Consider the following 57,671-nt stretch of genomic DNA (forward strand, 5'->3'; position numbering starts at 1 on the left):
TACCCGTGGCTCACAGGTGCCGACGCGCTGGATCGATCAGGGCGCGGTGGAGGCGGTGCCGATGCTCGAAGTCGCGACGCGCCGGCTGGCCGGTCTTGTTGAAGTGGTCTGTAAAGCTCATGTGGCTGACCGCACCAACTGGCGCACCATGCTCAAAGGCGATGTGCCGCCGGTGGATCTCTACGAAGAGCGTCGCCAGTTGCTGGCGGCCGTTCGTGACGAACTGGAGCAGCTGCGGGGCGAGCACGGGCACGATGCGATCCGCGAGGCGCACGACGGCAGCACCGCGCTGGCGTATCCCGTGTCCAGCTGGCCGGAGACCGTACGTCCGCTGAACCTGGACAGGACGCCGTCCGTTCGGGGGCGCCTGGACGGCATCAAGGGGCAGTACATGATACTGGACTCCGGTGTGTTGAATATACGCAAATTTACGGCCTATCAGGTCCGGGTACGGGTGTATGATGAACCTGCCCTTACGGCGGACCTGTTTGATTGAATGGGCCGGTTCGATTGAATTGGAAGGGGGTCTGGCCACCGGACCCTGACAGACGGTCTGGAGACATCCCATGCGCACGAGCCAACCGCAAACCATCTATCTCAAGGACTACGAGGTTCCACCGTTCCTCGTGGATCACACCGACCTGCGTTTCGAGCTCTTTGAAGACGGCGCGCGGGTGCACAGTACATTGTCGATGCGCCGCAATCCGGAATCGGCCGCGGGCCAGCCACTGGAGCTGGATGGCGACAGCCTGGAGCTGGAATCGGTCGCCCTGGACGGTCAGGCTTTGTCCGACAGGGACTACGAGGCGACCCCCGCCAGTCTGCGGATCGACTCAGTGCCCGACCAGTTCTCGCTGTCGGTCGTGACCTGGATTCGCCCGCAGGACAACACGCGCCTGGAGGGGCTCTACAAATCCTCCGGCATGTTCTGCACCCAGTGCGAGGCCGAGGGCTTTCGCTGCATCACCTATTACCCGGACCGCCCGGACGTGATGGCGCGTTTCCGCACACGCATCGAGGCCGACCAGTCCCGCTACCCTGTGTTGCTGTCCAACGGCAACGATGTCGAGCGGGGGGAGCTGGACGATGGCCGGCATTACGCGGTCTGGGAAGACCCGTTCCCCAAGCCGAGCTATCTGTTTGCGCTGGTGGCGGGGGACCTGGTCGAGAAGAGGGACCAGTTCACGACCGTTTCCGGTCGTGAGATTGACCTGCGGATGTACGTCGAGCCGCGTAACGCGGAAAAGTGCGACCACGCGCTGGTGTCATTGAAGAAGGCAATGCGCTGGGACGAGGAGGTCTACGGGCGCGAATACGACCTGGACATCTTCATGATCGTCGCGGTGGATGACTTCAATATGGGCGCCATGGAGAACAAGGGGCTGAACATCTTCAACTCCTCCTGCGTTCTGGCGAGCCCCGATACCGCGACCGACATGGCATTCCAGCGGATCGAATCCATCGTCGCCCACGAGTATTTCCACAACTGGTCCGGCAACCGCGTGACCTGTCGTGACTGGTTTCAGCTGAGCCTGAAAGAGGGCTTTACCGTCTTCCGCGACACCCAGTTTTCCTCGGACATGGGGTCACCAACGGTCAAGCGCATCGAGGATGCCTCGCTTTTGCGCACGGCCCAGTTCGCCGAGGATGGCGGCCCCATGGCGCACCCGGTCCGTCCGGACTCCTACATGGAGATCTCCAACTTCTACACCCTGACCGTGTATGAAAAAGGCTGCGAAGTGGTGCGGATGATCCACACTCTGCTGGGGCCGGAGCAGTTCCGGGCAGGGAGCGATCTGTACTTCGAGCGGCATGATGGCCAGGCGGTCACGACCGACGACTTTGTGCGGGCCATGGAAGACGCCAGCGGCCGTGACCTGAGCCAGTTCCGGCTCTGGTATGAGCAGGCCGGCACGCCGCGCCTGACGGTCGAGGATGAGTACGACGATGCACAGGGCACCTACCGACTGACCATTCATCAGTCCGTGCCCGCGACGCCGGGTCAGCCGGAGAAGCAGCCCCAGCACATTCCGTTCGCCGTTGGCCTGATCGGGGAGCAGGGTAAGGCGTTGCCACTGCGGCTGTCGGCCGACGAGGATGAGAATGACGCGCCCACGCAGCGGGTGCTGGAGCTGACCGGCGACTCCCACACGTTCACGTTTCATGGCCTTCAGGCCCGGCCGGTGCCGTCCCTGCTGCAGGGTTTCTCCGCGCCTGTGCGGGTGGACTACCCGTGGACGCGGGATCAGCTGATGTTCCTGATGAGTCATGACCCGGATGGCTTTAATCGCTGGGATGCGTCCCAACGCCTGGCCTCGGACGTTATTGAGTCGCTGATGCACCAGCCAAAGGATGTGCGCACGGATCGTCGCTTACTTACGGCCTATCGCCACCTGCTGGCAGACCGGAGCCTGGATCAGGCGCTGGTGGCCCGCATGCTGCAACTGCCCACGGTGGCCGCGCTGATCGAGCAGTCGGAGACGGCCGATGTTCAGGCGATTCATGAGGCGCGTCGCCGGGTTCTCACCGAACTGGCCGTGGAGCTTCGCGACGATCTGGTGGCCTGCTACCGGCGCAATCAGGAATCCGGCGAGTACCGCCTTGAGCCTGAGGACATTGCGCGCCGGGCTCTGAAGAACACCGCGCTGGCGTGGCTGCTGCACGTCAACGATGAGGAAGGCCGCATGCTGGCGGTCAAGCAGTTCGAGGGCGCCACCAATATGACCGACCGTGCCTCTGCGCTGCGGGCGCTGGTCAATTCTGATTTTGAAGGTGACCGACAGCAGGCGCTGGACCGCTTCTATGGTCAGTTCAAGGAGGATCCGCAGGTGGTGGAGCAGTGGTTCGCCATCCAGGCATCCAGTCCGAATGCCGGGTCGCTGGCTCACGTCGAGGCACTGCTCGAACACGAGGCGTTCGACTGGAAGAACCCCAACAAGATCCGGTCCGTGGTGGGTGCCTTTGCGGGCCAGAATCTGTCCCATTTCCACGCGAAGGATGGGTCCGGGTACCGCTTTCTGGCGAAGCATATTCTGGCGCTGGATGAAACCAACCCGCAAATTGCCGCGCGACTGGTGTCACCTCTCACGCGCTGGCGTAAATTCAAAAACGTCTATAGTGAGGGTATGAAGTCGGCGCTGGAAACGCTGAGGGATAAGCCGGATCTGTCCAAAGACGTATACGAGGTAGTCCACAAGTCCCTGAAAGACTGACCGCATGGCCAGGGCGGTGGGGCGTATTGCTGCGCCGCTCTGGTTCACTGGGAAGGGGGTTTCACTTTGCAACAAAATAGTCCTTTTGGATGATGCGAAAGCCGTGTATAAACGGCAACCTGCATCGATGTGACAAAAAAGAAGCCGCAACGGCTCAACAATAGACGCACAGGGTCCAACAATGATCAGAACACGACAGTGGCTGTTAAGCAGCGCCATCGCGCTCTCATTCCTGTCCGGCCCCGCAACGGCGGCCGTTTCCCAATCCCAGGCCAACCAGCTCGGTAATAGTCTGACGCCATTCGGATCTCCGACAGCCGGTAATGACAGCGGCACGATTCCGCAGTGGACTGGCGGACTGACGCCCTCCGACGCGCCGTCTTCTTATGAGGGTACGGGCGATCATCACCCCAATCCGTTTCCGGATGATGAGCGGCTGTTCACTATTAATGCGGATAACGCGGAGCAGTACCGTGAGCATCTCACTCCGGGGTTGATGGCATTGTTGGAGACCTATCCAACCTCATTCGAAATCCCGGTCTACCGCTCGCGGCGGACACACGCCGTACCCGACTGGGTGGCAGCGAACATCAAGGACAACGCCACCAGCGCGACGATTGTGGGTGAGGGCGCGGGTATCGACGGAGCCTACGGTGGGTATCCGTTCCCGATTCTTTCCGGCAACAGTGAGCAGAAGGCCTGGCAAGTGATGTGGAACCACCTGACGCGGTGGCGGGGCATCTACGTCCAGTGGCGGGTTAACGAGTCACCGGTTCAGCAGAACGGGAGCTACTCGCTGGTGAGGTCAAAACGCGAGGCGTATTTTAATTACTATGACCCGAGTGGCGGTGAGTCGACGCTTGATAACCTGATCTTTTACTACCTCTCTTTTACGGAGTCGCCGCCCCGACTGGCCGGCGGCGCCATCCTCGTGCACGAGACCCTGAACCAGATCAAACAACCGCGCTATGGCTGGGGCTATAACGCCGGCCAGCGTCGTGTCCGGCGTGCGCCCAACCTGGCCTACGATTCGCCGATTGCGGCGTCCGACAACCTGCGAACGGCGGACGATACCGACATCTTCAACGGCGCTCTCGATAAGTACGACTGGGAGTATATCGAGCGCAAAGAGGTCTATATTCCCTATAACAACTACAAGCTGGGGAGCCCGGAATACAGCTACGACGAGGTGCTGGGAGTCTCCCACATCAACCCGGACCTGACCCGCTGGGAGCTCCACCGGGTCCACGTTGTGGAAGCGACGTTGAAAGACGACGAGCGTCACATCTACGAGAAGCGCCGCTTCTACGTGGATGCAGACAGCTGGAACGCTGTTCTGGTGGACCAGTATGACGGTCGTGGCGAGCTCTGGCGGGTGACCACTGCCATGACGAAGAATTTTTACGAGCTGCCGGGTGTCTGGAACCAGCTGGAGGTCAACCACGACCTTCAGGCGCGTCGCTATTACGTGCTGGGACTGGACAACGAAGAGCAGCGGACGCGGACGTTCTCGGACGATCCGCCCAGCGAGCGGTACTTTTCGCCGTCATCACTCCGTCGTCGGAGTGTTCGGTAAGCGCAGCGTCGGGTCAGGTTCCGTCTGACCCGGTGGGGCGCTTACAAGCGCGCGACCGGCCCGTTGTCACCTTTCCGGGCATGACAGGCAGTCATGGGAAGGCGTGGATGGGCCGGTTGGCATCGGAGACACGAATCGCACAAGAAAGGCAGAAGTAATGGCTACACCACCATGGATTCGCAGGACGGCTGGCGTTCTGCTCGGGACGGCGCTGACTGTCGGGAGCCCCGTCACCCTGGCGGAGATCGGCGATGTGCTGGAAACGCCCGCCCGGGAGACGAAACTTGCCGATGAGAACCTTCTGACCGACCTGGAGCGCGCCGGAGATCGGCTCGTCGCGGTCGGAGAGCGGGGCCATATCATCTATTCGGACGACCAGGGGGAAACCTGGCGTCAGGCGGAGGTGCCGGTTCAGGTCACCCTGACCGGAGTGGACTTTCCAAACGCCACCAAAGGCTGGGCGGTTGGCCACGGTGGGGTGATTCTGCATTCCCCGGACGGCGGTGAATCCTGGGAGAAGCAGCTCGATGGCTGGGAGGCGGTCGAAAAGCTGGCGGCCTCCCTTGAAGAGAAGATCGCCCGTATGAAGGAGCAGATTGAAGAGGCTCCGGAGGAAGAAAAGGCCGATCTGGAGTGGGACATGGAGGGGGTGCAGATCACCCTGGAAAACCTCAAAGCGGATCAGGCACTGGGACCCTGGAAACCATTTCTGGATGTGGCATTCCAGAATGCCACGACCGGGTTTGCCATTGGCGCCTACGGATTTGTTTTCCGCACGACCGACGGTGGGGAAACCTGGCAGGACTGGTCCTCCAACGTGCCGAACCCGGACGGATTTCACCTGAACGGCCTGGCGGAACTGACCGGAGGCGCTCTGCTCATGGTCGGTGAGGCCGGTACGATGTATCGCTCGACGGACGAGGGCGAAAGCTGGGAGTCGGTTCAGAGCCCCTACACCGGTTCCTGGTTCCATGTGATTGCGACCGGCAACGTCAATGAGGCGATTGCATTCGGGTTGCGGGGCAACACCTTCCGGACAACGGACATGGGTCGTTCCTGGACGGCCGTGACCGATACAAGTGACAGCACCCTCAATAACGGCGTTGTGAACGGCGATGGCCGCATTACGCTGGTTGGCAATGGCGGGGCCGTGCTGGTCAGCACCAATGACGGCGAGAGTTTCCGTCCGATCTTCCGGGATGACCGGGAAGGCGTCCTGGACGCCGAGCCCATCTCGGACACCGAAATGCTGCTGATCGGCGAAGGTGGTGTGAAACGCACCGACCTGAAAGGCCGGAATCTTTGAATCGCGCCCCCGCCGGGCGGAACGGGAATTCAGAAGAGGGTCATTGAATGTCCAACCCCAAGCACGACAAGGGCGAGCACTACCTGACATCGCCGAAAGCCGAGCCGTTCCTGGAGCGGCTGATTTTCAATAACCGGGCCGTGATCCTGGTCGCTTTTTTCATCCTGACACTGTTTCTGGGGTATAACGCGGTCAAGATCCAGCCGGACGCCAGCTTTGAGCGGATGATTCCGCTGGAGCACCCCTACATCGTCAACATGCTCGATCACCGGGAGGACATTGAGAATCTCGGTAACTTCGTGCGGATTGCGGTGGAAGCCAAAGAAGGCGACATCTTCTCGAAGGAATACATGGCCACCCTTGAGAAGATCACCGATGAGGTGTTCTATCTCGATGGTGTTGACCGCAGTGGCCTGAAATCGCTGTGGACTCCGAATGTGCGCTGGGTAGAGGTGACCGAACGGGGGTTTCAGGGCGGTACCGTCATCCCTGATGGCTATGACGGATCGCGCGACAGCCTGGAGCAGCTGCGCCAGAATATCCTGCGTTCCAGTGAAGTCGGGCGACTGGTAGCCGACAACTTCGAGTCCACCATCATCTACGCGCCGCTTTATGAAAAGAACCCGGAAACCGGGGAGCCGCTGGATTACTCGAATCTGTCCCAGGCGCTGGAAACGAAGATCCGCCAGAAGTTTGAAGATCAGAACCCGAACATCGACATCCACATCGTCGGTTTCGCGAAGAAAGTTGGCGACCTGATCGAGGGCATCGCCTCGATTGCCTGGTTTGCCGGCATTACGATCGTTCTGACCACCATTCTGCTGTTCTGGTACTCGCGGTGTATCGCCGGGACTCTGGTGCCGGTTCTCTCTTCCATCATCGCCGTCTTCTGGCAGCTGGGTATTCTGCGTCTGCTCGGCTATGGGATGGATCCGTACTCGGTTCTGGTGCCGTTCCTGGTGTTTGCGATCGGGATCAGTCACGGGGTCCAGGTGGTCAACGCCATGGCCATTGAGGCTGCGAAAGGCTTTGATCCGCTGACCGCGGCTCGTCTGGCGTTCCGGGCGCTTTATATCCCGGGCATTCTGGCGTTGATTTCCGATGCATTTGGCTTCCTGACCCTGCTGTTCATCGAGATCGACGTCATCCGCGATCTGGCGGTCGCCGCCGGTATCGGTGTGGCAGTCATTATCGTGACCAACCTGGTTCTGCATCCGCTGATCATGTCCTACATCGGCATTACCAAAGGCGGCGTCAAGCATGTGCAGAACCACGGCGAGAAGCAGGACCGGAAGTGGCGTGTCATGTCCTACTTCTCCCACCCGGGGGTCGCACCGGTCTCGCTTCTGATCGCCCTGATGGGCCTGGGTCTGGGTATCTATTACAAACAGGACCTGAAAGTCGGTGACCTGGATCAGGGGGCGCCGGAACTCCGCGCGGACTCGCGCTACAACCTCGACAACAAGTTCATCATCGATAACTACTCCACCAGTGCCGACATTCTGGTGGTGATGGTGGCGACGCCCGAAGAGGAATGCACCCGTTATCCGGTGTTGCGTGCGATGGACACCCTCCAGTGGGAGCTTGCGAATACGCCGGGCGTGCAGTCCACGGCATCGCTGGCCGATGTGTCCAAAACGGTTGCCAAGGCACTGAGCGAGGGCAACTGGAAGTGGTACGAGCTGCCACGTAACCAGACCATCATCAATGCCACCATCCGTGAGGCACCGCCCGGATTGATCAACACGGACTGTAGCCTGACGCCCTTGCTGGTGTTCCTGGAGGATCACAAGGCTGAGACGCTGCGGACGGTGACGGATCGTGTCGAGACGTTCATTGCCGAGAACAGCAACGATCAGCACACGTTCAAGCTGGCAGCGGGTAACGCCGGTGTGGAGGCGGCCACCAACGAGGTCATCTCCAAGGCGAAGAACATGATGCTCGTGTTCGTCTATGCCGTGGTGAGTGTGCTGTGCTTCCTGACATTCCGGTCGATCCGGGCCGTGGCCTGTGTCGTGATTCCGCTGGTGCTGACCTCCATTCTCGCCGAGGCGATCATGGCGGTGATGGGGATCGGGATCAAAGTCGCGACACTGCCGGTGATTGCTCTGGGCGTGGGTATCGGTGTTGACTACGGCATCTATATCTACAGCAAGCTGGAGCGCTACCTGCTGGAAGGCAAGCCGTTGCAGGAAGCCTACTTCGAGACGCTGCGCTCAACCGGTAAAGCCGTGATGTTCACGGGTGTCACCCTGGGCATCGGCGTTGTGACCTGGATCTTCTCGCCGATCAAGTTCCAGGCTGACATGGGCCTGCTGCTGTTCTTCATGTTCCTCTGGAACATGGTCGGGTCGATCTGGCTGCTGCCGGCTCTGGCGCGCTTCCTGCTGCGCCCGGACCGGATGGTGGCCAAGGCCCGCGAAGCGGAGTCGAAGAGATAGATTCGACAAAAGTCTGAGACTGAAAAAGCCCGCAATGCGGGCTTTTTCTATTATAGTCAGCGTGTTACCGGGGGCGGTTCCGCTTTATTTCCAAGGGCCTTTGGTCTATGTTGAACGTTGTAGGTCAGTGGGCCCGGGGCTCTTTAAATTGACCGGAAAGCGTGCCACGCCGGTCAGGGACGGGCGCCGGCCCTTCATCGACAGAAAAAGGATTCGAAAAATGACAATTCGACAGAAACTCTCGACGGCAGCACTTGCCACGGCAGTTGGCCTGGGACTGGGCGCCGGGCAGGTATCGGCTCAGGAGCAGCAGTTCGTAACCATCGGTACGGGCGGCGTGACGGGTGTCTATTACCCGGCCGGCGGCGCGATCTGCCGTCTGGTGAACAAGGACCGGGAAGAGCACGGTATCCGTTGTTCCGTGGAAAGCACAGGCGGCTCGGTCTACAACCTCAACGCCATCAGCCAGGGTGAGCTGGACCTCGCCGTGGCGCAGTCCGACTGGCAGTACCATGCCTACAATGGCTCCAGTGAGTTTGATGGCAACGCCAACAAGAAGCTGCGCGCCGTCTTCTCGCTGCATCCGGAACCGTTTACCGTTGTCGCCCGCAAAGGTGCCGGCATCCGAGACTTTAAGGACCTTGAAGGCAAGCGGGTCAGCGTGGGCAACCCGGGCTCGGGTCAGCGCGCCACGGCCGAGGTGCTGATGGAGGAAATGGGCTGGACCATGGATAAGTTCGGTCTGGCGGCGGAGCTGAAAGCGTCCGAACAGTCACAGGCGCTGTGTGACAACAATATCGACGCGTTCTTCTACACCGTCGGCCATCCTTCCGGCTCCATCAAGGAAGCGACCACGTCCTGTGACAGTGTGCTGGTGAACGTCGATAACGAGGCGACCCAGTCGCTCGTGGACGAGAATCCGTACTACCGCGTGGCAACCATTCCGGGCGGCATGTACCGCGGCAACGACCAGGACACCACGACCTTCGGTGTGGCCGCGACGTTCGTCACTTCTTCCGATGTCAGTGAGAAGGTGGTTTACGAGGTAGTTCAGGCGGTCTTCGAGAATTTCGAGACATTCAAGCGCCTCCACCCGGCCTTCGAGAACCTGAAGAAGGAAGACATGGCGTCTGATGCCCTGAGTGCGCCACTGCATGAAGGGGCGAAGACGTACTATCAGGAAGCCGGGCTCATTGAGTAACCGGTTGTGTGGCGGGGCAGGGCCTCGCCACACCGGTATTCATTCCCGACCACGGCGCCGGCCCCTGCGGGCCGGCGCTCTTCCCTGAAAGGTTTTCATTGATGGCCAACCAACACACCCCGTCTTCTGACGATCCGGGGCGTCCGGACGTTGACTCGGTTCTTCAGACTGAAACCGGCGGTCGCGCAGCCACGGGCCCAGCTGCGGTTATTCTGTTCATCGTGCCGGTGGTCTGGTCCCTGTTCCAGATCTGGATCGCTTCGCCGCTGCCGTTCATGCTGGAGTTCGGCATTTTCAACTCCACGGAAACGCGTTCCATTCACCTGGCGTTTGCGATCTTTCTCGCCTATGCCAGTTTCCCGATGATCAAGGGACGGACGACCACCCACGTTCCGGTGTATGACTGGATTCTGGCGTTGTTGGCCGCGTTCGCCGCGTCCTACATCTACGTTTTCTATCAGGAACTGGCGCAGCGCCCGGGCGCGCCGATCCTGCAGGATATGATCGTGGCGCTCGGTGGCCTGGTGCTGCTCCTTGAGGCGACACGCCGCGCGTTGGGGCTGCCTCTGACGATTGTTGCCGCGGTTTTTATCGTCTATTCCGTTGCCGGCCCGTACATGCCGGCCGTCATCGCTCATAAAGGCGCCAGCCTGGAAAAGCTGGCGGCCCATCAATGGCTGGGGACCGAAGGGGTCTTCGGCGTTGCGCTCGGTGTCTCTACCAGCTTTGTCTTCCTGTTTGTGCTCTTCGGCGCGTTACTTGAGAGGGCGGGCGCTGGCAATTATTTCATCAAGGTGTCATACGCCCTTCTGGGCCACATGCGCGGTGGGCCGGCCAAGGCGGCCGTGGTATCCAGTGGCCTCAGTGGCGTTATTTCCGGCTCCTCCATCGCCAATGTGGTGACGACCGGGACCTTTACGATCCCCCTGATGAAGCGGGTCGGGTTTCCGGCGACCAAGTCCGGTGCGGTTGAAGTGGCCGCGTCCACCAATGGTCAGCTGACGCCGCCCATCATGGGCGCGGCGGCGTTCCTGATGGTTGAATACGTGGGCATTTCCTATCTGGAAGTGGTCAAGCACGCCATCCTGCCTGCGCTGATTTCCTACGTGGCGCTGATCTATATCGTCCATCTCGAAGCCTGCAAGCTGCGGATGAAGGGCATCGAAAGGCTGGATCGTCCCACCGTCTCGCAACGGTTGCTCAACTGGGTCGTGATGCTGATCGGGCTGTGCGTGCTCACCTTCGCGGTCTACTACGGGGTTGGATGGACCAAGGGTCTAATGGGCCCGGCGGCGCCCTGGGTGCTGGCGGTGATGCTGGCCATCATCTACGTCGCGTTGATTGCCTACTCGGCCCGTTTTCCGGAGCTGGATCAGGAACATGGCGATATCAGTGAGTTGCCCCCGGTGGGTCCGACCGTCAAAACCGGCCTGTACTTCCTGTTGCCCGTTGTGGTGCTGGTGTGGTGTCTGACGGTCGAGCGGCTGTCTCCCCAGCTGTCGGCGTTCTGGGCGACGATCTTCATGATCGGGATCGTCGTGACCCAGCGCCCGCTCCAGAACTTCTTCCGCAATCGCGGCCATCTGTTCGGGGCGCTCAAAGGTGGGGCGTCCGACCTCATCCATGCGTTCGCGACTGGCGGGCGGAACATGGTCGGTATCGGTGTGGCAACCGCCACGGCCGGGGTCGTTGTCGGTACGGTCACGCTGACCGGCATTGGTCTGGTGATGACCGAGTTTGTTGAGTTCATCTCCGGCGGCAACCTGCTGTTGATGCTCATCTTCACGGCGATTATCAGCCTGATTCTGGGGATGGGGCTGCCCACCACGGCCAACTACATTGTGGTCTCGACGCTGATGGCACCGGTGATCGTGACCCTGGGGGCTGAGAACGGCCTGATCGTGCCGCTGATCGCTGTCCACCTGTTCGTGTTCTATTTCGGCATACTGGCGGACGACACGCCGCCCGTGGGCCTGGCCGCCTACGCGGCGGCGGCGATATCCGGGGCCGATCCCATCCGCACGGGTGTACAGGGCTTCACCTACGACATCCGGACAGCGATCCTGCCGTTCATGTTTATCTTCAACACCCAGCTGCTGTTGATCGGGCTGACCGGATGGTTTGATCTGCTGGTAACCATCGCCAGTGCGGTGACCGCCATGCTGGTGTTCTCGGCCGCTACGCAGGGCTATTGGTTCACGAAGAGCCACAAGTGGGAAAGTGTCGTGCTGCTGTTGCTGGCGTTTACGTTCTTCCGGCCGGGCTTCTGGTGGGACATGATCTACCCGCCCACGGAGATGCGTCCGGGGGCGACCCTCATGGAACAGGTCGAGAAAACGCCGGCGGACAGCAAGCTGATCGTTAAGGCGTCCGGGACGACCATCGAGGGTGCCGAGAAATCCACCTACATTGCGTTTGAGCTGCCTGCCGGAGAGACGCCCGAGAAGCGCCTAACGGCGACCGGCATGGAACTGAGCCCGGATGGCGACAGGATGGCGGTGGACTACGTGGAGTACGGCAGCCCGGCACAGAACGAGGGGCTGGCCTACGGCTGGACGATTGACGCCGTGCAGGCTGAGCTGGAGAGGCCTCCAAAGGAACTGATGTTCATTCCGGCGCTGCTGATACTGGGCCTGATCGCGTGGGGGCAACTGCGCCGGCGACCGCCTGAGGATGCCATTGCGACAGTGTGAAGCGTCTCATGACAGGTTGGGTGGCCGCTGGTAGAATGCGGCTCGCGCCCGCGACTCGTAACGCGGTCACCCGACACCATGTGGTCTTTCGTACGGATCACCGCTGACAGGAGACAGTTGCATGCCCGTTATTACCCTGCCGGATGGCAGTCACCGCCGTTTTTCCCAACCCGTCACTGTTCATGATGTGGCCGCCGATATCGGCGCCGGCCTGGCGAAGGCCGCGATTGCCGGTCGTGTCGATGGCACGCTGGTCGATACCAGCTATGAGATTGCCGACGATGCCGAACTGGCCATTGTGACCGAGCGGGATGAGGACGGTCTGGAGATCATCCGGCACTCCACCGCGCACCTGCTGGCCATGGCCGTCAAGGACCTTTTCCCGACCGCTCAGGTGACGATCGGACCGGTGGTGGACGAAGGGTTCTATTACGACTTCAAGTACGACCGGGCCTTTACCACGGAAGACCTGGAGCGTATCGAGCAGCGCATGACGGAGCTGGCGAAGGAAGACTATACGGTCACGCGCTCTGAGCTGTCCCGCGAAGAAGCGGTGCGCCTGTTCGATGAGATGGGCGAGGAGTACAAGGTCCGCATCATTGAGGACATCCCGGGCGATGAAAAGCTGTCGTTCTACCGTCAGGGCGACTTCATCGACCTGTGCCGGGGACCGCACGTGCCGAACACCGGCAAGCTCAAGGCCTTCAAGCTGACCAAGGTGGCTGGTGCCTACTGGCGGGGCGACACGGACAACGAACAGCTCCAGCGCGTCTACGGTACCGCCTGGGCCAACAAGAAGGACCTGAAGGCGTACCTGCGTCGGCTGGAGGAAGCTGAGAAGCGGGACCACCGCAAGATTGGCAAGAAGATGAACCTGTTTCACATGCAGGAAGAAGCCCCGGGCATGGTGTTCTGGCACCCCAACGGCTGGAGCCTGTATCAGGAAGTGGAGCAGTACATGCGCGCGATGCAGCGCAAGCACGGTTATCAGGAGATCCGCACGCCGCAGGTGGTGTCCCGCACGCTGTGGGAGCGCTCTGGCCACTGGGACAAGTTCGGCGATGACATGTTCACCACGGAGTCGGAAAAGCACGACTTCGCTATCAAGCCGATGAACTGCCCGTGCCACATCCAGGTGTTCAATCAGGGGCTGACCAGCTACAAGGATCTGCCGCTGCGGCTGGCCGAATTCGGCTCCTGCCATCGCAACGAGGCCTCCGGTGCGCTTCATGGGCTGATGCGGGTGCGCGGGTTTACGCAGGACGATGCCCACATCTTCTGCGAAGAGTCGAGCATTCAGTCCGAGGTGTCTGCCTTCATCGACATGCTGCACGAGGTCTATGCGGATTTCGGCTTCAACCGGATTCAGTACAAGCTCTCGACGCGACCGGAGAAGCGGGTCGGTTCCGATGAGATCTGGGACAAGGCCGAAGCGGCGCTGGAGGAAGCGCTGAACCGTCAGGGTGTGGAGTGGGACCTGCTGCCGGGCGAGGGGGCGTTCTACGGGCCGAAGGTCGAGTTCTCCCTGCAGGACTGCATTGGCCGGGTCTGGCAGTGCGGCACGATCCAGGTGGATTTCTCCATGCCGGGACGGCTGGGCGCCCAGTATGTGGCGGACGATTCGGAGCGTCGCACGCCCGTGATGCTGCATCGGGCGGTGCTGGGATCGTTCGAGCGGTTTATCGGCATCCTGATCGAGGAATACGAAGGGATCTTCCCAACCTGGCTGGCGCCGACGCAGGTGGCTGTGATGAGCATCACGGACAACCAGCGTGACTATTGTGCGGACGTGGCCAAATCCCTTGAAAAATCCGGTTTCCGGGTCAATGCAGACTTGAGAAACGAGAAGATCGGCTTTAAAATTCGCGAGCACACGATTGACAGGGTTCCGTACCTCCTTGTCGTGGGTGATAAGGAAGTGGAAAACGGGACCGTCGCGGTCCGGACCCGCAAAGGCGAGGATCTGGGCACGCTGTCTCTGGACGATTTCCGGCGTATGTTGTCGGAAGACGTCGCACGTAAAGGTCGAACCGAAACGGAGAACTGATTATCAAACAGCGAGCGAATCGGGGTGGGCGAGCGCCCAAAGCGCCCATCAATCGCAATATCCAGGCGACCGAAGTTCGTCTGATCGCCGAGGACGGTGAACAGGTCGGCATCGTGCCGATCGAAGAAGCCCTGGAAAAGGCGACAGAGGCCGAGCTGGATCTGGTCCAGGTGTCCAACTCCGATCCGATCGTCTGTAAGATCATGGACTACGGCAAGAAGGTCTTCGAAGAGAAGAAGGCCAAGGCCGCTGCGAAGAAAAAGCAGAAGCAGGTCCAGGTCAAGGAAGTGAAATTCCGGCCAGGCACGGAAGAAGGGGATTATCAGGTCAAACTACGCAACCTGGTACGTTTCCTTGAAAACGGGGACCGGGGCAAGGTCACGATTCGTTTCCGCGGCCGTGAGATGGCACACCAGGAAATCGGTATGCAGCTCATGAACCGCATCGAAGGCGACATCGAGGAACTGGCCCAGGTCGAGCAACGGCCAAAAATGGAAGGCCGGCAGATGACCATGGTCGTTGCCCCCCGAAAGAAGAAGTAACGCCTGCGATACCGATCTCGGGAGCCCGTGCCGTTCCCGTAGCCCCGCCCCGGTGGCGGGGCGTCGTCGTTTCAGGGGTTGCCACGATTCCATAAAATGCGGAGTTTTAGAAATGCCTAAGATGAAAACCAAGAGCGGGGCCGCCAAGCGGTTCAAGAAGACCGGTAACGGCTTCAAGCACAAGCACGCCTTCACCAGTCACATCCTGACGAAGAAGAGCCCCAAGCGTAAGCGCAACCTCCGTGGCACCTCCCAGGTGGACCAGCGGGACGTTCGTGCTGTTAAGCGCATGATTGCCAAGTAACCGTCAGGATCAGGAGAAGGATTGAACCATGCCTCGCGTTAAACGTGGTGTCGTTGCACACCGTCGTCACAAGAAGATCATGGACCAGGCAAAGGGCTACTACGGCGCCCGGAGCCGCGTCTACCGTGTCGCCAAGCAGGCGGTCATCAAGGCGCAGCAGTACGCCTACCGTGACCGTCGTAACCGGAAGCGCCAGTTCCGGGCCCTGTGGATTTCCCGGATCAATGCCGGTGCCCGGGCCAACGGCCTGAGCTACAGCCGTCTGATTTCCGGCCTGAAGAAGGCCAATGTGGAAATCGACCGCAAGGTGCTGGCGGATCTGGCCATGAACGAGCAGCAGGCGTTCGCTGCTGTCGTTGAAAAAGCCAAGGCCGCACTGTAAGGCCGACGCTCTTTCGGAACGTCGCGAATCGGAGATGCGCTCGCATCTCCACGAAAGGGGAAGGGCATGCTCTTCCCCTTTTTGTTTGTTAATCTCTGATTTTACCGATAAAACCGACTTCGGAGCAGGGTCAATGGAGAACCTTGAGCAACTGGTGGAAGACGGTCTCGCGGCGGTGTCCGGGGCCGGCGACCTGCGCAGTCTCGACCAGGTCCGTGTGGATTACCTGGGCAAGAAGGGCGTCCTCACGCAGCAACTCAAATCCCTCGGTGAACTGCCGGCCGACGAGCGCCCGGCCGCGGGGCAGCGGATCAACCAGGCGAAGCAGCAGGTTCAGGACGCGATTTCTGCCCGCAAGGAGGCACTCGAAACCGCCGCACTGGATCAGAAGCTGTCTGCCGAATCCATTGACGTGACCCTGCCCGGGCGTGGCCAGGAGAAAGGCGGGCTGCATCCGGTCACCCGTACCCTGGAACGCATCGAGCAGTTTTTCGCCCAGGCCGGCTATACCGTTGAGCAGGGCCCGGAGATCGAAGACGATTACCACAATTTCGAAGCGCTCAATATACCCGAGCATCACCCGGCGCGGGCGATGCACGACACCTTCTATTTCAACCCGGGCACGTTGCTGCGGACCCATACCTCGCCGGTCCAGATCCGCACCATGGAGAACAGCGAGCCGCCGTTCCGGATGATCTGCCCGGGCCGGGTCTACCGCTGTGACTCCGACATGACCCACACGCCGATGTTCCACCAGGTGGAAGGTCTGCTGGTGGAAAAGGACGTCAGCTTTGCGGATCTCAAAAGCACCGTGGAGGAGTTCCTGCGGGTGTTTTTTGAAAAGGACCTGGCGGTCCGGTTCCGCCCGTCGTACTTCCCGTTCACCGAGCCCTCCGCCGAAGTGGACATTGAGTGGGGGCGCGAAGAGGACGGCTCCATCAAATGGCTTGAGGTGATGGGTTGCGGCATGGTGCACCCGACTGTATTCAATTACTGCAATGTGGATCCGGAGCGGTACCGCGGGTTTGCCTTCGGTATGGGCGTCGAACGACTGGCCATGCTGCGCTATGGCGTCAACGACCTGCGGATGTTCTTTGACAATGATCTGCGCTTCCTGCGCCAGTTCCGCTGATCGATCGCATCGACACACGAATCCGGACTTCAGAACAGGGCAACAGACATGAAATTCAGTGAACAGTGGCTGCGTGACTGGGTCAATCCATCCATCGATTCCCAGGCGCTTGTCGAGCAGATCACCATGGCCGGTCTCGAGGTGGACGACGTCCTGCCGGTGGCCGGTGATTTCAGCGGTGTGGTTGTGGGGCGCGTGGTGTCCGTGGAGCCGCACCCGGATGCCGACAAGCTCCGCGTCTGTCAGGTAGAGGGCAGTAACGGCACGGTCCCGGTGGTCTGTGGTGCGCCGAACGTGCGAGAAGGCATGCGGGCGCCGTTTGCCGAAGTTGGGGCGCAGTTGCCAGGCGACTTCAAGGTGAAGAAAGCCAAACTTCGCGGTCAGCCATCGGAGGGCATGCTGTGTGCCGCCTCCGAGCTGGGTCTGTCCGACGATCACGACGGTCTGCTCGAGCTCGCCAGCGACGCGCCGGTGGGTGCAGACCTGCGGCGGTATCTTCAGCTCGACGATGTGACGATCGACGTTGATCTGACTCCCAACCGCAGCGACTGCCTGTCTCTGCGCGGTCTGGCGCGCGAGGTGGGTGTTCTGAACCGGATTCCGGTTGACGTTGATGAACCGCGAACGGTTCCGGCTGCCCACTCGGAAGTGGTGGATGTACGGGTGGAGGCGGCCTCTGACTGTGCCCGCTATCTGGGACGGGTGATCCGCAATGTGGATCTGACCGCGGAAACACCTCTCTGGATGACCGAACGACTGCGCCGTTCGGGGATTCGTGCCATTGATCCGGCGGTGGATGTCACCAACTACGTGATGCTGGAACTGGGACAGCCGCTCCACGCGTTCGATCGCGCCGAAATCAGCGGCGGTATCGTCGTGCGCCTGGCGCAGCCTGAGGAAAAACTGGTCCTGCTGGACGGTCAGGAAGTCACGCTGACGCAGGACACGCTGGTCATCGCCGATCACGACAAGCCGATTGCCATTGCTGGCGTCATGGGCGGTGAGCACTCCGGCGTCAATGACAATACCCGTGACCTGATCCTGGAGGCGGCGTGGTTTAACCCGATTACGATTTCCGGCAAGGCCCGGGAATACGGGCTGCACACGGACGCCTCACACCGCTTTGAACGGGGTGTCGACCCGAAACTGACGCGTCAGGCCATGGAGCGGGCAACGCAGCTGCTGATGGATATTGTCGGCGGCGAACCGGGCGAGATCGTGGAAGTGAAGAGCGACGCCGATCTGCCTGACGAGCCGATTGTTGAGCTGCGTGAGGCGCGGGTGTCGGCGGTGCTGGGCATGGACATCGGTCGGACCGAGATTGAGGAAATTCTGACCCGGCTGGGGCTGCACATCGACAAACTGACCCGTGATGGCTGGAAGGTCCATGTGCCGAGCTTCCGCCCGGACATTGCCATCGAGGAAGACCTCATCGAGGAGATCGGGCGCATCTATGGCTACAACAACCTGCCGGTAACCGAGCCCAGTGGCAGCCTTGGGCTGCGACCCGGTAACGAGGCCCGTCGCCCGCTGTCCTCCGTCCGCTCGCTGCTTGTGAACCGTGGCTATCAGGAAGCGATTACCTACAGTTTTGTGGACCCGGACACCCAGGCGCTACTGGACCCGGATCATACCGGCATCGAACTGGCCAACCCCATCTCGTCGGACATGGCTGTGATGCGGACCAGTCTCTGGAGTGGTCTTCTGAAAACTGTGGCGTACAACCAGAACCGTCAGCAGAACCGGGTTCGGCTGTTCGAAACGGGCCTGCGCTTTCTCAAGGGCGACAAGGGCATTGATCAGGTACCGATGCTGGCGGGCGCCGTCACTGGCCCGCGTGACCCGGAAAGCTGGGTCAACGGGCGCCAGATGGTCGATTTCTTCGATGTGAAAGGCGATCTGGAGGCGCTCTTTGATCTGCTGGGCGTGAGCGCGTCCTTCGAGACCGGCAGTCACCCGGCACTGCACCCCGGGCAGACGGCCGCGATCCACCGGGATGGCGAGTTCGTGGGATGGCTGGGGGCGCTGCACCCGAATGTGCAGAAAAAGCTCGATCTGAATGGCACGGTCTTCGTCTTTGAGCTATTCTTGAATTCGGTACTCTCCGGATATGTGCCTCATTTCAAAGAATTTTCAAAATTCCCGGAAGTACGGCGGGATCTGGCGATCGTCCTGGATGATGGCGTCCCGTATGCCGACGTTGAGCGTATCGCCCGCGAGCGGGCCGGAGACCAGTTGAACGCTGTCCGCGTGTTTGACGTGTTTACCGGAGAGTCCATTGGCGAAGGCCGCAAGAGTCTGGCGGTCAGCCTGGTCTGGCAGCATCCGGAGCGAACGCTCAATGATGAAGAGGTTCAGGACTGCTTCAATGACGTGATTGAGTCGTTGAAAGCAGAACTGGGTGCCACACTGAGGAGCTAATGCAATGGCGGCTTTGACAAAGGCGGATATGGCGGAACGCCTGTTCGATGAGCTGGGTCTGAATAAGCGTGAGGCCAAGGAGATGGTGGAGGCCTTCTTTGGCGAGATCAGCGAGTCGCTCAGTCACAACGAGCAGGTTAAGCTTTCCGGATTTGGCAATTTTGATCTGCGGGACAAGAAAGAGCGCCCCGGCCGAAATCCGAAGACCGGGGAAGAGATTCCGATCAGTGCGCGTCGTGTGGTGACGTTCCGGCCCGGGCAGAAACTGAAGCAGAAAGTTGAAGACTATGCTGGAACCGAGCAATAACAACGAGCTGCCGCCGATCCCAGGCAAACGCTACTTCACCATCGGTGAAGTGGCGGACCTGTGCAGTGTGAAGGCGCATGTACTGCGGTACTGGGAGCAGGAATTCCCGCAGCTGTCGCCGGTCAAGCGCCGGGGCAACCGACGGTACTACCAGCGTGCGGACGTGCTCACCATCCGCCAGATCCGCAGCCTGCTCTACGATCAGGGCTACACCATTGGTGGGGCCAAGCAGAAGCTCGACAGCAAGGAAATTGAGGACGACACGTCCCAGTATCGCCAGCTCATTCGTCAGATGATTGCCGAGCTGGAAGACGTGCTGGATGTGCTCAACACGCCGGCCCGGTAAGTCCCCTGATTGGCCACGGAAAGCACGGAAACGCCCTTCGAGCGAAATCGAAAAGGTTTGACTGTTTTAAGGTCTGAAGGTTTTAAAGTTTTGGAAGCAGGCCTCGTGAGGTTATCCGCTTTAAGACTTTCATACTTTAAAACTTTTATTGCCCCATGTCTTTTGTGTCTAACCCCGCTTTATCAACACCATTCCTTACCATTCCGTCATCGCCGGAACTTCGAAGCCAGGGTAGGCTCTCACGGTCTTCACAGTCATGAAAAAAAGGAACTCGCCATGCCGCTTTCCCGCTCCCCGCTACTGATCGCTGGATTCTGTGCCGGTCTGGCGCCGTCGATGGCACTGGCGAAAGTCACTGCGGTGACCCTGTTCCCGGATCAGGCCACGATTGAACGTGAAGAGCGGGTGACGCTGGAGCCCGGGGAAGGGCAGGTGACCATTCGAAACCTCTCGCCCGGCCTGCAGCCGGAGTCACTGCGTGTGGCTCTGGAGAGTGGCGATGGCCTTGTCATCCGACATGTGGACAGTCGCCGAGTGGCTTCCAGCCAGGCCTGGGAAGCCCGGCAACGATCACTGCGCGAAACGCTGCAGTCGCTGCGGGATGAGCGTCAGACACTGACCGATCGCATCCAGGTCGCCCAGTACCGTGTGGATCTGGTGGAATCACGGATCGCCGGGCAGGGAACGGGGGATTCGGCGTCCAGTGGAAGTGACGGACTGGAGGCTCGGATTACGGAGTCCGCCACGGACGCCCTGGCGACGATACGGGCAGTTGAAAAAGAGCGCCGAACGCTGGACCAGGAAATCGAGCGGGTGCGGAAAGAGCTCGAGGCTCTGGGTCAGGGCCGCAAGTCGTCCATGGCGGTGACGATTGAATATGTGTCACCGGCGGCGGTTGATGCGACGGCACACCTGACTTACCAGACGCGCTCGGCAGGGTGGTCCCCCGCCTATGAGGCGCGCCTGGAGACAGCGGACAGTAAGATGGCGCTTCACTATCAGGCGGATGTAAGGCAGCAGACGGGTCGGGACTGGGAGGACGTGTCGATGACGCTCTCGACAGCCCGTGTGTCGGCAGGAGGGCGGTTGCCTGATCCGCCGCCGTATCAGGTCGACCTGTTCGAGCCGCGGCCTGAACCCGCCCAGGAAGCCGATGCCGCCCTGAAAATGGCGGTTCCGTCGAGTGCCGGTCGCGCCCGACAGGAGACAGCAAAGCTGGAGCAACGAGGGATGACCCGCACCTGGCAGCTTCCGGGGTCGGTCAGTCTGCCCAGCGATGGCCGGGGCCGCCGGCTGACGGTGTCCGAGACCGTTCTGGACGCGAATGTGGCCGTGCACGCCGTGCCGGAAATCAACCCGGCGGCCTATATTCACGCGGCGGCCACCTACGACGGCGAAGCGGTACTGCCGGCCGGGTCGGTGAACCTGATCCAGGATGGCGTCTTCACCGGGCAGTCCCACCTCGACACCATCCGGCCTGGTGGGGAGCTGGACCTGTCCTTCGGCGTGGATGATCGGGTGCGTGTGGACACCCGTGTCGCGGATGAGAGCCGGGGCACCAAGGGCATGCTGAGTGGCGACGCCTGGGTGCGCCGGCAGCTCGTCTTCGAGGTCAGCAATCACCACGATCAGCCGGTCACGCTGAAAGTCTTCGGCCGGCTGCCGGTGGCCCGCCACGACGACATTACCGTCTCAACACTGGAGCTGACCAAGCCCTCCGAGCGCGACGTGGACGACAAGCTGGGACTGCTGGCCTGGGATCTGGAGCTGGCGCCGGGGGACCATCAGGACCTGACGCTGGGCTACGAGATCGCCTATCCCGAGGAAAAGACGCTGCGCTGGTGAGTGTCCCGTCTGATTCATTTGCTGACCGACGTCGTACCGCTGGCGCCTCTGGCCGGGCCGCTCAGTCGATCAGCGAATGATCCGACGGGGCATTAGCGGACGACAAACACTGAGACATCACTGTGCCGGACGATATTGGCGGCGTTGGAGTGCAGGATGTGCAGTCGGTCGCCAATGCCGGGTGGGTGTGAGGCGAGGACCACCAGGTCAGCGCCGGAGTCACTGATGGCCTCCAGCAGTTTGTCTTCCAGCTCCACAGCCGTATCGACGGACTCGATGACCTGGCTGGTGGTGTCGATGCCGTGGGTCTCGCCCTGCTCCTGGGCAAAGGTTGCCAGCTTCTGGGCGAGTTCCTGCGGATTATGCGCGGCACTGGATGGTGCGCTGCTCGTCACGGTGACGTAATGAAGGGTGGCGCTGTAGTGTCGGGCCATGTCGATGGCCGTCTGGAGCGCTTTGCTCATTTTGTCCGTGTGGGACAGATCAACGGGCACCAGAATCCGTTTGTACATGGTCGCCTCCATTCGTTGCAGAGTGTGCGGCTGCGAATTCAACCGTTACGGTGATTGTCGCACCACAGCGGCGCGCCTGCCATCCTGTCCGGATAAACGGTCGCCAGGCGACCTCTCAGGCCTTGAAGTCGGACTTGTCGAGGCCATGTTTTTTCATCTTCTCGTACAGTGTCTTACGGGCGATCCCAAGCCGGACCATCGTGTCCTTGATGCTGCCCTGGCAATCGTTGAGGGCAGAGACGAGCAGGGAGCGCTCAAATCCATCGATCATTTCCCCGAGTGTCTCGCGTCCCGTGATGTTGGCCTGAGTGTCGCCGCCACTGTCGTCGAGGGCGGACGGGCCGAGCAGAACATAACGCTCTGCCAGATTGCGCAGTTCCCGCACATTGCCCGGCCAGTCGTGGCGCATCAACCGGGCGGCTTGAGCCGCGTTCAGCGGGATGCTCTCGCGGTCGTATCGGGCGGCCGCGATCAGGGCGAAGTGGTGGAACAGCATCGGTATGTCGTTCTCGCGCTCACGCAGCGGAGGGATGGCGATCTCCACGACGTTGAGGCGATAGTACAGGTCTGACCGGAACTCGCCCTGCTCGCTGAGGCTCCGCAGGTCGGCCTTGGTGGCGGCAATCACCCGCACATCCACGTCAATTTCGTGATTGCTGCCGAGCCGTTCCACGCGCTGCTCTTCCAGCACCCGCAGGAGCTTGACCTGCAGCAGCATGGGCATGCTTTCGACTTCATCCAGAAACAGGGTGCCGCCCTGGGCGTGCTCAATCTTGCCGATCCGGCGCTTGTCCGCTCCGGTGAACGCGCCTTTTTCGTGACCAAAGAGTTCGCTCTCGATCAGGTTTTCAGGGACCGCACCGCAGTTGATGGCGACGAAGTTGTGGTCGCTTCGGTTGCTGTTCTCGTGGATGTAACGGGCGATGGCGTCCTTGCCGGAACCGGTTTCGCCACGGAGCAGGACGTTGGCGGAATTGTCCAGCAACGGGTCGATGGACAGAACAACCGTCCTCATCGCTGGGGAGTCGCCAAGGATGCGGGGACCGGGGCGGGCAAAATGGCGGAGTTGGGCCTTCAGACGGCGGTTTTCCAGGGCCAGGTGGCGCTTTTCCAGCGCATGACGAAGCAGTTCGATCAGCTCGTCGTGATCGAACGGTTTCTCGATGAAGTCATAGGCGCCGCGCTGCATGGCTGTGACCGCGGTGCTGATGTCCCCCTGACCGGTGAGGATGATCACCGGGATGGACTCGTCCATGGCCTGGACCCGTTCCATGATTTCCAGCGCGTCCATGCAGGGCATGTTGTAGTCGCACAGCACGACGCCCTCGAACTCCGGGGAGATGGCCGCCAGGCCGGACTGGCTCTCGCCGTAACACTGAACCGGCATGTCCTCCAGAGCGAGCGCCTGGGCGATGGCCTGGCGGATATGCGGATCGTCGTCGATGAAGATGACCTCGGGGTCCGTCATGCCGTCTCCTCACGCGCATTGAGCACCAGAATGAATTCGGCGCCGTCGCCGTCCGGGCGATTGTGGCCGGTCAGCCGACCGCCGAGAGCATCGACGATCTGTCGGGAAATGGACAGGCCCAGCCCAAGGCCCTGTTTCATGGACTTGGTCGTATAGAACGGCTCAAAAATCTGGTCGCTGTCGGCCGGTAGCCCGGGTCCATTGTCCTGTACCCGGCACACCCACGTCGCGCCGTCCCTTTCAATGGTGATGGCCACTCTCGGGTTGGTGATGCCGTCCACGGCCTGTGTCGCGTTGCCGATCAGGTTGACCATGACCTGTTCGATACGAATGGTATCACCATGGCACAGCACCGGTGCCTCCGGCCGCCGCCAGTCGATGGCCACGCCTTCGCTCGTGGCTTGAGACTGGACAATCTTGAGGGCCGCGTCGATGGGTAGCCGCAGATCCACGGAGGCGGGCGGCCCCTCGGACTTGCGGGCGAATACTTTGAACTGCCGCGTCAGTTCCGCCATCTTGTCGCACAGCTCCAGGATCTCCGACAGATTGGCGTCCACCATGTCGGGCGCGCCCCGCTCCAGAAAGCGCCGGCTGTTGCGGGCATAGGTCTGGATGGCGGTCAGCGGCTGATTCATCTCATGATTGAGGCCGGCCGACATCTGGCCCAGAACCGCGAGTTTGGCCGCCTGGATCAGCTCCTGCTGCGTCTCCTGAAGCTCTGTCTGGGCCTTCTCCCGCTGCTCGATCTCATCGAGGAGCTGTCGGTTGGAGCGCTCCAGATCCGCCGTGCGTTCCGCGACCCGGCGCTCAAGCTGCTCGCCCCGCTCGGCCAGCTCCGATTCCCGACGGTGTCGCTCTCGGAGGTAGAGCCAGGTCAGACAAGCGCCGAAGTAGATCAGTGTGCCGGCGACCATGAACGCGATCCGGGTCCAGAGTGCCGGATAGGTCCGGGCCATCACTTGCAGAGTCCAGTCCATCCGGGGTAGCGGTACCTGCACGCTCAGATACTCGCGGCTCCGGTTGCCCTGCTCAAGTCGTACCAGATGAGAGGCCGACGACGCGCCCAGAGGCGAACCGAGCCGTGACAGAGCCACCGGCTTGATCGGCTGGTCCGCATAGCGCCGGTTGGGCGTGTCCGGCCCCCTGTCCGGTTGAAAGTCCCGGTACAGCCAATCCTCCCGGCTGGCTAGGAAGCTGACGCCGCTGGTATCCAGCACCACCATGTGGGTCCGGTCGGTGCCGGTCTGGCCGTGCCACTGGGATTCCAGCTCATCGACCTGCACCTTCACTGCCACGACGCCAAGAATGCGCCCGTCAGCGGCTTTGACCGGGTGGGAGAAATAAAGCCCCCGGACATCCGATGTGGTCCCCAATGCGAAATAGATCGCTGACTGCCCCGATTGCAGGGCGTCCTGGAAGTAGGGGCGGAAACTGAAATTCCGCCCGATAAAGCTGCCCTGCTGCTGATGGTTGTTGGCGGCGATTGTTCGCCCCGTCCGGTCCATCAGATACACTGCGGAGCTGCCGATGATGTGCGCCATGCGCTGCAGAACCCTGTTGGTGCGCAGCGTCCGGGCCTCGTCTCCCGGGTGCGTCAGCGCGGCCGTCAGCAGTGGGTGTTCGGCGATCAGCTCGGGAATGGGCAGGTAACGATTGAGCTCATTGGCCACGAGCTGACGGTATCGGAAGGCTTCCTCCTGGCTATCCTGCTCGATCTGGTCGTAGCCGACCCAGCCACCGACGATCCAGGTCGTTAGGAGTGTGACGATAAAGGCCAGGATGGCACCGGCTCGAAATGACATGACTCACCATTCTGGTCAGAGGGCGTCGGGGTGGCGGCAGGATGCCGCCACCCCGACGCCGTTCAGGCTACGGCGGCCTGCAGGCGCCGTTGGCGCTGGAGCAGGAACATCGCCGCGCCCAGGGTAATGCCGATCAGGTCGGTGATCAGCCCGCCTTCAATCATCAGAAGGGCGGAACCGATCAGGATGACCCTTGGTAGCCAGGACGCACGGGCCTGTCCGAACCAGCCCATAACACCACCTGAAAGCAGGTAGACGCCCAGAATCGCCGTCACCATAGCTCGGGCGATCTCGACCGCGTCGGCGTTCATCAGCAGGGCGCCATTGTAGAAGAACATGAAAGGCACGATGAACGCCGCAATGCCCACGCGGAACGAACTCACCGACGTCTGCATGGCATTGGCACCGGAAATACCCGCCGCCGCATAGGAGGCCAGCGCGACCGGTGGGGTAATGGCGGACACCACCGCGAAGTAGAAGACAAAGAAGTGGGCCGTCAGCGGCTCGATCCCAAGCTGCACCAGACCGGGTGCGACCACGGAGGCCGCGACCGCGTAGGCCGCTGACGTGGGCATGCCCATTCCCAGCAGGATTGAGATGCACATGGCAAAGACAAGGGCCAGCAGGTCGCTGGCAGCCGCAATGTCCAGCAGCAGTGTCGAGAAACGGGCGCCCACACCGGTCAGCGAAATCACACCGACGATCACACCGGCCGCGGCGCAGACCACGATGATCTGGATCGACATGATCGAGGCCAGTTCCAGTGCCTTCAGGATCGAGCGAATGCCCATCTTGTGGGGCGAGAACCAGCTCACGACGGCGGCGGAGACGGTCGCGAGCGTGCCGGCACGGATCACCGAATAGCCCTGGAAGAGAGCCACGATCAGGATAATGATCGGGATGAACAGGTAGACCTGCTTCACCAGGCGCCTGAACGAGGGCAGCTCGTCCTCCCGCATGCCGCGCATTCCGGTCTTGGCGGCCTCGAAGTCCACCATGAAGTAGACCGACAGGAAGTACAGCACAGCCGGGATGATCGCGGCGATGGCGATCTCGGTGTACGGAATACCGGTGATCTCGGCCATGATGAACGCACCCGCGCCCATGATCGGCGGCATGATCTGACCACCGGTGGACGCCGCCGCTTCGACCGCGCCGGCCGAGCGTGAGTTGTAGCCGACCCGTTTCATCAGCGGGATGGTCAGCGACCCGGTGGAAACGACATTACCGGCACTGGTGCCGTTGATCATGCCCATCAGGCCGGAGGCGAAGATGGACACTTTCGCGGGACCGCCACGGGACTTACCGGCGGCTGCAAATGCGAAGTTCACGAAATAATCGCCGACTTTGGAGGCCTGCAGGAAGGCGGCGAAGATGATGAACAGGATGATGTAGGTCGACGATACGGCGGTGGTCGGACCCAGTACCCCTGCGCCGGTATACACCTGACCGAAGAACCGCTTGACGGACATGCCCGGATAGTCGAGGAAGCTCGGCAGATAGGGGCCAAGGAACACATACCCGAGGAAGATCATGGCGATGGCGACCAGTGCAATGCCCGCCACGCGCCGGGTCATCTCCATAATCAGGGCCGTGCCGGCAACAGCGGCAAATGAAATGCCGACGGGGGAAAAGGGCGTCCCTGTGCTCATTCGCAGCGGTGTGTTGTAGATCACCAGAAAGTAAGCGGCCACGGCGATTGAACAGAGAATCAGGACCAGGTCGGGGACGCTGAAGCGTGAACGCTCACGCTGGTGGAACCAGCTCAGGACAATTCCGGAGCCCGTGGCGACCAGCAGCGGCCAGCCGAAGTGACTGGATTCCAGGGCGGCGGGAATGCGCTGTGCGCCATCCGCCATCATCTGGTAGAAGACACCGGTCTGATACAGCGCGTAGGCGACGGGCAGCAACATGACGGCGCCAAACCAGGTCGTCCAGCGGTGTCGGGCTGGGCCTTCGGCTCCGGAGACAAACCGTGCGCCGGCGTAAAAACAGAAGCCGAGCACCAGGGCGCCGGCGATGTGCACAATACGGAACGACCATGTCTCCATGGGAGACACGTTCAGGGTGTAGAGGTGAAACGCCGAATAGGCGATGGCCAGTAGTGTGACGAACTTCAGCAGACCGCCCTCGAACAGTCGACGATTGGCCGCGACCGGCTCATCGTCCACGTCGTGGTGCAGCGTGTGATCGTCTTCCTCCTGGACCTTGGGGGCATTGTTGTTGGGATGAGTCATGGTACACCCGATTCAGAATCAATGACCGTCACGCATGGCGGTCGGTGTCAGGGGGAGCCGGCGGGCCGGCTCCCGTGAAATTTACTGGATCCGGCTGTCCGGAATCTCGTAGCCGTTCTCCCGGAACCAGCGCGCGGCGCCCGGATGCCAGGGCAGAGCGGTGTTCTTGTCGACGTTCTCGGGAATCGTGCTCTGCGCGGCCTTGTGGATAGAGACCATGCGATCGTTGTTCTCCATGGTCAGCTTTGTCATTTCGTACACCAGGCTGTCCGGCACGTCGCAGTTGGCGATGGAGAAGTTCCACATGGAGACGACCTCGGAGCCACTCTCCAGAGACTGATAGGTGTCCTTCGGAATGGTGAATTCGGAGACCGGGAATTTGTTGGTCACCTTCTGCCGCTCTTCGTCGGTGAAGCTGATGATGTTGACGCCGGTCTGGACCTCAAGCTGGCTGATGGCGGGCACCGGGATGCCGGCCGCGAAGGCCACCACGTCGATCAGGCCGTCCTGAAGCTGGGTGCCGAGATCGGACCAGCTGCCGTTCTGGCGCTCAAAGTCCACGCCCAGCGTCTCCATCATCTTCGGAAAGTAGGTGTCCGATGTGGAGCCGGCCGGTCCGAAGCCGATCTTGGCGCCATCCGGGATGTCATCAATGGACTCGATGCCCGAGTCGGCCAGGGCTGTCACGGAGAAGGGCGTCTGGTACATGGGGAACATGGCGCAGACATTTTCCATCTTCATCCCCGGCGCCAGCGGACTGTTGCCCTGACGGGAGGCTCTGGCCGGGCCCATGGTGGTCAGGCCGAACTTCACGTCACCGGTCTGGACCAGCGCCATGTTCTGCATCGGGCCACCGGTGATTTCCGCGCCACCGGAAATGTCGAGGTTCTCGGACACGAAGTTGGCCCAGCCCGAGCCGTAGGCAAAGTAGGTGCCGCCCTGGCTGGCGGTGCCGAGTGTGAAGTTTTCAGGCCAGTCGGAATGGTCCTGGGCCGCGACGGGGGCAGCGGCAAACAGGGTTGTGGTTGTCGCTGCAATCAGTGTTCGGAGTCTCATTGGAATCTGCTCCCACTCTGGTTGTGTTTGTAGGGGTGCTTCACGAAGCGGGTCGCTTCGCTGTGCGTCCGTGGAGCAAGCCATGGGCCAGTCGGCGTAACACGCTGATAAGGCTGCTATGATGGGATGGAATAGACCGCCGGAACTGCCTTTATGGGTGAGAATCGACCCAAGGGGGCTGGGCGCATGGGTTGAAATCCGCCAAACCGGTTTTGTCTGCGTGAGAGACTGGCGTCGGATATCAACGTTTTGCCGTTTTGTTCAGAAGGATTGTTGTCATGATCAGATCGTATCGTGCCGGCATTGTCGGGCTGGCCCTGACCACGCTTGCAGGCTGTTCCATAACCCAGCAGGTCTCCATGGGGGTGGAGGATCCCTGCGGGACCCTCAAAACCGTTGTCGCTGATTACGGGAATGGATTTGCCGAATTCCGGCGCAGCGCCACCAACTACCGGATGATGACGGTGTACCAGGCCCGGGAGGAAATTGTGGATGGTCATTGTGAAATCTGGTCCTGGGGGAGGGATGACGCGGCGTATGTGTGCTCCGTCACAGCCCCCAGCCAACCGGTGGCGATGACGCGGTATCAGGTTGCCGTGGACTACGTCTCCGACTGCCTCGGAGAGGGATGGCGTCGGACCGCGTCGACTCGGGGGCCGGATGGCGACGATACCAGCGTGGTCACCCGTTTTCGCCCCGAAGGCAAAACGGAACCGGTTCTGTCCGTCCACAATGTCCGGGATCAGGGAGGGCCCTGGTCCTGGCATACCAATTACGTTTATGTGGGGGCTCCCGACCGGATGAAGGCCCTGAATGGCAGATGACCGTGTGCCCGGGGTTCGAAAGCGCCCCGGTCGCGTGCGTGACCATCTGAACGATGGCGCTGTTGGAGCGGACTGAGCCCCGGGTTTTGCTATTGTTAGTAGCGTCTGGTCGCTGAGTGAACCGATCGAACGCACTTCCTTAAGGGACACTGGACAGATCTGGACGGAGTTAGCGGTTGGGTCAATCACAGGGAAAACGGGATTCGTGGCAGGCCATTGAGCATTACCGCTCGACGTTGGCGTCGCTCGCTCATTACCGGCGATGGTCCAATGCCGGCGTTGCGGCGCTTGGGTCAGCGATTTTCCTCATCAGTTGGTGTTACCGAGACCCCGCGGATGTGTTCATAGCCTGGGGGTATCCGGTCTTTGGTGCGATCTTCGCCGGATTGGCCTGGTGGACGCTCCGGGGTCGCTCACGCCTTGTCCTTATTGATCGGGTCCTCGTCGGATTGGCGGCCGTGATTATCCTCGGCCGGCTCGCCTGGCATTACCTCGTGGGCGATCCATTGGGCGCCAATCTCATGCCTCTGGTCGGTGGTCATTACTGGGCCGTGGGTCTTCTGATCGTTGGTAGTTTTCTGTTGCTTGGGTTTCAGGGCGGAGCCATCGTTGGTGGGCTGTCTCTGGGGCTCTCCGTGTTACTGGCCTCATCCGTGGTGGTGCCCTGTATCGACGTTGATAGCACACGCTGTGACAACTTGGTGTATCTGGCACGGATTCACCTGTTCCTGCTTGTCTTTGTCGTGCTGTCATCGACGGCGGTACTGCTTCGGGACCGGACCCGCGACGTCGTCGCCAAGCTTGGCGTGCTGGAGGAGGTCGCCCGGACGGACCATCTCAGCGGGTTGTCCAATCGTCGTGCCGGGGAAGCCTTTTTGGCGACACAGTTCGAGCTGAACCGGCGCTACGGCCATCCACTCTCGGTCATACTCATCGATCTGGACAACTTCAAGCGCATTAACGATGCCTACGGCCACCCGGCGGGCGATTCAGTGATCGTGGCACTGGCGGACATGCTCCGACGCGAGGCCCGTGATGTGGATATGGCCGTGCGCTGGGGCGGTGACGAGTTTCTCGTGATCTGCCCCGAAACCGGGCGCGAGGATGCGTTACGGACGGCGGCCCGCTTTCATTCGCTGATCACAGCCGATTGCCTGGGCGGTTTTGATGTCACGGCCACGCTTGGTGTGGCGGAACTGCAATGGGGGGACCGGCCGGAGGATCTTATCCAGCGTGTTGATGAGCAGCTGTATCGAGGCAAAGAAGCCGGACGGAATACCGTGCGTCTTGGCGGAGACCGTGGGGATGCTGTTGCCGAGTCCAGCCAGTCTGCGCCGTGAGCGGGCCTGCCAACATCTGAATCGAAGGGGAAAATGGTCGGGACGGGAGGATTTGAACCTCCGACCACCTGCACCCCATACAGCCTTTCTGTTGAGAGTGCACCAGAAAATCAATTAGTTACAGTCGATTGACCCTCGTTTTTAGCTCCTTTGTGGCCACTAAAATTGTCTGTTTGTGGCCGCCTGAATTTGAAGGCTTTTCAGCCCGCCATGAAGCGGTCGGCTACGTCATCCAAGTCTGTTGAGGCCACATGGGTGTAAATCTGGGTGGTCCCAATATCCGCGTGACCCAGCCACTTCTGGACGTACCGAATGTCCGCGCCTGAGCGAAGCAAACGGGTTGCACAGGTATGCCTTAATGCGTGGAATACGAAGTCTTTGTCGTGCTCTAGGCCCATGCCTTTACGCACCACGCGCCAAAGCCTCAGTACCGTCCATTTGTCCAACTCTGGGAATATCCACCGCTCATGGCGTTTCGCCCTTGAATCAATGATTTCCTTTACTCTGCCTCGTATGGGGACAAATCGGTCGGCGTAGGTTTTCGTACTGTCGGTGGTCCGAGAGGATCGGCGAACGTGAATTCGTTGGTTGGCTGTGGATACGTCCTCAGGCTTTAGGGCCAATAGCTCACCCTGACGAAGACCTGTGTAAATAGCTACATAAACGGCCTCTAGCATTCCTGAGGCTGCTTGACGTTGTGAGTCAGCCAGTAGGGCATAGATGGCCTGTTCTTCGTCCTTTGAAACTTCGCGTATGCGGTCCCTTCTGGCGTTCTTGACGCGAAAACGACTGAAGTCGATTGGTAGCACATCTTCGACGCCCCAATGGCTTTCAGCGAGCTCCCAGAGCTTTCTCAGGATGCTCAGGCGGTGATTGACGGTAGACGGCGCGTCTCCATCTTCCAGGCATATATTCACGAAGTCGGCAACATGATGGGTTTTGACGTTCGCCATAATGACGCCGGGGCCGAATTTCTCGACAGTCTTGCTACCAACCGGCCCAAAGTAAGACGTCGACGCCTTTGTACGTGACCAGACCGTTCGAATCGCTCTGTCGTATGCCTCTTGAACAGTGAACCCCTTTGAATGAGGAAGTTCCTTGTCTGCGTTGGCGCTGAAGTCGAGTACCCGTCTATCCACCCCCGCTCGGAGTTGTAGTTTAATCCACGCCTCCACTCGTTCCGCCTCTTCTTTGGTAGTCCCAGGTGGCAACTTTTTTCGAACGCGAGGTAAACGTCTGGAGTGTACTTGTGCGACATATCTACCGTTTTCTTTCCTAACAGACATATTGTCTCCTAATCAGTGACTTTGGCTTGTTTAAGGGCATCTTTAAGGGTGTCTCCGATATTGGAGAAGAACTGACGGCCCCTATCAGTCAATTCCACCTGTTTGAAACGACGGTTTTCAGGGGACTCGTAACGGTATATAAGGCCGAGACCCAGTTTCTTTGGAGAGCCTGGACCGAGCTTTGAAACCGTCCGGCTTGCCGCAGCCTCTGAAACGCCGATTCTGTCGGCAAGGTCGATAATCGCAATGCCGGGGTTTTTGGCGACGACTGCCAGAGCGTCAAGGGTTTGTGCCTCCATCCGCTGGTGTTGTTGTCTGACGTCATTGATTAAGCGAGAAACAACATAGGCTGATGTGTTGATGTTCATTTTTATAAGCTCCTGAGTTAAAAGGGGTTATCGACCCGATCGACAGTTTCTCTGTCTACTGACGACGTTTCAATGATTGAGTTAGGAAGGAATCATGTAGGAGGCAATGGTCTTGCGCTCTTATGTTTCTGTTTTTTCGGGGTTTAAGGGTGACAGTATATGAGCATGGGTGGTCCCTTAGGTATTCCCTACGTGTCACCCTTAGGCATCCCCTCAGGTGCTTCATAAGGTATCCTCTCTGGGTGTACACCGTTCATCGTCACATACCCCACTCCACTCCCTTGGGTGTCCTCCTTAGGTATGTCCTAATGCCCGTCCCTGGGTATCGGTATTCTTCTTCATCGAAGATGATGAATACCCGTCCTTTGGTGGTGTCTTTGGTGGTGCCTTTGGACTGCCAAGGGGAGGCCTATGGATTTCAAAGAGACAGCAAAGGCGGTACTTATTTCCCATTACGGTATAGGGAAATATCTCCGAAGGCCTATAAGCCCCGTGGTTGAGGCGTTTAGGCGTGTAATGGAGTGCCTGATGTGGCACTGGGAGGCATTCTTAGTGATTCAAGGGACTCGGTAATCCATTTGTGTGTCAAGTGGATTCGCAAGGGATTTTCTTTACTTCGATTTCCGAAACCACGCCACACGATTACGGGATGTATCTTGAGCAACCAAAAATCGCGGTGTTTTGATGGTTTTTGGACTATGTGCAGGGCGTTACTATCTTTAAGCCTCCGTACTGACTTTTTACGGGCGTCTGTCGTGGTTTTCGTGCAGTGCTCTAGGTCTTCAGTCGAACCGCACCAATAGTTGCGAATGACTACGGTCTTGCACAGTTTTCGCAGGAACAGTGATGAGGAACGCCCGAGCCCCCCATTCGTGACAAGGGCCAAGATTGCGCCCTCATCAATGTGTGTTGTCATTCCTCGCTTGTCGTCTCCCTCGAATTGGCACAGGTTTAGTAGCTCTTTCTTGCTAGTCGGCGGTTGCAGAGGTGGTCGTTGTTCCGTTTCGTTCAATGTGCTCCTCCTTCAATAAGCCCGCACAAATGAGCCAGACATAGGCATACACGGACCATCCCCACCGGGGCGGCGTATGGTCGCCTTCATCTATGCAAGGTGATATGTAGGGTCTTATGGACCCAATGTGGCGGGCTGTGTGTTTTTACTGGCTGGCGGTACTGCGCGGGCGGATGGGATGCAATGGGCACTCATAGACCTGACAGCCTTGGACTTGCTGACGCCAGGTTCCGGGGGCCTCAGGGTCGTAAATACATGAGACGCACTTGGCATTTACCTTCGACCGCATCCCAGGACGTGAAGACTGGGCGTGGATGATTTCGTGTCGATAACGTCGTCTGTAGGGGTTACTTGGCATGGGTGGCTTCTTTGGGTTGAGGTTTACGCTTGGGGCCTTTGGTGGCGCTCCGTCGGCATAAATTCTGAAAGGGGCTGCCATTGGTCGTATCAATGCTATGAACCCCATGGAGCGCCAATGACCGCGCTATAACGGAAAGGCTGTAGGTTTGGCCTGATGCTACCTTTAGGCGCTTCTGTAGCGTCTTCATGGCCCCATAGGATTCCGGGCAGTAGCCGACCGGGTAGACCACCCTTTCTGGATGGCGTTGGGCCTGTTTCTTTCGGTTGTTGTCGTTGCCTGACAAGGTGTTCTCCTGGGTGGATTAGTGAAGTGGGATAAGAACGGATGCTCACCCACGTACGAGAGTGCGCGGGAGAGAATTACTAACGCCCTCCCATAATGTCGACCCGTAGAATCCTCCTCCCGGTGGTACCTGGCGAGCTCCGCCCTATAGTGTCGACCCGTGTGCGTGGACTTCTATGGAAGTATGAGACTCTATTTCCCCTGCCTGAAAATGCGCTCTGCCGAAAAGCAGGTAGTTAATGCAATGAGGTGATTGGCGGTCCGTGTAGTCGGCAGGCTATGTGAAGCTGGGGAGCCAGGAATGGAGCTTTGAAATGAATGGTCTAAGGGTCATAGTCCATCGGCAGGCAAAGAGTGGGGGCATGGCGCCCCCTTCGCTTATTATGCTCGTTTTAACGCCCTTGCAATGGTCGCACGAGAGGCTCCAGTGATTCGGGATACTTCCGACCAGCTATGTCCCTTCTCAATCATGGTCTTAATGTTCCGGTGTCTTTCCTCATCCACTGGACGGCCTTTGAATTTCCCTTCCGCCTTTGCTTTCTTGATGCCCTGAGCCTGTCGCCTTCTCCGGTCTGCGTAGTCCTTACGCGCCAGCGCAGCCAGCATGTCGAGCATCATGCCGTTCAGTGACTCCATAAGTCGGTCTGTTATCTCGTCATCAGTCTTCAAGGCCATGTAAGACGTAGGAAGGTCCAAGGCGACCACACGGACGCCACGGCTTTTGATTTCAGTTTTAAGGGTCTCCCAATCCTCCCCGTTGAGACGGCTAAGACGGTCCACCTGCTCAACCAGGAGGATATCCCCCTTGTGACAGTCCCCCAGGAGTCGGAATAGCTCGGGACGCTTGAGGCTGGCCCCTGATTGTCTCTCGACGTAGGTGGCAGCAATCTTCAAGCCCTGTTCTTCGGCGAACTGTTCAAGCTGCTCCTTTGCCCTGAGTGCGTCTTGGTCTTCAGTGGAAGCCCGGAGGTAAGCCCTTACGTGCATTGGTGGTTCTCCCGCTGGTTTCGTTTGTCTGGTTTCATAATAATGGTTTCGTTTGAGTTGTCAAAACCATGAAGTGAAACCGCTTGGGAGGGTGGTCTAGTCGGTTTCGCTTACCTATACCCTGCGAAACTAGGAGGACAGAGGACCGTAAGGCTGCTACATTTCTGCGCCAAGCCATTAACAATCAGATAGTTAGGTGGGGTTCTTTATGAGGCTGAATCCGATTATTCAAGGTGGGTGGATGGTGCTTTTCTTTGGGTCCGGCGTGGCTATATCCCCTGACGGGCCTGACGGCGGCATGGAAACACTGTTTTACGTGGTAGCGTTGGCAAGTTTTGTGGGGTGGCTATGTACCCTACATATAGATGGTTGGCTTGGGACTCCACCTGGGCAGTTACGGGAACACCTCCGTATGATTAATGAAAGGCTGGAGGGCAGCGGTAGCAGCATCAACGAGGAACAACGAAGGAACCTCCAGAAACGAAAGGAAGAATTACAAAAGAAGTTGGCACAAGCCAGGGTGGCAGGCTTCACCGAATGACCCACCCCCATGGGGGAAATTCGCTTCTCCCCTCATATTAAATAACCGCTCAAAAATTTGCGGCGCATTAACAAAACGGGTTGTTGGGTGCGTCGGCTGTTGTCTAGTCGGCTCTGCGTTGCTTGGGTCTATGCTTTCCCAAAGCGCCTGTTTTGGTCTAAGGAATCGAGTGGTCTAGGGGGCGAGGGCTTACACGGCACAGAATGCAAGGCTGCCATTCTAAGTTGCCGTGAGAAGTAGCGCCTATGCAGGGCATTGGTCGTTTGTAAACGTGGACACTAAAAGGGCCATTTTGTGGCCATCTAGGTTTTGGGGGAAAGGGTCAATCTTACGTAAGTCCTTGAAAAGATTGGTCGGGACGGGAGGATTTGAACCTCCGACCACCTGCACCCCATACAGGTGCGCTACCAGACTGCGCTACGCCCCGATCTGCCGCTGAGCCAAGGGGTGGGAGCATCGCTCCCGGCTCGCCGTGACGAGTGGTCATCACGTCAGCGGGAGCGAAGTCTACAACACTCATTTTGAAAAATAAAGACACCTCTTTGGGGGCCTCTTAAGACGGCCCCATCGCCATGACTCCGCGGCGCCCCCGTGGCTATGATGACGGTCCAGTGCCATTGAGGAGATAGCAATGAGCAAGCCAATGAACGGGAAAACGGTGGTGATCACCGGTGCCAACAGCGGCATTGGGTTCTGCGCCGCGCGGGATCTGGTGGGCATGGGCGCGACGGTGGTCATGGCCTGCCGGCGGCTCGAGGCGGCCGAGCAGGCCATGAACGACATCCGGGCCAGTCACCCGGCGGCCAGTCTGGCCGTTGTCCGGCTTGACGTCTCGTCGATTGCTTCGGTGAACGAGGCCTCGGACGAGCTGTTGTCGCGGTTCCCCCGTATCGATGTTCTGGTGAACAACGCGGGAATCGCCAATCTTCGACGGAAGGAATCCGTTGATGGGTTTGAGATGACGTTTGCCACCAATCATCTCGGTCCGTTTCTGCTCACCAACCGCCTGCTGCCGGCGCTGGAGGCTGCTCAGGGGCGGATCGTCAATGTCGCCTCCGTCGCGCACGCCGGCGGCACCATGCATTTTGATGACCTCAACCTGAACCGCGGTTACAACGTTCTGAAAGCGTATGCCCAGTCCAAGCTGGCGAACATGCTCTTTACCTGGGAATTGTCGAAGCGCCTGGAAGGGACGGGTGTGACGGTCAACGCGCTGCACCCCGGCGCGGTGAACACCAATATCTGGCCTGGTGATCACTGGTACGAAAGGGCCATGAGCTGGGTGATTCGCCGCTTTACCATTACGCCCGATGAAGGCTCCAGAACAACGGTCTGGTTGGCCAGTTCGGACGAGGTAGCCGGGGAGAGCGGTGGCTATTACCAGGATTGCAGGCCCCAGAAGCGACGTTCCACCGCCAGGGACGATCAGGCCGCTGAACGGTTATGGCGACTGTCCGCGGACTGGGTGGGTCTGTCAGAAGACGGTGGTTGACCGGGAGGGTTAATCGGTCTGCGGTGCGGCCATATCGACTTTTCGTGTCGATACGCTCGCTGTGCCCGTCAGCGCAAGAGCGCCTGACGCTGGCGTTTGGCGGATCTCCGTCCCCGTCCGCCCGTCTTCTGGAGGGGGTGCTCTGTATGCTGGGCCAGCCGCTGGGCGTCGGGCAGGGCAACAACCCCACCTGCCAGTCGGCGCGGGCCCTGTCGATGTGGTCCTACAACGACCCGGACTATCTCCTGCAGATGGTGGCCTGGGCGGCACGGGACGACGATATCATTGTTCATTTTGAAGGGCAGCCGGTGTCCTCGCGCCTGAGCAGCGGCGGTGTGGCCCTTGAGCTGCCCCATCGACCTCGATCCGGTGTCGTTGATCGTGGTCCCGCATCTGTACCGCATCGATGCGGAGATGGGCCGGCTGTGTGCGAACCGGGAAGGGGATCCACACCGCTGGGTGAATCCGGAGTTTCATGGCTGGTGGTGTGGGCGTGGATTTCGAATCAACGTCGATGTGCCCACCGGTAAGCTGACCGGTCTGAACGATTTTTACCGGCATTTCTACGCCAGCTATCATCCGTACTAAAACGGCAATCAACCGCTGATCCACCCCCAACCGGCCGGTATTGCCGTGACAGACAGTGCCGCTCGGTTAATGAACCGGGCTGGGTCCTTGAGAGCTTTGTGACGGTCAAGCTCTCCGCATTCCTCACCGTCCATGGCGGGCACGCGTCCGATGGTCGGACGCGTGCCCGACTCAGGCATATTCGATCTTGGTCTCGCGCAGCCGGATGATGAAATCCGGCGGATCGAAGGATTCGGCCTGTGCCGGTTCCCAGTATTTTTCAAAGATCGGGTGGTCACAGGGACCGTCCAGCAGTTCGCCAGGAGCGAGGAAATCGTACAGGTCCATGTATGAGGCAATCTCGTCATGAGAGACCCGCCGGATGATGTGCTCCGGACCCAGCTCACTGGTGTGTTTCAGCCCCGCCGCTCCGATCAGGTTGCCCAGCGCTGCCAGGGTGTTGTGGTGAAAGTTGTAGACGCGCTGGCTCTTGTCCGCGACGTCCAGCTTGCCGCCCCGCCTCGGGTCCTGTGTGGCGACGCCACTGGGGCAGTGGCCGGTGTGGCAGCTCAGGGCCTGGATGCATCCGAGCGAGAACATGAAACCACGGGCCGCATTGCAGAAATCCGCGCCCAACGCGATGGTCCGGGCGATGTTGAACGCAGAGGTGATCTTGCCGGCCGCACCGATGGCAATATCATCTCTCAGGTTCGCGCCAACCAGCGTGTTGTGAACCAGCAGTAGCCCATCGGTCATGGGCGTGCCCAGGCGATTGATGAACTCCAGCGGGGCGGCGCCCGTTCCGCCTTCACCGCCGTCCACGACAATGAAATCGGGGCGGGTTCCGGATTTCAGCATGGCCTTGACAATGGCGAACCACTCCCAGGGGTGGCCGATCGCCAGCTTGATGCCGACCGGCTTGCCATCGGAAAGCTCGTGCAGTTTGTCGATGAAGGCCATAAGCTCCATCGGCGAACGGAATGCCGTGTGATAGGGCGGTGAAACCACGTCCTCACCTTCGGGCACGCCACGTGCTTCGGCGATCTCGGGTGTGACTTTGGCCCCCGGTAGGATGCCGCCGTGACCGGGTTTGGCACCCTGGGACAGCTTGATTTCGATCATCTTTACCTGATCCAGCTGTGCGTTTTCCCGGAACTTGTCCTCGCTGAAGGAGCCGTCGGGGTTACGGCAGCCGAAGTACCCCGAGCCAATCTCCCAGACCAGATCACCGCCGGGCTGTCGGTGGTAGCGGGAAATCGATCCCTCACCGGTGTCGTGATAGAAGTGGCCGTCACGGGCACCCGTGTTGAGCGCCAGAATGGCATTGGCGGATAGCGAGCCGAAGCTCATGGCGGAAATGTTGAATACGCTTGCGCTGTATGGGCGTTTGCGTTTCCGGCCGATTTCAATCCGGAAATCGGTGTTGTCGTGTTCCAGCGGCTGCAGCGAGTGGTTCATCCACTCGAAGCCATCCTCATGCATGGCGTGAAGGGAGCCGAACGGCCGCTTGTCCAGAACGTTCTTGGCCCGTTGGTAGACGATGGACCGTTGTTCGCGGGAGAAGGGTAGCTCATCGGTATCGGACTGGATGAAGTATTGGCGGATCTCCGGGCCAATCGACTCCAGGAAGTAGCGGAAGTGGGCCATGATCGGATAATTGCGGCTCACTGTCCGTCGTCGCTGGATCAGGTCACGGATGCCAACTGCGCTGAGCAGGCCAAAGACAGCGGCCACGACCCAGAGACCCGGGTAGATCAGGCTCGCCGGGATCGTCACGACGCTTGCGGCGATGCAGCCCGCGAGAAGGCCGTAACGAAGTGGAAACTGTGACGTTTTCGACATGGTCTGCGGTCTCTCTGATGGTTGGATTGTTCTTTTCCGGTAAACCCGGGGTGGCGCGCCTGCCAGGGCCGGGTGAGCCCGCTGTGGGCGGCTCCGGGGGTGCCAATATCGGCACAGTGTAGTGGTTCCTGCCAGCCCGGGTCAGCCGGGCGGACAAAAACCGGCCTCTTTGTCCGTGCTGAACGGGGCGCAGTGGTCTATGGTGTAAGACGAACGTCGCATGAATGGCGGTTTTTGAAGTTTTTGATTGAAATCAATACACTCTTCCGCCTGTAAACGGGTGGCCCGGTGTGCCGGGCAAATAAAAACGGTAAGGAGACGGAACGTGAGTGAAGAAGTCGTAAAAGACGCTTACTCCACGGACTACGTTGCCGGCCAGGATAATATTGCCCTCATGGGGCTGGACCTTCACAAGACGGTGTTCTTCGTGACGGCCTTCCTGGTTGTGTTCTTCGTAGTCGGAACGCTGATTTTCCCGGAGTTGTCGAGCAGCCTCATGAGCGGCGCCAAAAGTGGCGCGATCGCAAACTTTGACTGGCTGTTCCTGATCTCCGCGAACATTTTCGTGATTTTCGTAATCGCGCTGGCGCTGATGCCGGTGGGCAAGATCCGCCTTGGCGGGCAGGATGCCAAACCGGAATTCTCGACCCCCTCATGGTTCGCCATGCTGTTTGCGGCCGGTATGGGTATCGGCCTGATGTTCTGGGGCGTGGCTGAGCCTGTCGCCTACTATACCGATTGGTATGGCACGCCTTTGAATGCTGAGGCGAACACCCCGCAAGGGGCCGATATGGCGCTTGGTGCCACGATGTATCACTGGGGTCTGCACCCCTGGGCGATCTATGCCGTCGTTGCGCTGTCGCTGGCGTTCTTTGCATTCAACAAGGGCATGCCCCTGACGCTGCGTTCCGCTTTCTATCCGCTGTTTGGTGAGCGGGTCTGGGGCTGGATCGGTGATGTCATTGACGTCGTCGCCGTGCTGGCCACGATCTTCGGTCTCGCAACGTCACTGGGCCTCGGTGCGAAGCAGGCTTCGGCGGGGCTGGATTTCCTGTTCGGCATCGGCTCCGGAATCAATGTGCAGATCGGCGTCATTGTTGGCGTAACGGCCGTCGCCGTGATCTCGGTCATTCGGGGTATGGATGGCGGCGTCAAGCTGCTCAGTAATTTCAACATGGTGGTCGCGGCCGTGCTGCTGCTGTTTGTGATTTTCGCCGGCCCCACGATGGCGATTATCGAGGCGCTGTGGAGCACGACTTCCACCTATGTCGCGAACATCGTGCCATTGAGTAACCCGTTCGGCCGTGAAGATTCGACCTGGTTCCATGGTTGGACCGTCTTCTACTGGGCGTGGTGGATCTCCTGGTCACCGTTCGTCGGGATGTTCATTGCGCGTGTCTCCAAGGGCCGTACCGTGCGTGAATTCATCACCGCCGTACTGATTATCCCGACCGTCATCACCATCGTGTGGATGAGTGGTTTCGGTGGCATGGCGCTGGAACAGGTCAAGAACGGCGTCGGCGTGCTGGGCAGCGAAGGCCTGACTGACGTGTCACTCGCCATGTTCCAGGCGTTTGAGAACATTGCCCTGAGCTCAATCGTCTCCTTTGTCGCGATCGTGCTCGTCCTGGTGTTCTTCATCACCTCGTCCGACTCCGGCTCGCTGGTGATTGACAGCATCACGGCCGGCGGCAAGATCGAAGCACCGGTCGCTCAGCGGGTCTTCTGGGCGGTGATGGAAGGTGCGATTGCTGCCGCACTGATCTTCGGTGGCGGTGAGCAGGCACTCAACTCGCTGCAGGCAGGGGCAATCAGTACCGGCTTGCCATTCACGCTTGTGCTGCTTGTGATGTGCTTCGGCCTGTTCAAGGGCTTGAGCAACGAGAAGCAGTTGATTGATGCCGGTCTGAAGACGTAATCGCAGACGGTATCGAGATCAGAAACCCGCCGGCCTCCGGCGGGTTTTTTTATGGTGAGGAGACCGGCTCGGGTTCTGGATTCGCCGGCGACATCAGAGGCGCGCCAAAACGGCCCATTGCGTAGTCGACACGCTCTTCCGCCGTGAGGTGAGGGCGTCGAAGGGCTTCGATGTGGCGGAGTCGGGGCAGCAGGCCCTGACCATTGGCCATCTGGATCGCCAGGCCTGGCCGGGCGTTCAGCTCCAGCAGCATCGGACCGTCGGTCGCGTCGATGACCATGTCGGCCCCCATGTAGCCCAGACCGGTGGCGTCATAGCAGCGTGAGGCCATCAGAAGCAGCGTCCGCCAGTCCGGAATGGACAGCCGATTCAGGGGCAGGCCCGTGTCCGGATGGGTGTGAACCGTGCGGTTGAACTGAACGGCGTGGAGGGCAGAGCCCGTTCCGATGTCCAGCCCGACACCGATTGCTCCCTGGTGCAGGTTCGCCTTGCCGTCAGAGGCATGGGAGGCCAGGCGGAGCATTGCCATGACGGGGTAACCCTGAAACACCACGATGCGGATGTCGGGCACGCCCTCGAAGGACTGCTCGTTGAGCTGAGGGCTGCATTCGATCAGGTCCTCGACAATGGCCACGTCAGGGCTGCCGCCCAGTGAGTAGAGGCCCGCCAGGATATTGGACAGGTGTCGTTCGAGAAACGCCAGATCCACCGCGTTGCCGGAGCCTTTCAGAAAACGGTCACCGTCCCGTCCGGTAATGACAACGATGCCTTTGCCCCCCGACCCCTTCGCCGGTTTAATGGCTAAGCTGCCCAGCTGGTCGGCCTGCTCACGGAACCGCGGAATGTCGTGCTGGAGCCGGATGACCTGCTTCAGGCCCGGTGTAGCCACGCCATAGTCCGCGGCGAGCAGCTTGGTGCGCAGTTTGTTATCGACCAGCGGATATGAGGCCCGGTCGTTATATCGGGCGATATAGTCCACGTTCCGGCGATTCATGCTCAGCATCCCGAGCCGGGCAAGCCGGAAAGGGGAGATCCATTTCATGGTTCGTGCTCACTCATGGGCTCGAACCGGTGCAGCTCGCTGAGCTTGTAGCCGGTATAGCGTCCCAGAAGGAGGATGGCCGCCAGCACCACCAGGTGCAGCTCGGGAAAGTTGAAGGTCAGGTGGCCCACCAGCGGCGCCTGCATGACCAGATAGGCCAGAACCGCCACAATCAGGCTGCCGGCGCCCTGTACGACCACTTCCCGGGCACCCTCCTCCTCCCAGAGAATCGACATGCGTTCGATGGTCCAGGCAAGAATCACCATTGGGAAAAAGGTGACAGTCATGCCCGGGTTGAACCCCATCTGGTAACCAACAATGCTGATACCCGCACTGATGAAAATCACCAGGATGATGAGGGTGGCGATTCGAGAGACGAGCAACAGGTTCAGGCTGGACAGGTAGCCCCGTAATAACAGCCCCACCGTCACCACAGCGATGAACGTCACCAGTCCGGGCAGCAGGGAGGTTTGCAGGAAAGCGACGGCGATCAGTACAGGCATGAATGTGCCTGAGGTGCGTACGCCAATGATGATGCGCATGAATGCCACCACCAGCGCCCCCAGCGGCAGGAGCAGGAGCGTGCGGAACATACCCTGCTCCTCGACCGGAAGCTGATAGAGGCTGAGGAACCCCAGACCTTCCTGTGTGGCTTCCGAGCGCGCGAGGCTCAGGGCGGGAATCGTCTGACGCATCATCGAGAAATTGACTTCCGAGGCTTCTCCGCCCATCACGTCGAGGAGTGACGTTGCATCCCGACGCCAGAGCAGGACATTGTCCGGAACGCCCTGATCGCCTGTGCGGGGATTGAAGGTCAGCCACCGTTCGCCATTGTGTATTTCGAGAAACGGCTTGAGGGGCTGCAGCCGGCGGGCGTTCTCCAGAACAAGCCCGCCGACGGTACGCGCCGGAATCCCGGCATGCCGAAGCAGCTCCGGCAGCAGGTCGTGGGTGTCGTTCTCGGTCAGAAGCAGTGAGGCATTCTGGTCCGGGTCGGACGACCGGATCAGCTTGATCAGCTCCCGGGTCAGGCTCTCGGGTGTGCTGGAGCGCTGCCGGGCAACGGACAGCACCTGGTCGACGGCGGTTGCCTGCGGTTCCTCCCAGAATACCGGCTCCGGTGCCGGGGGCGGTTGAGAGACGGGTGTCCCCTGCTCCGGGTCCCGCGTGAACTGTGCCTTGAAGTACAGGGTCTGGGGGCCGGTGGCCTGCCGGATGGACCACTCACCGCGACGCAGTCCCTGTTTCCGGACCACTGAGAATCCATAACCCGGCGATGCCGCCTGTTCCGACAGGACCCGGAAGCCGGGCGGCTGCTCCGGCAGGTTCAGGCTGGCGCGGACGGGGTCGCCCACCGCTTCAAAATCGATCCGGGCCTCGACGAGCCAGGTGGTCTGCTGATCGCCCGGCAGCCAGGGGATGTCCAGCTCGTAATGACGGAGAGCGGAGAGCAGGATGCCCGTGATGAGCAGGATGAAAACGCCGGCGTAGAAAGGGCGACGGGACCTCATTCATCCTCTCCCGTGCGCCTCGCGCCTGGCGCCGAACGGGCTTCGTGGGGCAGGCGGGTCTCATACTCCTGTCCGACATCGATCACCATCACGTCCCTCAGGATATTCCGGCCGATGAGCATCCGGTGCGACAGGTGGGACCGGTTGGCGAGGGTAAACTCGGCTTCACGGACGGTGTCCCCAATCATGAACTTGAGAAGGACAACGGGGCGACGCTCATACCCATCGGTTGAGGACTGGATAATGCGCACGATCCGCTCCACCGGTCGCTCCAGTGTGACGAGTTCGGCCTTCATGCGGTCATCCTCGTCCTCTTTGGGCTCTTCGGTGCGGCGCGTGGGGTGTGGAATATCGAATCGCACCCATTCCTCGCCGTTACGTTCGAACAGACTGACATTCCGCGCATCCATTGAGGCGGTTTCTGCCCCGCTGTCCACACGCGCCCTGTATACAAAGCCCGGCTCCGGAAGATAGACCTGCTCAAGCTGCCCGACGATCTGCTTATCCGTCGCTGGTGGCGACTCCGTACGAGGCCCCTGGTTGGAAGACTGTGAGGAGCGGGGCCCGGAGCAGGAAGGCTGAGGCGTCTGCGGACAGACGGGCGGTTTGATCTGATCCCGGATGGTGTCGATCAGCGCCCGGGTATTGTCATTATTGTTGAGGACAAGGCCCCGATGATGGGAGTGCAGAGCCGTCTCGAGCTGCATGATTCGATCGGATTGCTGCTGCTCACGCTCTTCCAGATCGGACAGGGCCTGACGCTCGACCAGAACATTGGATGCGCAGCCGGTGAGAAGGGTGACCAGGCACAACAACAGAAACGACGACACATTCCGGGGCGCGTGCGCTGACATGGCATCCTCTGAAAAAACCCGACGTTATGAGCCGCCTGATTGTACAGAAAAATGCCAATATGGACTTTACGGAATCGTAAGTTCCCTGTCGGTGCGCAGGCTGCAATGCCCAGTCAGTTACTGGCATGTTGGTGGATATAATGCCCCGCCTCGATCAGGTCGTCCGAGCGCAGGTAGTCCTGAAGACTGGGTGGGCAGTTGAGATACAGCAGCAACAGTTCGCGCTGGATGTCCTGATCCTGAATCCGGGATGCGAAGTGAATCAGCCGGCGCATGCCGCTGTTCCGGTCACTGTCGAATGCCTGATGGAAGCGCAGCTCCAGAAGCGTCTGCAGCCGTTCCAGATGATAGCGGCCAGTGTGTGTCAGGTCCTCGCTGAGGTTCACCTCACCACGGTCGTCGTTACAGGCGTGAAACAGGCTTTGACCGGTTGTTCGACGCCACAGAGCTTTGAGCATGGCCATGTCCCGAAATCCTTGTTTCCAGCGTTGCCGCCAGGTCGCCCCACGGTGGACGAGGGAACCATTTGTCATTTTAGGTCTTTGGTCCCTACCTGACTACTAGTCGAGTTTACGCCTGTATGCCAGGCCTGGATGCAGCGAATTCGTGAATAAACGTCATAATGTGCGACAGGTCTAAACTTGCCGCCCCCTTTTGAGACGCTGGTCATCCGGCCACGGTTCCATCGAATGTGATCGGCAAGGGATGGCCGCTTTTGGTAGGGTTTGGGTTTGATTCGAGGGGAGGTTCTTGCGTGGCCGAATCGATACTGTTGGGGCTGACGCCGGCCGGGGTATTGACCAGTCTGTTTGCCATCATTGGGACCGCGCTGGCCGTTTGGGGCTGGCTCCGTCGGGACTATCGCCGGCAACTGTCAGACAGTCGTGCCGAGCGGGACGAGCTGGAAAGTGAGCTTGGGCGTCAGCGTGCTCAGCGGGAAGCGGCCGAGCGCGAACAGGCACTGACTGAGCAGTCGCTGGAACAGCTTCGCGAGCAGGTGGACACTCTCAGGCACGAGTTGGGGGAGGCGCGCGCGGAACGGGAGAGCTGGCGCCAGAAGGCGGGTGGTTTCGAGAACCGCGTGTCGGCGCTGGAGGCGGACAACACGTCGTTGCATGAGCGTCGGCAGCAGCTCGATGACGAGCTGTCCCAGTTGCGCGAGCGCTACGAGGAGCAGACGCGCGCACTGTCCTCGGCGCGGGAATCGATCCGGGAATACGAGGTGACGCTGGAGGAAGAGCGTCGTGCGACCAAGGAGAAACTCGACCTTCTCGAACGCAACCGGGACAGCCTGAAGCAGGAATTCGAGAATCTTGCCAACCGCATTTTCGACCAGAAGAGTGAGCGCTTCAGCAAGCAGACCAAGAGCAGTCTGGACACGCTGCTGAACCCCTTCCGTGAACAGCTCCAGGACTTCCGCAAGCGGGTGGAGGACGTCTACACCCATGAAACGAAGGACCGCCAGGCGCTGCGTAGCCAGATTGAGAGTCTCCAGAAGCTGAACCGGGAAATCACCGAAGAGGCGTCGAACCTGACCCGGGCGCTGCGGGGCGACAAGAAGGTCCAGGGCAACTGGGGCGAACTGATTCTGGAACGGGTGCTCGAGCGCTCGGGGCTGCGAAAAGGCGTGGAGTATGAGACCCAGGGCAGCTACCGGGACGGTGATGGCCAGTTGCTGCGGCCTGACGTCGTCGTGCATCTGCCGGATCAGCGCAATGTCATCATCGACTCCAAGGTGTCGCTGGTGGCCTACCAGGAATGGGTGCGTGAGGACGACGATGAGGCGGCACGGGCCGAGCACCTCAAAGAGCACATCGACGCGGTTCGTCAGCATATCCGTACGCTCAGTGAGAAGGACTACAGCCAGCTGCACGGGCTGCATTCCCCGGACTTTGTGTTGCTGTTCATGCCGATTGAGCCGGCCTTTGTGGCGGCCTTCCAGCACGACGAAAACCTGTTCGCCGAAGCCTTTGACCGGGGCATCATCGTTGTGACGCCGACCACGCTGCTGGCGACTCTGCGAACGATCGAGAATATCTGGCGCTACGAGCGCCAGAGCCAGAACGCTCGTCAGATCGCCGATCGGGCGGGCGCCGTTTACGACAAGCTGCGTGTCTTCGTGGAATCCATGGAGCGCCTTGGCGGCCAGTTGCAGACGGCACAGGGCACCTATGATGCGGCGATGAACACCTTGACCCGGGGCAAGGGGAACCTGATTTCACAGGCCAACCGGTTTGTTGAGCTGGGGGTTCGGGTGCGCAAGGAATTGCCCAGGTCGGTGCGGGATCAGGCCGAGGTCGATCGGGACGACCTGCCCAACGAAGACGAGCCGGACCACGAAGAGACCGAAGACGACGCCGTCTCGGATTCCGGCACAACGTCCTGAGCCAATACACGGGTTTGGAATCCAGATCACACTCTCCACTCCCGGAGCTGGCCTAGAATGACTCCATGGCAATGCTTGGATACAGGGAGTCTGCTTGATGCTGTGCGTAATCCCGATGGACCCTGCAATGAGTGCTCACCGAGACGGCGATGAGGATGAGAACCGGGGTGGTGGGACCCGGATCATCGACTGATGACTCCCGAATGCCATTCTCTTGAAAACCAGTGCCGGTTGGCAGACACTTTTCGTCAAACCCCCCGACGCCCACCGGTCCCGGGGCGCGTCTTGTTATCGAGTGGTTGTTAAGGAGTGGCCAGTATGGGGATTGCAGGTCGTATCGCTGTGTTTGTTGGCCTGATGCTGTCCCAGGCGGCATTCGCGCTTCCCCCCGAGCATGAAACCCGACGCCTGATGCTGGCGGTCGAGCAGGCGATTGACGAGCAGCGCTGGGAGGATGCGGCCGGTTTCATCAACCGTCTGCAGACGTTGGATGCCGGTAAGCCGTTGGCCTATCAGTTCTACAGGGGCCGGGTCATGCTGAATGCGGGGCAGTTGAATGAAGCCCGCGCGGCGCTTGAATCCTATGTGACCAACGCCGGTTCCCAAGCCCCGCATTATCGTGAGGCATTGAAGCTGATTACGAACATTGACCGCCGCACGGCGCAGACCTCTGGTGGGACGGATGAAGGGCCGGGGGATGAGCCGGTGGCGGTGATTGAACCGACCGGCAACGACCGGATTGAGCGTCTGAAGACACTGTATCTGGTCGGTAGCCCGGTCGCGGCGCTCGAAAAACACCTCAACAGCCTGTTGGAACTCAATGCCTGGCGTCGTGGCAATCAGCGCGTTGTGAAAGCCAACGAGCCGCCGGATATCGCCTACCGGGTGTTTGCCCGGGAAGAGGGCACGCTGAACGTGCAGGAGCGCCGTCGGACCCGAACCGATGGCCGTGCTGAAGTGGTCTCCGATGAGTTTGCCGTGTATGGCGTCGGTCGTCAGGTTTCCTGGGATTGCCCCGGATCGGAGCGAGCCTGCTGGCTCTATGATCCCCGAGACGGCAGTCGCTGGATGAAACTGGCGGACCGGCCCGATGCGGTTGAGGAAATTGCCGAAACGCTCGGCGACCTGATCCGTCAGCTTCAGTCTCCCTGAGCCTCTGATGCACGCTCGCTGCGCTCGCGCCATGCGCCTGGGGTCATCCCGGTCCATTTCTTGAACGCGCGATGAAACGTGGACGGCTCGGTGAACCCCACCTCGTGGGCAATGTCGTTGATGGGCCGGTCCTGTCGGTTCAGGTGGTATATGGCCAGATCCCGCCGAAGCAGGTCCTTGATCTCCTGAAATGAGGTGTTTTCCTGTCGCAGTCGCCGCCGCAGCGTCTGGGGGCTGACATGCAGCTCTCCGGCAATCCATTCGAAATCGGGTAGGGGGCGGGAGAGATCGCGGCCGATCAGGGCTCGGATGCGTCCGGTGTAGGAGTTGCTGGCATCCGGGCGGGCCAGCAGGTCCGCCGGTGATGTCCGCAGGAATCGTTTCATTTCCGGTCGGTCCCGGATGATGGGGGCATCCAGAAAACGGGCGTCGAAAATCAGCTCCGTGCGCCAGGTTTCAAAGACCAGTGGGCAATGAAAGATGTGTCGGTATTCGTCACCATGGTCGGGGCAGGGCCATGCGAAGCGGGCCTCGTTGAGTGTGATGGCGCCGCCGATCAGCCAGCTCGCCAGTCGATGCCAGATGACCAGCACGCTCTCACGGAAAAAGAACCAGGGGTCGCTGAAGTCACCGTCGATGCGCAATTGCAGCCGGGCGAGATTCCCCTGTCGTTCGAGTCTCATGCCGGCCGGGGGATCGAACAGCGCGCAGAACCGCCAGGCGCGCTCGAGCATGCCGGCGAGAGTGCTGCATTCCATGATCAGTTCGCACATGGTGGCGAAGGTGCCGGTCCGGCATCGTCGTGGCCCCAGCCCCATGAACTCGTCGTCCATGGTCTGCCAAAGCGTCTGCATCAGCCGGGTGAACTCATCGCTGCTGACCCGCCCGCCCGCAGACGCCAGCCGATCCGGTGCCACGCCGACTCGCCGCAGTAGGCGATCGGTGTCGTAACCCTGCTGTTCTGCGCCGCTGAGGGCGGCCCGAACGAAATGTCCGGAAACGGTCAGTTCCGCCATGGTCCGGTGCGATCACTCCTGTCGTGGTGCGGCGTTCATGGTATAGCGCGAGCCCGGGAAAGAAAACGTGGCAGATCCGGCCAATTGGCATGGCGGCTTCAGCTCTTGGCTCCAGGGGGCTTTCCCGACATCCTGACAGGCTGATCGTGCCAAAACCATCACACAGGAGATTGCCATGGCCGGACCGCTTGAAGGACTCAGGGTGCTGGATTTCACCACATTACTGCCGGGGCCGTGCGCCACCATGATGCTGGCGGATATGGGCGCGGACGTGCTCCGGGTGGAGGCGCCGGATCGCATGGACCTGACACGGGTGATGCCACCCCATGATCGTGGTGAAAGTACGGCCCATGCCTGGCTCAACCGCGGTAAGCAATCCCTGGCCCTCGACCTCAAAGACCCGGACAGCGTGGCGCTGGTCAAGTCGCTGGTAGCGGACTATGACATTGTGATCGAGCAGTTTCGTCCCGGCGTGATGGGGCGTCTCGGTCTGGACTATGACACGCTCGCCGCCATCAACCCGTCACTGATCTACTGCTCCGTCACCGGCTATGGCCAGACTGGCCCCTACCGTGACCGGGCCGGCCATGACATCAATTACCTGTCGCTGGCCGGCGTGTCGAGCCATTGTGGCCGCAAGGGCGAGGGGCCACCCCCGCTGGGTATTCAGGTGGCCGATGTTGCTGGCGGCTCGCACCACGCGGTTATGGGGATCCTGGCGGCGGTGGTGCACCGTCAGCGGACCGGTGATGGGCAGTTCGTGGACGTCAGCATGACGGATGCCGCGTTCTCCCTGAACGGGATGGCGGGAGCCGCCTGTCTGGCGGGCGGGCAGGAGCCGGGCCCCGAGTCCTCCATGCTGAGCGGCGGCAGTTTCTACGACTACTACCAGACCGCGGACGACCGGTGGCTGTCCGTCGGCAGCCTCGAGCCGCAGTTCATGCAGCGCCTGTGTGAGGCGTTGGGTCTGTCCGAGCTGAAAAGCCTGGGGCTGAGTCAGAAGCCCGAACATCAGCAGCAGCTGAGCGAGGCGATTGCTGAGGCCATTCGACAACAGCCGCTGTCGGTGTGGCAGGAGCGATTTGCCGAACTGGATGCCTGTGTCGAGCCCGTCCTGACGCTCTCAGAAGCCGCGCGGCACCCCCAGATCAATGCCCGGCACATGGTGATTGACGTGGACCGCGGTGACGGCACGCAGCAGCGCCAGCTTGGTCATCCCATCAAGTTCGGCCGGACGCCCTGCGAATCCCGTCATACGGGCCGACCGCTGGGTGCGGACAATGAAGCAATCAAGGCCCGTTACGAGTCCTGACGGGTCGCCTGTTGCCGGAACTCCCCTGGCGTGGTGCCCACCCGGTGGCGGAAATAGCGGTGAAACGAGGTCGTTTCGCTAAAGCCCAGTCGCAGGGCAATGTCCGGAATGGGCAGATCGGTCCGTTGCAGGTAGTCCTCGGCCAGCGATTGGCGAACCTCGTCAAGAACCTGCTGATAAGAGACGCCCTCCTGGCTCAGGCGGCGTTGCAGGGTCCGGCTGGTCATCCCGAGCTCGTTGGCGATCAGGTCCTGTCGGGTGACGCCCTGCAGCAGGTGGTGGCGAATCGCGACCCGGGCCCGGGTGACCAGCGTGGTGTCGCTGTCGATGGCGGCCATCTGGTCACGGGCATGGGCTTCCAGCGTTCGTCTGAGCGACGGTGCCGGATGGCGTAACGGCTCGGACAACAGGGCAGCGTCGGTGACCACACGATTGTCTGAAGCCTCGAAATGCACCGCGCATCCCCATCGCTGCCGGTAGGTGTGCTCCCATCGCTCGCCAGGTGAGGGGCGCTCGAGTGCCACCCGGATAGGGCCGGCGTCGGACTCCCCGCCAAGCCAGCGGGCGTAGTTGATCCAGGAGCCAAAGACGTTGTCCGTCATGTGGGCGCGTACGACCGGATCGGTATAGGCGCACTGCCAGACCAGGTGAACCTCGTCGCCATGCTGCTCAATGCGGGTCAGTCCCATGTCACCCACCAGTCGTTCATAGGGCGTGATTCGCTGAACCGCCTCGCCGAGCGTCGCACAGCTCATGGTGATGTAACCCAGTACGCTGTAGGAGCCCGGTTCGACGAAGTCCCCCGTGCGCAGTCCGAACACCGGATCGTCGGCGCTATCGCAAAGATGACGGAGGAACGTCTGGAAACGGGCGCCGTCCACCCGGTCATCGTCGGCCCTAAGATCCGTTTCGCTGAGTCCGGCTGCCCGGAGCAGTGGGGGCGTGGCGATGCCGTGATGATCGGCGGCGCGGAGGTATTGGCGGATAGCGGCGACGGAGACCGTGCCAAGGGTACTGTTCTGGGTCATGTCAGTCCGGGCAATCCGAGTCTCGGAATGGGGCAATGACCGTATTGTGGCGGGAAACCGGGCAATAAAAAAGGCGGACCATGGGCCCGCCTGACAAGGAGAGAACGAAAGTGCCTGAACGTTCAAATCGTTGGGATGCAGAGCCTCATACTGCGACGGAGGGACAACAGACTCCTCCGGCATGAGGGATACCGCTTACATCCCTGAAAACAATACTAGGCACGGGCGCGTTCCGAGTCTGTTTGTGAACGGTGTCGCAATGTAACGGAATGTATTCGGCAGGCCTGGCGCCGAGTCAGGCCTGCTCAGTGACGGAAGGGCGGACCTCCGTGAAGCGGCGGGTGCTGAGAGCCTCGCTGAGTCCCTCCTGAGCCGTTTGCTCCATTGTCGCGGGGTCCGGGGTGCCTCGCCCTGCGTCTGCCTGACAGAGAGTCATGGCCGCCTCCACCTCGATGAAGCCGGCGGCGGTTTTCACGGCCTTGTGGTTGATGCCCTCATACAGCCGCCGGAATGCCCCGGTCGAGCAGCGTTCGGCGTCCGGGAAGTGGGCGATAATGGCGAACCGATCGTCCTGTAACCGGCAGAGCGCATCAAGCGGACGGATCAGGCTGTTCAGCCGCCGTCCGATGCCCTGTGCCAGCTCGGCCATCGCGGATTCGCCGTGGCGACGGGCGAGTCCCGACCAGCCCCGCAGCCCAATCAGAAGCATTGCCGTGGCGCCGCCCCGGGATTCGCACTGGCGCAGGCTTTCCTGCAGTCTCTGGCGGGCATAGCGTGCGTTGCCCAGGCCGGTTTCGGGGTCGGCAATGCTGCTCGACGATAGTTGCCGGTTGTTCTCCAGTAGCAGCGCATTGCTGGCGAGCAGGGCGTTCTGGCGGTCGGCCATCCGGTTGGCGGCGAATACGCGCGGCACCAGTTGCTTGTTCATGTCCGATTTGTAGATGAAGTCATCCACACCCCGGTCAAAGGCCTGGGAAAGCGCCTCCATACTCTCCTTCGCTGTCAGCAGGATGATGTAGGTGTAGTGGTTCTTCTGCTCGTCCTGCTGACGGATGCGGTCAGTCAGGTCCAGCCCGTCCATTTCCGGCATCAGCCAGTCAGCAATCAGGACGCTGACGGGGCGCTCCTCCAGAAGATGGAGGGCGGATGGGGCATCGTTGGCAATACGCACATCGCGGTAACCGGCCTTCTGGAGGGCGCGGCTGACCACCATGCTGCTGAAACGGGCGTCATCAACGACGAGGATGGGCAGATCGGGGTTGGGCATAATCGGTACAACATTTCCGCGAGGGTCACCGGAGCGGGCCCATGGTTGAACGAGGTGCGAATGGCTTGCCGCCGTTCGCCGAGGCCGTCATTATAGCCGTTTCGTCCCCTGACGCCGCCGTGGAATGTAAAAAATCGTGGTATCGTCGAGGGTTATGGCGATTCCGTGCCCGTGCCGTGACGAGGCACACAGTTCGGGTGTGAACCCGGTCGGAGACTGGTGATGGAGCATTGACTATCAAAGCGTCGTCCCTCGCGAGTTGGTATCGAGACATTGTCGACACCTATGCTCACTGGCAGGTGGTGGTTCTTCTGTTCCTCGGGTTCTCGGCCGGGCTGCCGTTTCTGCTGGTGTTTTCGACCCTGAACGCCCGGCTGGCCGATGTCGGCGTGGAGACGGCGACCATTGGGTTCTTCAGCTGGCTGGGCATCACCTACTCGATCAAGGTCTTTTGGGCACCCGTGGTGGACCGCCTGTCGCTGCCTCTTCTGGATCGCTGGCTGGGCAAGCGCCGCAGCTGGATGCTGCTGGCCCAGGCTGGGATCGCCACCGGGCTTGTTCTCATGGCTCGTACCGACGCCACTGTGGCACCGGTCACGATGGCGCTCTTCGGCCTGCTGGTTGCCTTCTCGTCGGCCACTCAGGATGTGGCCATTGATGCGTACCGGATCGAGATAGCCCCAGAGCGGTTGCAGGCGGCACTGGCGGCGGCGTACATCTTCGGATATCGCGTCGCGTTGCTGGTTGCAGGCGCCGGTGCGCTCTATCTTGCTGAGTTCTGGTCCTGGCAGGTGTCCTATGAAGTCATGGCCCTGTTGGTCGGTATCGGCGTTGTGACTGTCCTTATCTCACGGGAGCCGTCGGTCAACCATCACGGTGTCGCCGCGGACCTGTCTGAGCGTGTGGAAGCTGAGGTCCAGCGGTATGGTCATCTGTCACCGCGCCTGGCCCGTCTGGCAGGGTGGTTTTCTGCGGCGGTGGCCGGACCGTTCGTTGATTTCTTCCACCGTTACCGGCGGTTTTCGATCCTGATTCTGTTGCTGGTGTCGGTGTACCGGATATGCGACCTGTCGATGGGCGTTATGGCCAATCCGTTTTATCTCAATTTCATGGAATTCACGAAGACGGAGGTGGCCGACATCACCAAGATCTTCGGCTTCTTCATGACCATTCTCGGTTCGGCCATCGGTGGTGTGCTTGTGGTGCGTTACGGCGTGCGCCGGATTCTGCTGACCGGTGCGGTGCTGACGGCGCTGAGTAACCTGCTGTTTGCCCTGATTGCCCAGTACCCGCCGAACCTGACCAGCCTGGCGCTGGTCGTCAGCGCGGACAACCTCAGTGGCGGGATGGCGAATGTGGCGCTGATTGCCTGGCTATCGAGCATGACCAGTGCGGCCTTCACGGCGACTCAGTATGCGTTGTTCAGCTCCCTTATGACGTTACCGGGCAAGTTCATTGGTGGCTTTTCAGGACTGCTGGTGGAGGGGTTCGGGTATGCGGAGTTCTTTGTGATTTCCGCGTTCATGGGGATTCCGGCCATCGTGCTGTGCCTGTGGGCGATCCGGCGTGGGCCGGAGCTGGACGCGATGGCGCCTCAGGCTGAGGCGCCCGCGTCCGATACACGATAGCGTCGCATTGACACCCGGCGGTTGCGCACGATGACGCCTTCATCCATCAGCCGTTCGCGTTGGGTCTCGAAACCCGGAGAACCGGGAGGAAAGGCGATGCGGCTATCGGACCGCAGCACCCGATGTCACGGGATGTCGCTGTCGGGCGCCATCCGCCCCGGGAATCCCGCACGGGCGGCGACGCGTCCGTAGCTGTCGACGCGGCCGGGCGGAATGGCACAAACGATGTGCCACACCGCTTGGGTTTTCGGGTCCTCAGAGCCGGAGGGCACCGTCCACCTCGATCATGCGCCCGGAGACATAATCGTTCTCGAAGATGAACGCGGCGGCGGAAGCGATGTTCTCCGGCTGGCCCATGCGCTTGAGCGGAATGCCGGCGGTCATCTTCTCCAGCGCCTCGGGTTTCATGGAGGCGGTCATCTCGGTTTCGATGAAGCCCGGGGCAATGCCCATCACCCGGATGTTGTAGCGTGCCAGTTCCTTTGCCCAGGTGGGCACCAGCGCCGCAACCGCCGCCTTGGCGGAGGAGTAGTTGCTCTGGCCCATGTTGCCGGCGCGGGAGATGGAGCTGATGTTGATGATCACGCCGTCGTCACCATTGTCGATCATGTGGGTGGCGGCTTCGCGACCACACAGGAACACCCCGGTCAGGTTCACGTCGATCACCGACTGCCACTCCTGCAGGGACATGCGCTTTTCCACCTTGCCTTCCTTCGCCTTGACCAACAGGCCATCCCGGAGGATGCCGGCGTTGTTGATCAGGCCATTGAGCGCGCCGAAGTCCTCGACGATTTTCTGGAAGGTGGCCGCGACGTCCTCTTCCTTGGCAACATTACAGGTATAGGCCCGGGCGTCGCCATCCTCCGCACGAATCGCCTGTACCGCCTCGTCGAGCTTTTCGGGAACGAGGTCAATCAACGCCACGCGGGCCCCCTGGCGGGCGAGGTATTCACCCATGGCGCGCCCAAGGCCCTGGCCGCCGCCGGTAATTGCGATCACTGAATCTTGAACTTTCATTGTCTACCCTCACATCCAGACTAGTGGTTCCCTCTAAAGGCGGCAGTATATCAGACCGTCCGAACAGGCTCCGGTGATGGCCGGGGCGTCATTCATTCCATCGCATGGAGCCGTGCATGGGCGTTTTCCTATCCCTGTTCATTATCATGCCGATCGTCGAGATGGCGATCCTGATCAAGGTCGGCGGCATCATCGGTGCCCTGAATACGATTGGCCTGGTTCTGCTGACCGCCGTGATTGGCGCCTGGCTATTGCGTCAGCAGGGGCTCGCGACGCTTCTGAAAGCCAATCAGCGGGTGCAGAGCGGTGAGTTACCGGCGCGGGAGGTTGCTGAGGGGCTGATCCTGGCCGTGGGTGGGGCCTTGCTGCTCACGCCCGGCTTCGTGACCGACACGGTCGGATTTCTGTGTCTGCTACCGGGGTCGCGTCACTGGCTGGCAAACCAGGCACTAAAGCGCCTGGTCGTTTCCGGCACACAGGCAGGCGGTATGTACTTTTCGGCCGGGTCCGATCCGTTTGGCGGGATGCGGCCCGGCCGGGATGACGACATCATCGAGGGCGAATACCGGCGTCGGGATCGCGAGCACCGGACCATCGATCAGGACCGCATCGACCGCGACTGACCATTGGTCAGATTTTTTGGGGGGTCGGGTATTGAAAACCGGATCACGGGCCCCACATAGGAGTAACGAAGCGGCTGTGGGTTACGAACAATCTGTCAAAACAGGTGCTTACGGACCCCAGCGTTTTGAGCAAACGTCATTGCCAAAGACAACCTGACATTTGGAGAAAACGAGCAATGAAGATTCGTCCGCTACACGATCGTGTTGTCGTACGCCGTAAGGAAGAAGAGGAAAAAACCGCAGGCGGTATCGTTCTGCCGGGCAACGCCAAGGAGAAGCCGTCCCAGGGCGAAGTGATTGCCGTTGGTGAAGGCCGCGTACTCGATAATGGCGAGACGCGCGCACCGGCCGTGAAGGCAGGCGATACGGTGGTGTTTGGTCAGTACGCTGGTAGCACCGTCAAGATCGACGGTGAGGACCTGCTCATCATGAGCGAGAACGACATTTTCGGTGTGCTGGAAGACTGATCCAGCCCCGGTTCGGGCTCGCAATCAACGATCAAGATCAACGGAATAATTAGGAACGAAGACTATGGCAGCGAAAGACGTACTCTTTGGCGATTCCGCACGTAACCGTATGTCCCGTGGTGTGAACACCCTGGCGGACGCGGTCAAGGTCACCCTGGGTCCGAAGGGCCGTAACGTGGTGCTGGAAAAATCCTTTGGCGCACCGACCGTCACCAAGGACGGCGTATCCGTCGCCAAGGAAATCGAGCTCAAGGACAAGTTCGAGAACATGGGCGCGCAGATGGTCAAGGAAGTCGCGTCTCAGGCCAACGACACGGCGGGTGACGGCACCACGACTGCGACCGTGCTGGCCCAGTCCATCATCAACGAAGGCCTGAAGACCGTGGCGGCGGGCATGAACCCGATGGAGCTCAAGCGGGGCATCGACAAGGCCGCTCAGGCTGCGGTTGCCTCCATCCGTGAGATGGCGCGTCCGTGTGACGACAACCGTTCCATCGCACAGGTCGGCACCATTTCTGCCAACGGCGATGAGACCGTTGGCAAGATGATCGCCGACGCCATGGAAAAAGTGGGTAAGGAAGGTGTCATCACCGTCGAGGAAGGCCGTGGCCTGGAAGACGAACTGGACGTCGTGGAAGGCATGCAGTTCGACCGTGGTTACCTGTCCCCTTACTTCATCAATAACAATGAGAGCATGACCACCGAGCTGGACGACCCG

45 protein-coding genes, 1 tRNA gene and 1 pseudogene (2 of these 47 cut by a window edge) are annotated in these 57,671 nt (G+C 60.4%); 28 read left to right on the forward strand and 19 right to left on the reverse strand.

The features are described 5' to 3' along the window. The 16 genes from C8D92_RS01860 to C8D92_RS01935 form a co-directional block, all read left to right on the forward strand. Window positions 1–496 carry the 3' portion of a DUF2797 domain-containing protein gene (locus tag C8D92_RS01860; protein WP_207775095.1) on the forward strand. The gene continues 401 nt to the left of window position 1, outside the view, so 496 of the gene's 897 nt are visible here — the last part of the coding sequence; the start codon falls outside the window, past its left edge; the stop codon is at window positions 494–496. 70 nt (window positions 497–566) lie between these two features. Beyond that, entirely contained in the window at window positions 567–3,212 is a 2,646-nt protein-coding gene (gene pepN, locus C8D92_RS01865) for an aminopeptidase N (protein WP_116918271.1), read from the forward strand. A gap of 181 nt (window positions 3,213–3,393) precedes the next feature. Further along, window positions 3,394–4,788: a DUF1329 domain-containing protein gene (locus C8D92_RS01870; RefSeq protein WP_116918272.1), complete on the forward strand. Its 1,395-nt coding sequence runs from the start codon at window positions 3,394–3,396 to the stop codon at window positions 4,786–4,788. A gap of 157 nt (window positions 4,789–4,945) precedes the next feature. Continuing rightward, window positions 4,946–6,094: a WD40/YVTN/BNR-like repeat-containing protein gene (locus tag C8D92_RS01875; RefSeq protein ID WP_116918273.1), complete on the forward strand. Its 1,149-nt coding sequence runs from the start codon at window positions 4,946–4,948 to the stop codon at window positions 6,092–6,094. Window positions 6,095–6,141: 47 nt separating this feature from the next. Next, on the forward strand, window positions 6,142–8,535 hold the full coding sequence (locus C8D92_RS01880) for an efflux RND transporter permease subunit (protein ID WP_116918274.1): 2,394 nt from the start codon (window positions 6,142–6,144) through the stop codon (window positions 8,533–8,535). A 220-nt stretch (window positions 8,536–8,755) separates the two neighbouring features. Further along, window positions 8,756–9,736: a TAXI family TRAP transporter solute-binding subunit gene (locus C8D92_RS01885; protein WP_095610479.1), complete on the forward strand. Its 981-nt coding sequence runs from the start codon at window positions 8,756–8,758 to the stop codon at window positions 9,734–9,736. Between the two features lie 101 nt (window positions 9,737–9,837). Further along, on the forward strand, window positions 9,838–12,429 hold the full coding sequence (locus C8D92_RS01890) for a TRAP transporter permease (protein ID WP_116918275.1): 2,592 nt from the start codon (window positions 9,838–9,840) through the stop codon (window positions 12,427–12,429). Window positions 12,430–12,550: 121 nt separating this feature from the next. Beyond that, entirely contained in the window at window positions 12,551–14,476 is a 1,926-nt protein-coding gene (gene thrS, locus C8D92_RS01895) for a threonine--tRNA ligase (protein ID WP_095610477.1), read from the forward strand. Further along, window positions 14,473–15,018 carry a translation initiation factor IF-3 gene (gene infC, locus C8D92_RS01900; RefSeq protein WP_095610476.1) on the forward strand — a complete coding sequence of 182 codons (546 nt, stop codon included), beginning with the start codon at window positions 14,473–14,475 and terminating at the stop codon, window positions 15,016–15,018. The genes thrS and infC overlap by 4 nt, the downstream gene beginning before the upstream one ends. Before the next feature lie 112 nt (window positions 15,019–15,130). Continuing rightward, window positions 15,131–15,322 (forward strand): 50S ribosomal protein L35, encoded by a 192-nt coding sequence (gene rpmI / locus C8D92_RS01905; protein WP_095610475.1) that lies wholly within the window; start codon window positions 15,131–15,133, stop codon window positions 15,320–15,322. 28 nt (window positions 15,323–15,350) lie between these two features. Beyond that, window positions 15,351–15,704, forward strand: a complete 354-nt coding sequence (rplT, locus tag C8D92_RS01910; RefSeq protein ID WP_095610474.1) for a 50S ribosomal protein L20 — start codon at window positions 15,351–15,353, stop codon at window positions 15,702–15,704. A 133-nt stretch (window positions 15,705–15,837) separates the two neighbouring features. Continuing rightward, window positions 15,838–16,836 carry a phenylalanine--tRNA ligase subunit alpha gene (gene pheS, locus C8D92_RS01915; protein WP_095610473.1) on the forward strand — a complete coding sequence of 333 codons (999 nt, stop codon included), beginning with the start codon at window positions 15,838–15,840 and terminating at the stop codon, window positions 16,834–16,836. Between the two features lie 48 nt (window positions 16,837–16,884). Next, window positions 16,885–19,257 carry a phenylalanine--tRNA ligase subunit beta gene (gene pheT / locus C8D92_RS01920; RefSeq protein ID WP_116918276.1) on the forward strand — a complete coding sequence of 791 codons (2,373 nt, stop codon included), beginning with the start codon at window positions 16,885–16,887 and terminating at the stop codon, window positions 19,255–19,257. A gap of 4 nt (window positions 19,258–19,261) precedes the next feature. Then, window positions 19,262–19,564 carry an integration host factor subunit alpha gene (gene ihfA / locus C8D92_RS01925; protein ID WP_095610471.1) on the forward strand — a complete coding sequence of 101 codons (303 nt, stop codon included), beginning with the start codon at window positions 19,262–19,264 and terminating at the stop codon, window positions 19,562–19,564. Next, entirely contained in the window at window positions 19,545–19,910 is a 366-nt protein-coding gene (locus C8D92_RS01930) for a MerR family transcriptional regulator (RefSeq protein WP_095610470.1), read from the forward strand. Before ihfA ends, C8D92_RS01930 begins: the two co-directional genes overlap by 20 nt. Window positions 19,911–20,186: 276 nt before the next feature. Next, window positions 20,187–21,755 carry a mucoidy inhibitor MuiA family protein gene (locus C8D92_RS01935; protein ID WP_116918277.1) on the forward strand — a complete coding sequence of 523 codons (1,569 nt, stop codon included), beginning with the start codon at window positions 20,187–20,189 and terminating at the stop codon, window positions 21,753–21,755. A 92-nt stretch (window positions 21,756–21,847) separates the two neighbouring features. Here the strand turns inward: C8D92_RS01935 and C8D92_RS01940 are convergent, their stop codons facing one another. The 5 genes from C8D92_RS01940 to C8D92_RS01960 all read right to left on the reverse strand — a co-directional run bounded on the left by C8D92_RS01940 (window position 21,848) and on the right by C8D92_RS01960 (window position 28,830). After that, window positions 21,848–22,267 (reverse strand): universal stress protein, encoded by a 420-nt coding sequence (locus C8D92_RS01940; RefSeq protein WP_095610468.1) that lies wholly within the window; start codon window positions 22,265–22,267, stop codon window positions 21,848–21,850. 115 nt (window positions 22,268–22,382) lie between these two features. After that, a complete protein-coding gene (locus C8D92_RS01945; protein WP_095610467.1) occupies window positions 22,383–23,735 on the reverse strand; it encodes a sigma-54-dependent transcriptional regulator in 1,353 nt (450 codons plus the stop codon). Further along, window positions 23,732–25,537 (reverse strand): sensor histidine kinase, encoded by a 1,806-nt coding sequence (locus tag C8D92_RS01950; RefSeq protein WP_116918278.1) that lies wholly within the window; start codon window positions 25,535–25,537, stop codon window positions 23,732–23,734. Before C8D92_RS01950 ends, C8D92_RS01945 begins: the two co-directional genes overlap by 4 nt. A gap of 62 nt (window positions 25,538–25,599) precedes the next feature. Next, window positions 25,600–27,774, reverse strand: a complete 2,175-nt coding sequence (locus tag C8D92_RS01955; RefSeq protein ID WP_095610465.1) for a TRAP transporter permease — start codon at window positions 27,772–27,774, stop codon at window positions 25,600–25,602. Between the two features lie 81 nt (window positions 27,775–27,855). Then, entirely contained in the window at window positions 27,856–28,830 is a 975-nt protein-coding gene (locus C8D92_RS01960; protein ID WP_116918279.1) for a TAXI family TRAP transporter solute-binding subunit, read from the reverse strand. A 278-nt stretch (window positions 28,831–29,108) separates the two neighbouring features. On the opposite strand from C8D92_RS01960, the gene C8D92_RS01965 reads away from it, so the two are divergent. Together C8D92_RS01965 and C8D92_RS01970 are read left to right on the forward strand one after the other, a co-directional pair. Beyond that, window positions 29,109–29,654 (forward strand): hypothetical protein, encoded by a 546-nt coding sequence (locus C8D92_RS01965; protein WP_095610463.1) that lies wholly within the window; start codon window positions 29,109–29,111, stop codon window positions 29,652–29,654. Between the two features lie 176 nt (window positions 29,655–29,830). Further along, window positions 29,831–30,994 (forward strand): GGDEF domain-containing protein, encoded by a 1,164-nt coding sequence (locus C8D92_RS01970; RefSeq protein WP_116918280.1) that lies wholly within the window; start codon window positions 29,831–29,833, stop codon window positions 30,992–30,994. A gap of 200 nt (window positions 30,995–31,194) precedes the next feature. Here C8D92_RS01970 and C8D92_RS01975 read toward each other — a convergent pair whose 3' ends face one another. The 4 genes from C8D92_RS01975 to C8D92_RS01995 all read right to left on the reverse strand — a co-directional run bounded on the left by C8D92_RS01975 (window position 31,195) and on the right by C8D92_RS01995 (window position 36,258). Next, complete coding sequence (locus tag C8D92_RS01975; RefSeq protein ID WP_116918281.1) at window positions 31,195–32,280, reverse strand: tyrosine-type recombinase/integrase; 1,086 nt, start codon at window positions 32,278–32,280, stop codon at window positions 31,195–31,197. A gap of 8 nt (window positions 32,281–32,288) precedes the next feature. Continuing rightward, window positions 32,289–32,648: a MarR family winged helix-turn-helix transcriptional regulator gene (locus C8D92_RS01980; protein ID WP_095612403.1), complete on the reverse strand. Its 360-nt coding sequence runs from the start codon at window positions 32,646–32,648 to the stop codon at window positions 32,289–32,291. A 2,036-nt stretch (window positions 32,649–34,684) separates the two neighbouring features. After that, window positions 34,685–35,290 carry a recombinase family protein gene (locus C8D92_RS01985; protein WP_116918282.1) on the reverse strand — a complete coding sequence of 202 codons (606 nt, stop codon included), beginning with the start codon at window positions 35,288–35,290 and terminating at the stop codon, window positions 34,685–34,687. Between the two features lie 891 nt (window positions 35,291–36,181). Further along, a tRNA-Pro gene (locus C8D92_RS01995) sits at window positions 36,182–36,258 on the reverse strand. A 204-nt stretch (window positions 36,259–36,462) separates the two neighbouring features. Between C8D92_RS01995 and C8D92_RS02000 the strand changes: the two genes are divergently transcribed. Then, window positions 36,463–37,323: an SDR family oxidoreductase gene (locus tag C8D92_RS02000; RefSeq protein WP_116918283.1), complete on the forward strand. Its 861-nt coding sequence runs from the start codon at window positions 36,463–36,465 to the stop codon at window positions 37,321–37,323. Window positions 37,324–37,379: 56 nt separating this feature from the next. After that, window positions 37,380–37,983: pseudogene (locus tag C8D92_RS16005) on the forward strand (hypothetical protein); the annotation flags it as partial. A gap of 99 nt (window positions 37,984–38,082) precedes the next feature. On the opposite strand, the gene C8D92_RS02010 reads toward C8D92_RS16005, so the two are convergent. Then, window positions 38,083–39,732 carry an FMN-binding glutamate synthase family protein gene (locus C8D92_RS02010; protein WP_116918284.1) on the reverse strand — a complete coding sequence of 550 codons (1,650 nt, stop codon included), beginning with the start codon at window positions 39,730–39,732 and terminating at the stop codon, window positions 38,083–38,085. Window positions 39,733–40,057: 325 nt separating this feature from the next. Between C8D92_RS02010 and C8D92_RS02015 the strand changes: the two genes are divergently transcribed. Then, window positions 40,058–41,650 (forward strand): BCCT family transporter, encoded by a 1,593-nt coding sequence (locus tag C8D92_RS02015; RefSeq protein ID WP_228151125.1) that lies wholly within the window; start codon window positions 40,058–40,060, stop codon window positions 41,648–41,650. Between the two features lie 49 nt (window positions 41,651–41,699). Here C8D92_RS02015 and C8D92_RS02020 read toward each other — a convergent pair whose 3' ends face one another. The 4 genes from C8D92_RS02020 to C8D92_RS02035 form a co-directional block, all read right to left on the reverse strand. Then, complete coding sequence (locus tag C8D92_RS02020; protein ID WP_116918285.1) at window positions 41,700–42,692, reverse strand: alpha-L-glutamate ligase-like protein; 993 nt, start codon at window positions 42,690–42,692, stop codon at window positions 41,700–41,702. After that, window positions 42,689–44,203, reverse strand: coding sequence for an inactive transglutaminase family protein (locus tag C8D92_RS02025; protein ID WP_116918286.1), 1,515 nt, complete (start codon window positions 44,201–44,203; stop codon window positions 42,689–42,691). Before C8D92_RS02025 ends, C8D92_RS02020 begins: the two co-directional genes overlap by 4 nt. After that, window positions 44,200–45,057 carry an ATP-dependent zinc protease family protein gene (locus tag C8D92_RS02030; protein WP_116918287.1) on the reverse strand — a complete coding sequence of 286 codons (858 nt, stop codon included), beginning with the start codon at window positions 45,055–45,057 and terminating at the stop codon, window positions 44,200–44,202. The genes C8D92_RS02025 and C8D92_RS02030 overlap by 4 nt, the downstream gene beginning before the upstream one ends. A gap of 113 nt (window positions 45,058–45,170) precedes the next feature. Further along, window positions 45,171–45,515, reverse strand: coding sequence for a hypothetical protein (locus tag C8D92_RS02035; RefSeq protein WP_133243096.1), 345 nt, complete (start codon window positions 45,513–45,515; stop codon window positions 45,171–45,173). A gap of 296 nt (window positions 45,516–45,811) precedes the next feature. Here C8D92_RS02035 and C8D92_RS02040 point away from each other — a divergent pair, with 296 nt between their 5' ends. Then, complete coding sequence (locus C8D92_RS02040; protein WP_423837061.1) at window positions 45,812–47,443, forward strand: DNA recombination protein RmuC; 1,632 nt, start codon at window positions 45,812–45,814, stop codon at window positions 47,441–47,443. A 318-nt stretch (window positions 47,444–47,761) separates the two neighbouring features. Continuing rightward, window positions 47,762–48,595, forward strand: coding sequence for a hypothetical protein (locus tag C8D92_RS02045; RefSeq protein ID WP_095610454.1), 834 nt, complete (start codon window positions 47,762–47,764; stop codon window positions 48,593–48,595). Here the strand turns inward: C8D92_RS02045 and C8D92_RS02050 are convergent. Continuing rightward, window positions 48,583–49,611 (reverse strand): AraC family transcriptional regulator, encoded by a 1,029-nt coding sequence (locus C8D92_RS02050; RefSeq protein ID WP_095610453.1) that lies wholly within the window; start codon window positions 49,609–49,611, stop codon window positions 48,583–48,585. The genes C8D92_RS02045 and C8D92_RS02050 overlap by 13 nt on opposite strands. A 175-nt stretch (window positions 49,612–49,786) precedes the next feature. Between C8D92_RS02050 and C8D92_RS02055 the strand changes: the two genes are divergently transcribed. Further along, window positions 49,787–50,923: a CaiB/BaiF CoA transferase family protein gene (locus tag C8D92_RS02055; protein WP_116918289.1), complete on the forward strand. Its 1,137-nt coding sequence runs from the start codon at window positions 49,787–49,789 to the stop codon at window positions 50,921–50,923. On the opposite strand, the gene C8D92_RS02060 is transcribed toward C8D92_RS02055, so the two are convergent. Together C8D92_RS02060 and C8D92_RS02065 are read right to left on the reverse strand one after the other, a co-directional pair. Next, window positions 50,911–51,951, reverse strand: coding sequence for an AraC family transcriptional regulator (locus tag C8D92_RS02060; protein ID WP_116918290.1), 1,041 nt, complete (start codon window positions 51,949–51,951; stop codon window positions 50,911–50,913). The genes C8D92_RS02055 and C8D92_RS02060 overlap by 13 nt on opposite strands. Before the next feature lie 295 nt (window positions 51,952–52,246). Further along, window positions 52,247–53,218, reverse strand: coding sequence for a response regulator (locus C8D92_RS02065; protein WP_116918291.1), 972 nt, complete (start codon window positions 53,216–53,218; stop codon window positions 52,247–52,249). A gap of 230 nt (window positions 53,219–53,448) precedes the next feature. Here C8D92_RS02065 and C8D92_RS02070 point away from each other — a divergent pair, with 230 nt between their 5' ends. After that, window positions 53,449–54,846 carry an AmpG family muropeptide MFS transporter gene (locus C8D92_RS02070; RefSeq protein ID WP_409456167.1) on the forward strand — a complete coding sequence of 466 codons (1,398 nt, stop codon included), beginning with the start codon at window positions 53,449–53,451 and terminating at the stop codon, window positions 54,844–54,846. Window positions 54,847–54,971: 125 nt separating this feature from the next. Here C8D92_RS02070 and C8D92_RS15820 read toward each other — a convergent pair whose 3' ends face one another. Both C8D92_RS15820 and C8D92_RS02080 read right to left on the reverse strand, forming a co-directional pair. Further along, window positions 54,972–55,118, reverse strand: a complete 147-nt coding sequence (locus C8D92_RS15820; protein WP_341477023.1) for an MGMT family protein — start codon at window positions 55,116–55,118, stop codon at window positions 54,972–54,974. Continuing rightward, window positions 55,102–55,863, reverse strand: coding sequence for an SDR family oxidoreductase (locus tag C8D92_RS02080; RefSeq protein WP_095611262.1), 762 nt, complete (start codon window positions 55,861–55,863; stop codon window positions 55,102–55,104). Before C8D92_RS02080 ends, C8D92_RS15820 begins: the two co-directional genes overlap by 17 nt. Window positions 55,864–55,979: 116 nt before the next feature. On the opposite strand from C8D92_RS02080, the gene C8D92_RS02085 reads away from it, so the two are divergent. The 3 genes from C8D92_RS02085 to groL all read left to right on the forward strand — a co-directional run. Further along, window positions 55,980–56,486 carry an FxsA family protein gene (locus C8D92_RS02085; RefSeq protein WP_095611261.1) on the forward strand — a complete coding sequence of 169 codons (507 nt, stop codon included), beginning with the start codon at window positions 55,980–55,982 and terminating at the stop codon, window positions 56,484–56,486. 176 nt (window positions 56,487–56,662) lie between these two features. Then, window positions 56,663–56,953: a co-chaperone GroES gene (groES, locus tag C8D92_RS02090; protein ID WP_095611260.1), complete on the forward strand. Its 291-nt coding sequence runs from the start codon at window positions 56,663–56,665 to the stop codon at window positions 56,951–56,953. Between the two features lie 64 nt (window positions 56,954–57,017). Further along, a protein-coding gene (groL, locus tag C8D92_RS02095; protein ID WP_095611259.1) for a chaperonin GroEL crosses the window boundary here: on the forward strand, window positions 57,018–57,671 show its beginning. It continues 1,005 nt past the right edge of the window; the window shows 654 of its 1,659 coding nt (coding positions 1–654); the start codon lies at window positions 57,018–57,020; its stop codon lies beyond the right edge, outside the window.

This window comes from Tamilnaduibacter salinus, from assembly GCF_003096655.1.
Taxonomy (GTDB): Bacteria; Pseudomonadota; Gammaproteobacteria; order Pseudomonadales; family Oleiphilaceae; genus Tamilnaduibacter; species Tamilnaduibacter salinus.

Bases quoted from the DNA above. Each gene is read 5' to 3' on its own strand.
- C8D92_RS02025 (WP_116918286.1), bottom strand. From the start codon at position 44,203: ATGAGGTCCCGTCGCCCTTTCTACGCCGGCGTTTTCATCCTGCTCATC.
- C8D92_RS01945 (WP_095610467.1), bottom strand. From the start codon at position 23,735: ATGACGGACCCCGAGGTCATCTTCATCGACGACGATCCGCATATCCGC.
- C8D92_RS01985 (WP_116918282.1), bottom strand. From the start codon at position 35,290: ATGCACGTAAGGGCTTACCTCCGGGCTTCCACTGAAGACCAAGACGCA.
- C8D92_RS02060 (WP_116918290.1), bottom strand. From the start codon at position 51,951: ATGACCCAGAACAGTACCCTTGGCACGGTCTCCGTCGCCGCTATCCGC.
- C8D92_RS01890 (WP_116918275.1), top strand. From the start codon at position 9,838: ATGGCCAACCAACACACCCCGTCTTCTGACGATCCGGGGCGTCCGGAC.
- C8D92_RS02050 (WP_095610453.1), bottom strand. From the start codon at position 49,611: ATGGCGGAACTGACCGTTTCCGGACATTTCGTTCGGGCCGCCCTCAGC.
- pheT (WP_116918276.1), top strand. From the start codon at position 16,885: ATGAAATTCAGTGAACAGTGGCTGCGTGACTGGGTCAATCCATCCATC.
- C8D92_RS02035 (WP_133243096.1), bottom strand. From the start codon at position 45,515: ATGCTCAAAGCTCTGTGGCGTCGAACAACCGGTCAAAGCCTGTTTCAC.
- C8D92_RS01930 (WP_095610470.1), top strand. From the start codon at position 19,545: ATGCTGGAACCGAGCAATAACAACGAGCTGCCGCCGATCCCAGGCAAA.
- C8D92_RS01880 (WP_116918274.1), top strand. From the start codon at position 6,142: ATGTCCAACCCCAAGCACGACAAGGGCGAGCACTACCTGACATCGCCG.
- C8D92_RS01965 (WP_095610463.1), top strand. From the start codon at position 29,109: ATGATCAGATCGTATCGTGCCGGCATTGTCGGGCTGGCCCTGACCACG.
- C8D92_RS01870 (WP_116918272.1), top strand. From the start codon at position 3,394: ATGATCAGAACACGACAGTGGCTGTTAAGCAGCGCCATCGCGCTCTCA.
- C8D92_RS02030 (WP_116918287.1), bottom strand. From the start codon at position 45,057: ATGTCAGCGCACGCGCCCCGGAATGTGTCGTCGTTTCTGTTGTTGTGC.
- C8D92_RS01955 (WP_095610465.1), bottom strand. From the start codon at position 27,774: ATGACTCATCCCAACAACAATGCCCCCAAGGTCCAGGAGGAAGACGAT.
- C8D92_RS01975 (WP_116918281.1), bottom strand. From the start codon at position 32,280: ATGTCTGTTAGGAAAGAAAACGGTAGATATGTCGCACAAGTACACTCC.
- rpmI (WP_095610475.1), top strand. From the start codon at position 15,131: ATGCCTAAGATGAAAACCAAGAGCGGGGCCGCCAAGCGGTTCAAGAAG.
- thrS (WP_095610477.1), top strand. From the start codon at position 12,551: ATGCCCGTTATTACCCTGCCGGATGGCAGTCACCGCCGTTTTTCCCAA.
- C8D92_RS01950 (WP_116918278.1), bottom strand. From the start codon at position 25,537: ATGTCATTTCGAGCCGGTGCCATCCTGGCCTTTATCGTCACACTCCTA.
- C8D92_RS01940 (WP_095610468.1), bottom strand. From the start codon at position 22,267: ATGTACAAACGGATTCTGGTGCCCGTTGATCTGTCCCACACGGACAAA.
- C8D92_RS01935 (WP_116918277.1), top strand. From the start codon at position 20,187: ATGCCGCTTTCCCGCTCCCCGCTACTGATCGCTGGATTCTGTGCCGGT.
- C8D92_RS02065 (WP_116918291.1), bottom strand. From the start codon at position 53,218: ATGCCCAACCCCGATCTGCCCATCCTCGTCGTTGATGACGCCCGTTTC.
- C8D92_RS02055 (WP_116918289.1), top strand. From the start codon at position 49,787: ATGGCCGGACCGCTTGAAGGACTCAGGGTGCTGGATTTCACCACATTA.
- ihfA (WP_095610471.1), top strand. From the start codon at position 19,262: ATGGCGGCTTTGACAAAGGCGGATATGGCGGAACGCCTGTTCGATGAG.
- C8D92_RS01875 (WP_116918273.1), top strand. From the start codon at position 4,946: ATGGCTACACCACCATGGATTCGCAGGACGGCTGGCGTTCTGCTCGGG.
- C8D92_RS02000 (WP_116918283.1), top strand. From the start codon at position 36,463: ATGAGCAAGCCAATGAACGGGAAAACGGTGGTGATCACCGGTGCCAAC.
- C8D92_RS02020 (WP_116918285.1), bottom strand. From the start codon at position 42,692: ATGAAATGGATCTCCCCTTTCCGGCTTGCCCGGCTCGGGATGCTGAGC.
- rplT (WP_095610474.1), top strand. From the start codon at position 15,351: ATGCCTCGCGTTAAACGTGGTGTCGTTGCACACCGTCGTCACAAGAAG.
- C8D92_RS01980 (WP_095612403.1), bottom strand. From the start codon at position 32,648: ATGAACATCAACACATCAGCCTATGTTGTTTCTCGCTTAATCAATGAC.
- C8D92_RS02080 (WP_095611262.1), bottom strand. From the start codon at position 55,863: ATGAAAGTTCAAGATTCAGTGATCGCAATTACCGGCGGCGGCCAGGGC.
- C8D92_RS02045 (WP_095610454.1), top strand. From the start codon at position 47,762: ATGGGGATTGCAGGTCGTATCGCTGTGTTTGTTGGCCTGATGCTGTCC.
- groES (WP_095611260.1), top strand. From the start codon at position 56,663: ATGAAGATTCGTCCGCTACACGATCGTGTTGTCGTACGCCGTAAGGAA.
- C8D92_RS02085 (WP_095611261.1), top strand. From the start codon at position 55,980: ATGGGCGTTTTCCTATCCCTGTTCATTATCATGCCGATCGTCGAGATG.
- C8D92_RS01960 (WP_116918279.1), bottom strand. From the start codon at position 28,830: ATGAGACTCCGAACACTGATTGCAGCGACAACCACAACCCTGTTTGCC.
- pepN (WP_116918271.1), top strand. From the start codon at position 567: ATGCGCACGAGCCAACCGCAAACCATCTATCTCAAGGACTACGAGGTT.
- C8D92_RS01885 (WP_095610479.1), top strand. From the start codon at position 8,756: ATGACAATTCGACAGAAACTCTCGACGGCAGCACTTGCCACGGCAGTT.
- pheS (WP_095610473.1), top strand. From the start codon at position 15,838: ATGGAGAACCTTGAGCAACTGGTGGAAGACGGTCTCGCGGCGGTGTCC.
- C8D92_RS02010 (WP_116918284.1), bottom strand. From the start codon at position 39,732: ATGTCGAAAACGTCACAGTTTCCACTTCGTTACGGCCTTCTCGCGGGC.